The 49,426-nt window shown below is 33.8% G+C and carries 52 protein-coding genes, 2 tRNA genes and 1 pseudogene; 33 read left to right on the forward strand and 22 right to left on the reverse strand.

Going from position 1 to position 49,426, the window contains the following annotated elements:
* The 6 genes from LQU93_RS10125 to LQU93_RS07430 form a co-directional block, all read left to right on the forward strand.
* Nucleotides 1–125, forward strand: a 125-nt coding sequence (locus tag LQU93_RS10125; protein ID WP_418884079.1) for a winged helix-turn-helix domain-containing protein, incomplete at its 5' end; no start/stop codon positions are given.
* Nucleotides 122–901, forward strand: coding sequence for an AAC(3) family N-acetyltransferase (locus LQU93_RS07410; protein WP_229933252.1), 780 nt, complete (start codon nt 122–124; stop codon nt 899–901). The genes LQU93_RS10125 and LQU93_RS07410, both read left to right, overlap by 4 nt.
* Before the next feature lie 16 nt (nt 902–917).
* Nucleotides 918–1,964, forward strand: a complete 1,047-nt coding sequence (locus tag LQU93_RS07415) for a Rossmann-fold NAD(P)-binding domain-containing protein (RefSeq protein WP_229933253.1) — start codon at nt 918–920, stop codon at nt 1,962–1,964.
* Nucleotides 1,965–1,985: 21 nt separating this feature from the next.
* Nucleotides 1,986–2,219 (forward strand): acyl carrier protein, encoded by a 234-nt coding sequence (locus tag LQU93_RS07420; RefSeq protein ID WP_229933254.1) that lies wholly within the window; start codon nt 1,986–1,988, stop codon nt 2,217–2,219.
* Nucleotides 2,212–3,714, forward strand: a complete 1,503-nt coding sequence (locus tag LQU93_RS07425) for an AMP-binding protein (RefSeq protein ID WP_229933255.1) — start codon at nt 2,212–2,214, stop codon at nt 3,712–3,714. Before LQU93_RS07420 ends, LQU93_RS07425 begins: the two co-directional genes overlap by 8 nt.
* Nucleotides 3,711–4,886 (forward strand): diaminopimelate decarboxylase family protein, encoded by a 1,176-nt coding sequence (locus LQU93_RS07430; RefSeq protein ID WP_229933256.1) that lies wholly within the window; start codon nt 3,711–3,713, stop codon nt 4,884–4,886. Before LQU93_RS07425 ends, LQU93_RS07430 begins: the two co-directional genes overlap by 4 nt.
* A gap of 20 nt (nt 4,887–4,906) precedes the next feature.
* Here the strand turns inward: LQU93_RS07430 and LQU93_RS07435 are convergent.
* Nucleotides 4,907–4,991: transfer RNA gene (locus LQU93_RS07435), tRNA-Leu, on the reverse strand.
* Between the two features lie 55 nt (nt 4,992–5,046).
* Nucleotides 5,047–5,355, reverse strand: coding sequence for a F0F1 ATP synthase subunit C (locus tag LQU93_RS07440; protein ID WP_229933257.1), 309 nt, complete (start codon nt 5,353–5,355; stop codon nt 5,047–5,049).
* A gap of 248 nt (nt 5,356–5,603) precedes the next feature.
* Here LQU93_RS07440 and LQU93_RS07445 point away from each other — a divergent pair, with 248 nt between their 5' ends.
* The 7 genes from LQU93_RS07445 to pckA are packed head-to-tail and all read left to right on the forward strand — an operon-like array spanning nt 5,604 to nt 14,700.
* Nucleotides 5,604–6,938 (forward strand): sodium-dependent transporter, encoded by a 1,335-nt coding sequence (locus LQU93_RS07445; protein ID WP_229933258.1) that lies wholly within the window; start codon nt 5,604–5,606, stop codon nt 6,936–6,938.
* A gap of 4 nt (nt 6,939–6,942) precedes the next feature.
* On the forward strand, nt 6,943–8,307 hold the full coding sequence (locus tag LQU93_RS07450; protein WP_229933259.1) for a sodium-dependent transporter: 1,365 nt from the start codon (nt 6,943–6,945) through the stop codon (nt 8,305–8,307).
* Between the two features lie 9 nt (nt 8,308–8,316).
* A complete protein-coding gene (locus tag LQU93_RS07455) occupies nt 8,317–9,672 on the forward strand; it encodes a sodium-dependent transporter (RefSeq protein WP_229933260.1) in 1,356 nt (451 codons plus the stop codon).
* 53 nt (nt 9,673–9,725) lie between these two features.
* A complete protein-coding gene (locus LQU93_RS07460) occupies nt 9,726–9,971 on the forward strand; it encodes an OadG family protein (RefSeq protein WP_229933261.1) in 246 nt (81 codons plus the stop codon).
* Between the two features lie 12 nt (nt 9,972–9,983).
* A complete protein-coding gene (locus tag LQU93_RS07465) occupies nt 9,984–11,792 on the forward strand; it encodes a biotin/lipoyl-containing protein (protein ID WP_229933262.1) in 1,809 nt (602 codons plus the stop codon).
* A 44-nt stretch (nt 11,793–11,836) separates the two neighbouring features.
* A complete protein-coding gene (locus LQU93_RS07470; RefSeq protein WP_229933296.1) occupies nt 11,837–13,108 on the forward strand; it encodes a sodium ion-translocating decarboxylase subunit beta in 1,272 nt (423 codons plus the stop codon).
* 17 nt (nt 13,109–13,125) lie between these two features.
* Complete coding sequence (gene pckA / locus LQU93_RS07475) at nt 13,126–14,700, forward strand: phosphoenolpyruvate carboxykinase (ATP) (protein ID WP_229933297.1); 1,575 nt, start codon at nt 13,126–13,128, stop codon at nt 14,698–14,700.
* Between the two features lie 725 nt (nt 14,701–15,425).
* On the opposite strand, the gene LQU93_RS07480 is transcribed toward pckA, so the two are convergent.
* A complete protein-coding gene (locus LQU93_RS07480) occupies nt 15,426–16,217 on the reverse strand; it encodes a formate/nitrite transporter family protein (protein ID WP_229933263.1) in 792 nt (263 codons plus the stop codon).
* 135 nt (nt 16,218–16,352) lie between these two features.
* On the opposite strand from LQU93_RS07480, the gene LQU93_RS07485 reads away from it, so the two are divergent.
* Together LQU93_RS07485 and LQU93_RS07490 are read left to right on the forward strand one after the other, a co-directional pair.
* Nucleotides 16,353–16,574, forward strand: coding sequence for a hypothetical protein (locus LQU93_RS07485; RefSeq protein WP_229933264.1), 222 nt, complete (start codon nt 16,353–16,355; stop codon nt 16,572–16,574).
* Nucleotides 16,575–16,600: 26 nt separating this feature from the next.
* On the forward strand, nt 16,601–17,275 hold the full coding sequence (locus LQU93_RS07490; RefSeq protein WP_229933265.1) for an MqnA/MqnD/SBP family protein: 675 nt from the start codon (nt 16,601–16,603) through the stop codon (nt 17,273–17,275).
* Nucleotides 17,276–17,277: 2 nt separating this feature from the next.
* Here the strand turns inward: LQU93_RS07490 and LQU93_RS07495 are convergent.
* Nucleotides 17,278–17,375: transfer RNA gene (locus LQU93_RS07495), tRNA-Sec, on the reverse strand.
* Nucleotides 17,376–17,456: 81 nt separating this feature from the next.
* On the opposite strand from LQU93_RS07495, the gene LQU93_RS07500 reads away from it, so the two are divergent.
* Nucleotides 17,457–18,020 carry a BON domain-containing protein gene (locus tag LQU93_RS07500; RefSeq protein WP_418884080.1) on the forward strand — a complete coding sequence of 188 codons (564 nt, stop codon included), beginning with the start codon at nt 17,457–17,459 and terminating at the stop codon, nt 18,018–18,020.
* On the opposite strand, the gene LQU93_RS07505 is transcribed toward LQU93_RS07500, so the two are convergent.
* From LQU93_RS07505 to gatC, 11 genes are read right to left on the reverse strand one after another with little or no spacing between them, the layout of a single operon-like run.
* A complete protein-coding gene (locus tag LQU93_RS07505) occupies nt 18,017–18,586 on the reverse strand; it encodes a ComF family protein (RefSeq protein WP_229933266.1) in 570 nt (189 codons plus the stop codon). The genes LQU93_RS07500 and LQU93_RS07505 overlap by 4 nt on opposite strands.
* On the reverse strand, nt 18,586–19,287 hold the full coding sequence (locus LQU93_RS07510) for a hypothetical protein (protein ID WP_229933267.1): 702 nt from the start codon (nt 19,285–19,287) through the stop codon (nt 18,586–18,588). Before LQU93_RS07510 ends, LQU93_RS07505 begins: the two co-directional genes overlap by 1 nt.
* A gap of 44 nt (nt 19,288–19,331) precedes the next feature.
* Nucleotides 19,332–20,123, reverse strand: a complete 792-nt coding sequence (locus LQU93_RS07515) for a shikimate dehydrogenase (RefSeq protein WP_229933268.1) — start codon at nt 20,121–20,123, stop codon at nt 19,332–19,334.
* Entirely contained in the window at nt 20,124–20,948 is an 825-nt protein-coding gene (locus LQU93_RS07520; RefSeq protein ID WP_229933269.1) for an SPOR domain-containing protein, read from the reverse strand.
* Nucleotides 20,949–20,957: 9 nt separating this feature from the next.
* A complete protein-coding gene (locus tag LQU93_RS07525) occupies nt 20,958–21,500 on the reverse strand; it encodes a DUF1882 domain-containing protein (RefSeq protein ID WP_229933270.1) in 543 nt (180 codons plus the stop codon).
* Nucleotides 21,500–22,744 (reverse strand): serine hydroxymethyltransferase, encoded by a 1,245-nt coding sequence (locus LQU93_RS07530; protein WP_229933271.1) that lies wholly within the window; start codon nt 22,742–22,744, stop codon nt 21,500–21,502. The genes LQU93_RS07525 and LQU93_RS07530 overlap by 1 nt, the downstream gene beginning before the upstream one ends.
* A complete protein-coding gene (gene lysS / locus LQU93_RS07535; protein WP_229933299.1) occupies nt 22,741–24,252 on the reverse strand; it encodes a lysine--tRNA ligase in 1,512 nt (503 codons plus the stop codon). Before lysS ends, LQU93_RS07530 begins: the two co-directional genes overlap by 4 nt.
* 5 nt (nt 24,253–24,257) lie before the next feature.
* The gene (locus tag LQU93_RS07540) at nt 24,258–24,728 is read right to left on the reverse strand and encodes a Fur family transcriptional regulator (protein WP_229933300.1); all 471 of its coding nucleotides are present in this window, start codon (nt 24,726–24,728) and stop codon (nt 24,258–24,260) included.
* Complete coding sequence (locus tag LQU93_RS07545; RefSeq protein WP_229933272.1) at nt 24,718–25,440, reverse strand: CvpA family protein; 723 nt, start codon at nt 25,438–25,440, stop codon at nt 24,718–24,720. The genes LQU93_RS07540 and LQU93_RS07545 overlap by 11 nt, the downstream gene beginning before the upstream one ends.
* Nucleotides 25,437–26,528: a type IV pilus twitching motility protein PilT gene (locus tag LQU93_RS07550; RefSeq protein WP_229933273.1), complete on the reverse strand. Its 1,092-nt coding sequence runs from the start codon at nt 26,526–26,528 to the stop codon at nt 25,437–25,439. The genes LQU93_RS07545 and LQU93_RS07550 overlap by 4 nt, the downstream gene beginning before the upstream one ends.
* A 5-nt stretch (nt 26,529–26,533) precedes the next feature.
* Nucleotides 26,534–26,821 carry an Asp-tRNA(Asn)/Glu-tRNA(Gln) amidotransferase subunit GatC gene (gene gatC, locus LQU93_RS07555; RefSeq protein WP_229933274.1) on the reverse strand — a complete coding sequence of 96 codons (288 nt, stop codon included), beginning with the start codon at nt 26,819–26,821 and terminating at the stop codon, nt 26,534–26,536.
* A 122-nt stretch (nt 26,822–26,943) separates the two neighbouring features.
* On the opposite strand from gatC, the gene LQU93_RS07560 reads away from it, so the two are divergent.
* From LQU93_RS07560 to LQU93_RS07630, 15 genes are all read left to right on the forward strand, one after another.
* Nucleotides 26,944–27,507 carry a YfgM family protein gene (locus LQU93_RS07560; RefSeq protein WP_229933275.1) on the forward strand — a complete coding sequence of 188 codons (564 nt, stop codon included), beginning with the start codon at nt 26,944–26,946 and terminating at the stop codon, nt 27,505–27,507.
* Nucleotides 27,504–28,505, forward strand: a complete 1,002-nt coding sequence (locus LQU93_RS07565; RefSeq protein WP_229933276.1) for a PQQ-like beta-propeller repeat protein — start codon at nt 27,504–27,506, stop codon at nt 28,503–28,505. Before LQU93_RS07560 ends, LQU93_RS07565 begins: the two co-directional genes overlap by 4 nt.
* Nucleotides 28,505–28,837 (forward strand): hypothetical protein, encoded by a 333-nt coding sequence (locus tag LQU93_RS07570; protein ID WP_229933277.1) that lies wholly within the window; start codon nt 28,505–28,507, stop codon nt 28,835–28,837. The genes LQU93_RS07565 and LQU93_RS07570 overlap by 1 nt, the downstream gene beginning before the upstream one ends.
* A complete protein-coding gene (locus LQU93_RS07575) occupies nt 28,824–29,444 on the forward strand; it encodes a type III pantothenate kinase (protein ID WP_229933278.1) in 621 nt (206 codons plus the stop codon). The genes LQU93_RS07570 and LQU93_RS07575 overlap by 14 nt, the downstream gene beginning before the upstream one ends.
* Nucleotide 29,445: 1 nt before the next feature.
* Nucleotides 29,446–30,063, forward strand: a complete 618-nt coding sequence (gene hisG / locus LQU93_RS07580) for an ATP phosphoribosyltransferase (protein ID WP_229933279.1) — start codon at nt 29,446–29,448, stop codon at nt 30,061–30,063.
* An 84-nt stretch (nt 30,064–30,147) separates the two neighbouring features.
* Nucleotides 30,148–32,217, forward strand: coding sequence for an ATP-dependent helicase (locus LQU93_RS07585; RefSeq protein ID WP_229933280.1), 2,070 nt, complete (start codon nt 30,148–30,150; stop codon nt 32,215–32,217).
* Nucleotides 32,214–33,047 carry a tRNA pseudouridine(55) synthase TruB gene (gene truB, locus LQU93_RS07590; protein WP_229933281.1) on the forward strand — a complete coding sequence of 278 codons (834 nt, stop codon included), beginning with the start codon at nt 32,214–32,216 and terminating at the stop codon, nt 33,045–33,047. The genes LQU93_RS07585 and truB overlap by 4 nt, the downstream gene beginning before the upstream one ends.
* On the forward strand, nt 33,041–33,262 hold the full coding sequence (gene csrA, locus LQU93_RS07595; protein ID WP_229933282.1) for a carbon storage regulator CsrA: 222 nt from the start codon (nt 33,041–33,043) through the stop codon (nt 33,260–33,262). The genes truB and csrA overlap by 7 nt, the downstream gene beginning before the upstream one ends.
* A complete protein-coding gene (locus LQU93_RS07600; protein WP_229933283.1) occupies nt 33,259–34,002 on the forward strand; it encodes a 4-(cytidine 5'-diphospho)-2-C-methyl-D-erythritol kinase in 744 nt (247 codons plus the stop codon). The genes csrA and LQU93_RS07600 overlap by 4 nt, the downstream gene beginning before the upstream one ends.
* Nucleotides 33,999–34,463 (forward strand): SsrA-binding protein SmpB, encoded by a 465-nt coding sequence (gene smpB, locus LQU93_RS07605; RefSeq protein WP_229933284.1) that lies wholly within the window; start codon nt 33,999–34,001, stop codon nt 34,461–34,463. The genes LQU93_RS07600 and smpB overlap by 4 nt, the downstream gene beginning before the upstream one ends.
* Before the next feature lie 9 nt (nt 34,464–34,472).
* Entirely contained in the window at nt 34,473–35,090 is a 618-nt protein-coding gene (locus LQU93_RS07610; protein WP_229933285.1) for a thioredoxin domain-containing protein, read from the forward strand.
* A gap of 58 nt (nt 35,091–35,148) precedes the next feature.
* Nucleotides 35,149–35,583 carry a flagellar basal body rod protein FlgB gene (gene flgB, locus LQU93_RS07615; protein WP_229933286.1) on the forward strand — a complete coding sequence of 145 codons (435 nt, stop codon included), beginning with the start codon at nt 35,149–35,151 and terminating at the stop codon, nt 35,581–35,583.
* 6 nt (nt 35,584–35,589) lie between these two features.
* Nucleotides 35,590–36,093, forward strand: coding sequence for a flagellar basal body rod protein FlgC (flgC, locus tag LQU93_RS07620; protein WP_229933301.1), 504 nt, complete (start codon nt 35,590–35,592; stop codon nt 36,091–36,093).
* The gene (fliE, locus tag LQU93_RS07625; RefSeq protein WP_229933287.1) at nt 36,090–36,383 is read left to right on the forward strand and encodes a flagellar hook-basal body complex protein FliE; all 294 of its coding nucleotides are present in this window, start codon (nt 36,090–36,092) and stop codon (nt 36,381–36,383) included. Before flgC ends, fliE begins: the two co-directional genes overlap by 4 nt.
* Nucleotides 36,384–36,386: 3 nt before the next feature.
* Nucleotides 36,387–38,141 (forward strand): peptidoglycan D,D-transpeptidase FtsI family protein, encoded by a 1,755-nt coding sequence (locus LQU93_RS07630; protein WP_229933288.1) that lies wholly within the window; start codon nt 36,387–36,389, stop codon nt 38,139–38,141.
* A 55-nt stretch (nt 38,142–38,196) separates the two neighbouring features.
* Here the strand turns inward: LQU93_RS07630 and LQU93_RS10130 are convergent.
* The 7 genes and pseudogenes from LQU93_RS10130 to gap all read right to left on the reverse strand — a co-directional run.
* A pseudogene (locus LQU93_RS10130) lies at nt 38,197–38,432 on the reverse strand (hypothetical protein); the annotation flags it as partial.
* 211 nt (nt 38,433–38,643) lie between these two features.
* Complete coding sequence (locus tag LQU93_RS07640; protein WP_229933289.1) at nt 38,644–40,665, reverse strand: rhodanese-like domain-containing protein; 2,022 nt, start codon at nt 40,663–40,665, stop codon at nt 38,644–38,646.
* 63 nt (nt 40,666–40,728) lie between these two features.
* Nucleotides 40,729–42,744 (reverse strand): cytochrome c3 family protein, encoded by a 2,016-nt coding sequence (locus LQU93_RS07645; RefSeq protein ID WP_418884078.1) that lies wholly within the window; start codon nt 42,742–42,744, stop codon nt 40,729–40,731.
* 1,120 nt (nt 42,745–43,864) lie between these two features.
* Nucleotides 43,865–44,686, reverse strand: a complete 822-nt coding sequence (gene fabI / locus LQU93_RS07650) for an enoyl-ACP reductase FabI (RefSeq protein ID WP_229933290.1) — start codon at nt 44,684–44,686, stop codon at nt 43,865–43,867.
* A 413-nt stretch (nt 44,687–45,099) separates the two neighbouring features.
* The gene (locus tag LQU93_RS07655) at nt 45,100–45,783 is read right to left on the reverse strand and encodes a triose-phosphate isomerase (protein WP_229933291.1); all 684 of its coding nucleotides are present in this window, start codon (nt 45,781–45,783) and stop codon (nt 45,100–45,102) included.
* On the reverse strand, nt 45,780–46,988 hold the full coding sequence (locus LQU93_RS07660) for a phosphoglycerate kinase (RefSeq protein WP_229933292.1): 1,209 nt from the start codon (nt 46,986–46,988) through the stop codon (nt 45,780–45,782). The genes LQU93_RS07655 and LQU93_RS07660 overlap by 4 nt, the downstream gene beginning before the upstream one ends.
* Before the next feature lies 1 nt (nt 46,989).
* Nucleotides 46,990–47,991: a type I glyceraldehyde-3-phosphate dehydrogenase gene (gap, locus tag LQU93_RS07665; RefSeq protein WP_229933293.1), complete on the reverse strand. Its 1,002-nt coding sequence runs from the start codon at nt 47,989–47,991 to the stop codon at nt 46,990–46,992.
* A gap of 75 nt (nt 47,992–48,066) precedes the next feature.
* Between gap and nadD the strand changes: the two genes are divergently transcribed.
* Together nadD and rsfS are read left to right on the forward strand one after the other, a co-directional pair.
* Nucleotides 48,067–48,606, forward strand: coding sequence for a nicotinate (nicotinamide) nucleotide adenylyltransferase (nadD, locus tag LQU93_RS07670; RefSeq protein WP_229933294.1), 540 nt, complete (start codon nt 48,067–48,069; stop codon nt 48,604–48,606).
* Nucleotides 48,603–48,929, forward strand: coding sequence for a ribosome silencing factor (rsfS, locus tag LQU93_RS07675; protein WP_229933295.1), 327 nt, complete (start codon nt 48,603–48,605; stop codon nt 48,927–48,929). The genes nadD and rsfS overlap by 4 nt, the downstream gene beginning before the upstream one ends.
* Nucleotides 48,930–49,426: the final 497 nt, after the last annotated feature.

The raw sequence follows: 49,426 nt of genomic DNA on the forward strand, positions 1-49,426 counted from the left end.
TAGCCCTATGTGATGGCAAACGAGACTGTATAGATATCGCCAATAGACTTAATATAAAAGCATATGAGCTTGAAAATGTAGTGCAAAAACTTTTAGAAAATGGGTTAATAAAGGAGGTAAAGTGATTGATATATTTGAATATAACGGCATAAAATTTAACAACAAAGAATTAAAAGATGTAATTTTAGAATGTGGAATATCTTCAGCAGATATGGTGTGCGTTCATAGCGATTTTACAAAATTTGGCAAAATCCTACAAAGCAAAGATATTTTTTTACAAGCTATACAAGATACATTGTTAAGTATTATTAAGCAAGATGGCACATTAATTATACCGACATTTACATATAGTTTTTGCAACTCAGAAATATATAATAAAAAAATCTCAACATGCAAAGTTGGAGCATTGGGGGAATACTTTAGATTTAAAAAAGGTGTTTATCGCACAAACGATCCGATATTTTCTCATGCTATTTTTGGGCGCAAAATAGATGAGTTTAAGCATGATTTTACACAATGCTTTGGCAAAAATTCTGCTTTTGATGTGATGTATAAAAACAATGCAAAGATAGTCTTGCTTGGCTGTGGCAAAAAAGCATTTAGCTATGCGATGTTTATTGAGCAAGCACACTGCGTATCATATAGATATCTTAAGAAATTTAGTGGAGTCATGATTGATGAGATGGGAATTTCAAGCAAAAAAGACATTTGGTATTTTGTCAGAAATTTAGACATCAATCCAATACCAGACACCACAAAAAGAATGAATGTATTAATGCAAAGCGGTGCAGCAAAAAAAGTAAAATTTGCAGGTAGTGACATTTATATCATAGACGCAAAAGCAGCATATGAAACAATTGGTGAAAAATTAAAAAAAGATGATAGATATTTTTTAAAATAAATTTAAAGGCAAAATAATGCGTATAAGATACATATCACAAGAAATTCAATCTAGACTTTTAAACATAGACGATAGCATAAAAACTATGCAAGATATGTTTGAGTGCATTAAAGATGATAAATATACAATGTCGGGTAAAAATAAAAACTCACATGGTTGCAGACTGCATATGCCAAATAGTAGTCTTTTTATAGCCATGCCTGGCTATCTTGGTGGATGTTATAACGTGTCAGGAATTAAATGGCATGGACCAAACATAAAAGGCTCAGGCTTTGCAGAAACTACATATATGCTTATGCTAAATGATATTGCCACAGGCTATCCGCTATGCATAATGAGCGCAAATTTACTAACCACCTATAGAACAGCAGCAACATCAATTTACGCAATGCAGTTGCTTAAAAAGCAAGAATTTTTAAACGTAGCTATTATAGGTCCTGGTAAAATTAACTCTTTATTTTTAGAAGGAATTTTGCGTAGTAACAAAGAAGTAAAAACAATCAAAGTAAAAGGCAATACTCAAAAAGGTGTTAAAAATTTCATAGATTATTTTGCTAAAAAACATGATGTTAAAATTTATGAAACAAAATCGCTTGAAGAGTGTGTAAAAGAGTGTGATTTGATCAGTATAAATACAGGATTTGAATATGAAAGTGTGGCAGACATGCCAATACTTAGATCGAAATGGATAAAACAAAATGCAATCATAAACGCTCCTTCGTTTTTTAGAATGTCAGATAAATTTTTAATCAATGATGCCATAAAAGTCGCAGATAATTTTAAAATGTATCAAAGTTACATAGATGAACTTGGATATCCAGCCTATAAAAGTCTATCGATTTTAGGAAATCAATATGCTGACTTAGTTCACAATAATAAAATAAACGAATACGAGATAGTCAGTATAAGCGATATACTAAAAAATCAAAAAAGGGAAATTTTAGATAAAAACGGCATTGTGTTGTTTGCATCCGGCGGAATGATAACGCAAGATATAGCACTTGCATATGATATATTTACAAAAGCCAAGAAGCAAAATTTAAGCACCATAATAGAGTTTTAAATTAAATTTGAAAGGATAAAAATGAAAAAATTAATCAAAGCATTGAGAGAGGTTAGAGATGATGTGGATTACGAAAACTGCCAAACACTTATAGATGATGGTTTGTTTGATTCATTTCATATTATGCAAAGCATTATGCAAATAGAAGATAGCTTTGATATTATCATATCTCCAGAAAATATCACGCATGAAAATTTCAACTCGGCACAAAATATGATGAAAATGATAAAAAGGCTACAACAAAAAAATGAATAATGTCATCTTTTATTTAGAAAAAACAGCTAATAAATTTGCATCAAACACAGCATTTATAGATGAATATGGCTGTATAAATTTTAAAGATTTATTAAGTAATGCCAAAAAAATAGCAAGCCATCTTATCAAAAACAAAGTCAAGCCAAACACGCCAATTGCCTTTTATGTACCAAAATCTATAAATGCCCTGTGTGCTATGTTTGGTGTAGCATATGCTAGATGTGCTTATGCATTTTTAGATGTCAATGATCCAAGTCAGAGACTCCACAAAAAACTTGAAATTTTAAAAGCCAATGTCATATTGACCGACGAACAAAACTATCAAAACGCAAAGCAAAATATTAAAAATAAAAAGATAATCTTAATAGAAAATATGTTAAAGACTGATATTGACGAGATACTAATCGCAAAAACAAAAGCAGAATTTTTAAGCACGGACTTGCTTTATATAAATTTCACAAGTGGCAGCACAGGCTCACCAAAGGCAATTGCAATATCACACGCAAACATCATAGAATTTATACCAGAATTTATTAAGATTTTTGACATCAATAAAAAAAGCATCATCGCCAACCAAGCTCCATTTGACTTTGACGTAAGTGCAAAAGATATATATAGTGCAGTATTTGCAGCAGCCAAAGTGATAATAGTGCCAAGAAGCTATTTTTCAATGCCTACAAAACTTATTGATCTTTTAATATATCATGAAGTAAATACTATAATATGGGCAGTTAGTGCAGTTTGTCTACTCTCACAAATGAGAGGGTTTAGCTACAAAGTGCCAACAAAAATAAAAAAGGTCTTATTTAGTGGCGAGATAATGCCTATAAAACACCTTAAAATTTGGCAAGAATTTTTGCCAAACGCACTTTATGCAAATCTTTACGGACCAACAGAAATAACATGCAACTGCACATATCACATAATCACACAAAAATACAGCGATTATATTCCAATAGGCAAAGCATTTGCCAATAAAAAAGTATTTTTACTAGACAAACAAAATAAATTAATAAATAAAGTCGGCATAGAAGGCGAAATTTGCGTAGGCGGTTCTTGTGTAGCTCAAGGCTATTATAATGACTTTGAAAAAAGCAGTGAAGTTTTTGTACAAAACCCACTAAATAGCACACATTTTGAACGCATCTATAAGACTGGCGATCTTGCTAAATATAACGAAAATTTTGAACTAGTATATGTGTGTAGAAAAGATTTTCAAATAAAACACATGGGTCACAGAATAGAGCTAAGCGAGATAGAAAAAAGCGTGCAAGATATTAACGGCGTAGATAGGGTTTGCGTAATATATAACAAAAATCAAATTATGCTATTTTACACAGGGACTTTAGAAAAAAACAGACTAACAAAAAAGATGAAAGAAATTTTACCAAATTATATGTTGGCATCAAAAATTATACAACTTGAGATAATGCCACTTAATAAAAATGCAAAAATAGATCGAGAAAAACTACTAAATATGGAGATAATTTCATGAATAATCTAAAACAAATAGCCCTAAAATACAAAACCCCTTCTTATGTATTTGACATAAAAAGTCTCTCTGATAGGATAAGCAATATAAAAGAGATATTTAAAGACATAAGGCTTTGCTATGCCATCAAAGCAAATCCATTTTTAACCAAATATATCGCAAATCAAGTAGATAAATTAGAAGTTTGCTCACCAGGTGAGCTTAAAATTTGTATATCACAAGAGATTGAAGCGTCCAAGATATTATATTCAGGTGTTGTTAAAGAAACTGATGATATTGCTGAAGCTATAAAATATGGAGTAACGACACTGACGGCTGAGTCCAAAAATCAATTAAAACTTATAAATAATACCGCAAAAGATCTAAACAAAACAATTTTTATTATGCTTAGAATCAATACCCAAAGTCAATTTGGCATGTCACAAGATGAGATGATAGACATACTTAATCATAAAGATAGTTACAAAAATGTAACAATTGTAGGTTTGCACTATTTTATAGGAACTCAACGCAAAAAACAAAATCAACAAGAAGACGACATCAAAAATATCGAAAAAATTTTAAAAAAGATAAAACAAGAATGCAACTTTGATTTTACCGAACTCGAATATGGACCTGGACTTGCAATGCCAATTTTTATAGATGATGACTTTTGCGATACGCTTTTGCCAGCAAAAAAACTAAAAGAGTGCATAGATAAAAGCAAATTAAAAATAAAAATTACTATTGAGCTTGGCAGATTTTTGGTGCAAGAGTGCGGACAATATTTAACGCAAGTAAATGAGATAAAATCCGTAGGCGATGTAAATTACTGTTTTATAGATGGTGGTATAAATCACGTTAATTATATAGGTAGTGCAATGGGCATGAAAACACCTGTGATAGAACACGTAAAATGCACCAATAGCACCACCCCCCCCCCCCGCATAACAAAAAATAAACAATACTGCATATGCGGAAGTCTTTGCACAACCAATGATATCTTAGCAAGAAGAATAAATTTAGAAGATGTTAGTATAGGCGATATTTTGATCTTTAAGAATATTGGTGCCTATTCTGTTACGGAAGGAATTTATATGTTTTTAAGTAGAACAATGCCACAAATTTTGATAAAAAATAATGAAAAAATCACAATAGCTAGAAATTTTACAGAGACTTTTAATTTAAACTGCTAATTTATTTAAAAATTTTAAAATGGTGCGATCAGCGAGACTCGAACTCGCACACCTACTGGCACTACCCCCTCAAGATAGCGTGTCTACCAATTCCACCATGATCGCATATTACCTTTAAGATTAAATGAAAAACAAGCCTCGCTTTTGTGCGAGGCGTTTATTATAGCATTGGGTTTGCGTAAAGAACAATAAGTGTTATAACAAGTGCGTAAATAACTTGTGCTTCAACCATCGCAAGTGCGATAAACATTGTAGTCATTAGTTTGCTACCTACGCCTGGGTTTCTAGCTGTACCACTAATAGTAGCTGCTGCTGTGTTACCCATACCGATAGCACCACCAAGTGCTGCCAAACCTAAACCTACGCCAGCTGCTATAACAGAAGCTGCCTTTATGATTGATATGCCATCGCCGTCAGCCGCAAAAGCGAACGCAGATAGTCCAAGTAGTAAGAAAACGATTTTTTTCATCGTTGCTCCTTAATAAAATTTCAACACATATTTCGGCTCTGTCCCCTACTAAATGCATTGCTAAGTGCTAATATTACATAAATAAAGCTAAAATTTTATTTAAATTTTGTTTTATAATTTTAGCTTTTTATAAGTGTTTCAAAATTTCACAAACTTTTTTTAAAATTTTAAATTTACTTATTGTTTATGTGTAATAAAAGTTTAGTTATGATATCCTTTGCCAATTATTAGTTTTTTTAAGGTTTTAAGTGAATAATAAATTTTCTAAAATCGGATTCATTCTAGCAATGGCTGGTTCGGCTGTCGGACTTGGCAACGCATGGAAATTTCCAACCATGGTTGGAAATAACGGTGGTTCAGCATTTATAGTGCTTTATTTACTGCTTACATTTGGTATAGCATTTGTTGCGTTTTTAGCAGAACTTAGCATAGGGCGACTGGGTGGAACAGACCCTGTGCATAGTTTTGAAAAACTCGCACCAAAAAATAAAAACAGATGGAGTTTAGCTGGATTTTTTATGATCGGTGCCATTTTGATAGCATCATTTTACATGCTAGTAATTGGTTGGATTTTAAAATATGTATTTTTAAGTTTTTCGTCACTACCAAACACAACAGAAGAGGCTGGTGCTATGTTTGGTTCGTTAATTTCAAACGAATTTTTTAACTCTTTTTTATGCTTTACATCTGTTTTTTGTATGGTATTTTTTGTGGTATCAAAAGGGATTAAGAGCGGCATAGAAAGGCTAAATGTATGGATGATGCCATCACTTTTTATTTTACTCATCGTAATGTTAGCTTATTCTGTTTCTTACACGGATGGTTTTATTCAAGCGGCGAAATTTCTATTTATACCAGATCTTTGTAAAATCACTCCAGATGTTGTACTTAGCGCATTAGGCTTGGCGTTTTTCTCGCTTTCAATGGGCGTTTGCGTTATACCAACTTATGCAGCAAGTCTAAGCGATGGAACAAATCTTGTTAAATCAACACTCTCTATTATATTTATAAACATATTAGTTGGCATTATGATGGGTCTTGTTGTATTTACATTCGTCTTTGCATATGGTGCAGATACGACGCAAGCTGGTCCAGGGCTTATTTTCGTCTCGCTTGCGACACTTTTTGCAAAAATGGGCTTTGTCGGCAATGTCTTGGCTGTAGCATTTTTCATATCGCTTTTGTTTGCAGGTGTAACTTCAGCAGTTTCTATGATAGAACCATTTACGTTTTATCTAATAAATAAATTTAAAATTTCTCGCAAGTTAGCTTTAACTTATATAGGTGTATTTGTATATATACTTGGAATATTATGTATAGTTTCATTTTACGAGCCAACTTCATTTACGATTTTAAATAAAAGTTTTTTTGATATTTTGGATTATTTTACATCAAACATCTTAATGCCAATAGGAGCAATTGTATTTAGCTATTTTGTTGGTTTTATTCTTAAAAAAGAGAGTTTATATATACTTTTTGGAAATTTTATGAATAAACTTATATTTGAGTGCTGGTATTTTTCGCTTCGCTACATTGTTCCAATCGCTATTTTAGCCATAGCACTTTATCAGATACTAAAGTAAAAACATGAATGATAAATTTAGCAAAATTGGCTTTATACTCTCTATCGTTGGTGCCGCAGTTGGACTTGGTAATGCATGGAAATTTCCCTACATGACAGGTAGCAATGGTGGATCAGCATTTGTCCTTGTATATCTATTTTTTACTCTTATAGTTGGGCTTAGTATATTTTTTGCAGAGATGGCAATGGGTAAAATTTCTCGCTCAGATACAGTTAATGCATTTAAATCACTCGCTTTAAAACACTCAAAACTCTGGTCTTTTGCTGGAATTTTCATGATAACTGGCATACTTGTAGCATCTTTTTATACACTAATTATTGGCTGGGTCATGAGATATGCAATTAGCTCATTTAACACACTCCCTAACGATATGAGTGCTTCTGGGGCATTATTTGAAACATTTGTAACACAAAATATATTTGAACAAATACTATATTTTTCTTTAGCATTTTTTGCATATTTTTTTGTTTTAACAAAAGGCGTAAAAGCAGGCATTGAACGTATAAATTTATGGCTTATACCAATTTTATTTGTTCTTTTGATGCTAATGCTTGGCTTTTCGTTTGGCATGGATGGGTTTTCAAAAGCAACAGAATTTCTTCTAGTGCCTGATTTTTCAAAACTAAATAAAACAAGTATCTTTATGGCACTAGGACTTGCTTTTTTTACAATGTGTGTTGGCATAGGTTGTATTCTTAGCTACTCTGTAAATCTTGATGATAAAACAAATCTTTTTACTTCTTCGCTTTATGTTGTGATTTTAAATGTCTTAATTAGTATCATTATAGGACTTATTGTCTTTACATTTGTTTTTGAGTTTGATTACGATGTAATGAGTGGTCCAGGACTTGTTTTTGTCGCACTTCCAACACTCTTTGCTAAAATTGGAGCATTTGGCAATATATTAAGTTTTACATTTTTTATAGCACTTGTTTTTGCCGGACTTACATCAGCGATATCCATGGTAGAACCATGCATATTATATCTGCATAAAAATTTTAATCTAAGTCGTGTTAAGGCTATATTTATAGTTGGTAGCGTTGTTTATACTCTTGGTATCATGTGTGCCTTATCTGGCATAAATGATACTAAACATACACTGGAATTTTTTGGAAAAGACTTTTTTTCAATTCTTGATCTACTTGCTTCAAATATCTTGCTTCCACTTGGTGGCATAGCATTTTGTATATTTGTTGGATTTTATATGGAAAAAAATAGATTAAAAGAGTTATTTTTACCACATATGGGGCAAATTATATTTAATGCATGGTATTTTTTGTTACGTTTTGTAGCACCTATTTGTGTTATGTGTGTGTTTTTAAACGAGTTTGATTTGATTGAAATTTTAATTAGTAAAATAGGATTTTAAGGGGAAAATATGGCAAAAGAACATTTTAGTAAGATAGGCTATGTCCTTGCGGTGGCAGGATCTGCTGTAGGACTTGGAGCTATTTGGAAATTTCCATATGTCGTAGGACAAAATGGTGGCTCAGCATTTGTGCTTTTATACATCTTAATATGTGCAATAGTCGCGATACCAGTATTTCTAGCTGAACTTAGTATAGGTAAATTAAGCGAAAGCGATACAGTAAATGCATTTAAAAAACTTACTACCAAAAACAAAACACTATGGGGCTATGTAGGTGGAGCCACAATGCTAACAGCAGCGATGATAGCTAGTTATTATCTTGTAATAGTTGGTTGGGTTTTTAAATATTTAAGCATATCATTATCATCTTTACCAACAGCTCTGCCAAGCGACATGAATACATCAAAGACTTTGTTTATGGAATTTCTAACCAAAGACTGGCTTGGTCAGCTGATATTTTTTGCGATTGCCTTTGCCTCATGTATTATTATTTTATCACGTGGAGTAAAAAGCGGCATTGAAAAAATCAGCGTATGGATGATGCCAGCTCTATTTTTAATGCTAATATTTATGTTGCTTTATTCATTTTCTATGAGCGGATTTATAAAAGCGGCTGAATTTTTATTGGTTCCTGATTTTTCAAAAATTGGACTTGATTCGTTATTTTCAGCGATAGGCTTAGCATTTTTTACTATGTCTCTTGGTATGGCTGTTATCATCACATACTCAGCATCACTTGCAGATGGAACCAATCTATTTAAATCAACCATTAGTGTCGTAGCGATTAATATTGCAGTTGCCATAATTGCTGGACTTGTAATATTTACTTTTATATTTGAGTTTAATGCTGAACCATCTCAAGGAGTTGGACTTGTGTTTATGTCCCTACCAACGCTCTTTGCAAACCTTGGTATTGTTGGAAACATACTATCGGTTATGTTTTTTTCAGCACTTATCTTTGCTGCTATTACATCAGCAATATCAATCATAGAGCCATTTGTGTTTTTCTTAATACGAGAATTTCACATGAGTCGCACAAAATCGCTTGTAGCAGTTGGAAGTGGTATTTTTATTCTTGGTGTGCTTTGTATATTTGCAAATATAGAAGGAATAGGCGAGAAATATATGCTATTTGGCAAGGATTTTTTTACACTTCTTGATTTTACAGCAGAGAAAATTTTACTTCCACTTGGTGGTATAGGCGGAGCATTATTTGCTGGTTATGTTATTAAAAAAGAGGCGATTTATACACTATTTAGACCATATATGACCGATTGGATGATAGGAGTTTGGTATTTCTTAGTTAGATACATATCTCCATTATTTGTTCTTGCAATAATGATATATATGTTATTTTTCTCATAAATAACATATAAGAAAAGTAATTGTAAAATACAATTAAAAGAGAGGCTTGTAGGGTGGATTTAGTTAGTGAAGGTTTAAGTTTTACGTTACTTGGCATGAGTTGTGTGTTTTTATTCTTGACGCTGATGGTTTTTGTGTTAAAAATTCAAGGCATAATTCTTGAAAAATTTAGCAATGCTGGTATTAATTTAAGTGAAGATTTACCATGCACAAATCAAATCTGTCAAAGCACAAATGATACTGAGCTACTAGCTGCCATAAGTGTGGCTATAATTAGATATAAAAAAAGTAAAATCTAAAAAGGTGCAAAAATGGCTAAGAAATTTATTGATGTAATGGACACCACGTTTAGAGATGGTTTTCAATCCGTTTATGGTGCTAGAGTGCTTATGAATGACTTTTTGCCAGCAGTAAGTGCAGCAAAAGAGGCAGGTATTACACACTTTGAGTTTGGTGGTGGTGCTAGATTTCAAAGCTTGTATTTTTATTTAAATGAAGATGCATTTGATATGATGGATAAATTTAGACAAGTAGCTGGAGCAGATGCAAATCTACAGACTTTGGCTCGTGGCGTAAATACAGTAACGCTTGATACTGGAAGTCGCGAAATTATTGATTTGCATGCTAAATTGTTTAAAAAACACGGCACAACTACTATTAGAAATTTTGACGCATTAAACGATGTTGAAAATTTAAAATACTCAGGCGAAAGAATAGCTCATTATGGACTAAAGCACGAAATAGTAGTCACAATGATGGATTTGCCACCAGGATGTAGCGGTGCTCACGATGTTGATTTTTACGAAAAACGACTTCGTGAAATTTTAGATGCAGGCATACCATATCATAGTATATGTTTCAAAGATGCAAGCGGCACGTCAAATCCACAAAAAGTATATGAAACCATAAAAATGGCAAGAAAACTCTTACCACAAAATACCCATCTTAGACTTCATACTCACGAAACAGCTGGTGTTAGTGTAGCGTGTTATTTGGCTGCACTTGAGGCTGGTGCGGATGGTATTGATTTAGCCGCGGCACCAGTTAGTGGTGGCACATCTCAACCAGATATCTTAACAATGCTTCATGCACTAAAAGGCAAAGATTACGATTTAGGGCTTGATACAGAGAAAATTTTAAAATATGAAAGCGTTTTACAAGATTGCCTAAGTGAATATTTTATGCCACCAGAGGCAACGCAAGTTAGCCCACTTATACCATTTTCGCCTATGCCAGGTGGTGCATTAACGGCAAATACTCAAATGATGAGAGACAATAATTGCTTAGAGAAATTTCCAGAAGTCATAAAAGCGATGCGTGAAGTTGTCGAGCTTGGCGGATACGGCACATCAGTGACGCCTGTTAGTCAATTTTACTTCCAACAAGCATTTAATAATGTAATGTTTGGTAAATTTAAAAAGATTGCCGATGGATATGGCAAAATGGTTCTTGGCTATTTTGGAAAAACTCCAGTTAAACCAGATCCACAGATAGTAAAACTAGCAAGCGAGCAGCTTGGACTAGAGCCAACTACTAAAAACGCTATTGATATAGCCGATGCTGATGAAACAAAATCATTAGCTTACGTTCGTAAAATTTTAGAAAAAGAAAACATACCAGTAAGCGATGAAAATCTATTTATTGTAGCAGCCTGTAAAGAAAAAGGCATAGCGTTTTTAAAAGGCGAAGCAAAAGTCAGCGTAAGAAAAGGTGTGCAAAACTCACCAAAAGACGAACCAAAAAATCCAAGCAATATCGGCAAATATAGCGTTGTAGTAAATGGCAACCGCTACAATGTCGAGGTTAGCGAAGGTTTTAGTCAAGATATACAGATAAAAACAATCTCACCAGTTTCAAATCAAACAAATAATACTACTACAATCACGCAAAATATACCAGACGATGGATTGGGCGAAGCTATTGTAGCAAATTTACCAGGAAGCGTATTTAAAATTTTAGTAAAAACTGGCGATGCAGTAAAAGAGGGGCAAATAGTCTTTATTCTAGAAGCCATGAAGATGGAGATAGAAGTCACCGCACCAAAAGACGGCATTATACGATCTATAGAGGTTACACAGGGTCAAAACGTAGCCAATGCACAAATATTAGCCAGGATGTAATTTTGATGTTTCGTGGCTTTGTATTTAAAATTTTATTGATAATCATGCTTGGAGTTACAGTAAATGCCACTTCAAGCACTTCAAGTAACAACACAAGTGTCGAATATAAAGAAAAATCAATGTCGGAGCTGTTTAGTAGTTTTTACAGCTCTACAGGCATATACGCCTTGTTAAACCCTGATGAAAATTTAAAGGACGAAAAAGGGGTAAAAATTTCAAACTTCAACCAATCTTTTGGTAGAATTATTATGTTTTTTGTATGCTTTTTACTCTTATATTTAGCCGTAGTTAAGGGCTTTGAACCGCTTTTGCTTATACCAATTGGCTTTGGTGGAATTTTAGCCAACATTCCTATAGCCATGATAGCTGGAGCGGATGGATTTTTAGGCATTATTTATAGTTTTGGTATCGAAACGGGACTTTTTCCGCTTATTATATTTATGGGTGTTGGTGCGATGACAGACTTTGGTCCGCTTTTGGCAAATCCAAAAACAGCACTTTTAGGAGGAGCTGCACAATTTGGCATATTTGCCACTCTTGTTGGAGCTTTAGCACTTTCACAATACACATCACTTTTTAGCTTTTCGCTATCAGATGCAGCAGCGATTGGAATAATAGGCGGAGCAGATGGTCCGACAGCCATCTTTTTAGCATCTCGCTTAGCACCAGATTTATTAGGTGCCATTGCTGTTGCTGCATATAGTTATATGGCTCTTGTTCCTATTATACAGCCACCTATCATGAGAGCTTTAACAACACAGGCTGAGCGAAAAATCAAAATGACACAGCTAAGAGAGGTAAGCAAAAGAGAAAAAATCATCTTTCCTATAACTCTTTTAATGCTTTGTGTGTTAATACTTCCAGACGCTACGCCACTCATAGGGGCGTTATGCTTTGGAAATTTGGTGCGAGAAAGTGGAGTAGTTCAAAGATTAAACGACACTCTACAAAATGCACTTATAAATATAGTAACGATATTTTTAGGACTTGCAGTCGGTTCAAAACTAGCAGCTGAAAAATTTCTAGTACCAAACACGCTTGGTATTATAGTGCTTGGGCTTGTGGCGTTTTCTATCGGCACAGCAAGTGGTATAATAATGGCAAAGATAATGAATAAATTTAGCAAAACAAAACTCAATCCGCTAATAGGTGCAGCCGGTGTAAGTGCTGTGCCAATGGCGGCACGTGTAGCAAACAAAGAGGGCATGAAAGAAGACAAAACAAATATTCTTTTAATGCATGCAATGGGTCCAAACGTAGCTGGTGTCGTAGGCTCAGCAGTTGCGGCTGGTGTATTATTATCTATATTTAAATAAAAAGGAAATAAAAAATGATAAATGGTTTAGACAAGCTAGGCCTAAAAGAGATTAAAAATGTTTATCACAATCTTAGTTATGATGAACTTTTTAAACACGAGGTTTCTCAAAACGAGGGCAAAATTTCAAGCAATGGCACTTTTATAGTAGATACTGGAGTTTTTACTGGTCGTAGTCAAAAGGATAAATACTTTGTCAAACAAGACGAAAGTCAAAAATATATAGCGTGGGGCAAGGTAAATCAACCAATAACAACCGAGTTATTTGACAAGCTTTTAACAAAGGCAAAAGCTCAACTTAGTGGCAAAAACATCTACGTTCAAGATGCGTATTGTGGAGCTAGTGCTAAGAGCAAAAAATCAGTTAGATTTGTCACAGAAGTAGCATGGCAAGCACATTTTGTTAAAAATATGTTTATACGCCCAACCAAAGAAGAGCTTAAAGACTTTAGACCTGATTTTGTAGTATATAATGCTTGCAAATGCGTAAATGAAAATTTCAAAGATGATGGCTTAAACTCAGATGTATTTGTAGTGTTTAATATCGAGCAAAATGTTGCTGTAATCGGCGGTACTTGGTATGGTGGCGAAATGAAAAAGGGTATTTTTTCTATGATGAATTATTGGTTGCCACTTGAAGGAAAACTAAGTATGCACTGCTCAGCAAATGTTGGTAAAGACGGCGATACTGCACTATTTTTCGGTTTATCTGGCACTGGAAAAACAACGCTATCAACAGATGCTACAAGAGCGTTAATAGGCGATGACGAGCATGGTTGGGATGACGATGGAGTATTTAATTTTGAAGGTGGTTGTTACGCAAAGACTATAAATTTAGATCCAAACTCAGAGCCTGAAATTTATGCCGCCATAAAACGCAATGCACTTTTAGAAAATGTTGTCGCCGACGAAAATGGTGTTGTTGATTATTCAGATGGCTCTAAGACAGAAAATACGCGTGTTAGCTATCCGATAGAGCATATCGCAAACCATAAACCAAGCCTAAGTGCAGGACACCCTAAAAATATTATATTTTTAAGTGCCGATGCATTTGGAGTGCTTCCGCCTGTATCAAAGCTAACAAAAGAACAAGCAATGTATTATTTTCTAAGTGGCTACACAGCAAAAGTTGCTGGAACAGAAAGAGGTATCACGGAACCACAAGCGACATTTAGTGCGTGTTTTGGCGAACCTTTTATGCCACTACATCCAACAGTTTATGCAAAATTGCTTGGTGAAAAGATTGATAAGCACAACGTAAATGTCTATCTTGTAAATACCGGCTGGAGCGGCGGAAGCTATGGTGTGGGCAAAAGAATGAGCATTAAAGCAACTCGTGCGTGTATAAATGCAATACTTGATTCAAGTATAACAAAGTGCGAGTTTGAAAATTTTGAGAAATTTAACCTAGCAATACCAAAAGAGCTAGATGGTGTTGAAACAAAACTACTAAATCCTATAAACACATGGGAAAATAAGGACGAGTACATTGCTACTCGTGATAAATTAGTATCAATGTTTGAAGCAAATTTTAAACGCTATGAGGATGTTAAAGAGGGCGTTGAGTTTGCAAAAGCTGGTCCAAAATTATAAATTTTAAGGGATTTTTCCCTTAAAATTTAGCATTTATCATAAATTTAAACTCAACAAAACATCCTTATCAACGTAGTAGCGTTAAAAAATATTTAAACAAGGCACAATGTGCGTATGATTTATTAATTTTTACAAAATAACTCAAGGCAAATTTCTTAATAGCTTGTCATTTTAACTTAAGTGGCTTTTTAGCTTTATTGCTTTGCAATACTCATTACTAATTTAATAAATTTATACCTTGCTTCGTTCGTAGCTTTTAAAAATACTTTGCAAAAAATTCGGTAACTACTATCATTCCTTTGGTTTAATGGGAATTTAAAAACATAGACTATGCAAAATACTTCGCTTGGCTTTGGTCGCTACCGTCGCCCCCTCCCCTTTTTTTTGGGCTTGAGAAGTTTTATACAAACATCGGCTATGCCGAGTGCTTCGCTTGTTTTCTCAAAGAGAGTGCTAAAGCACAAGAAAGAAACATCACTTCGTGAGCGCTTCGCTTGTTTTGACATTGATTTATTTATAAATTTTCATAAAACAACAACTATAGTTTAATAAATTTAGCATTTTTTTAAAGCCATAAATAAAGTAAAAATTAACAAGCAGCAAGACAGGAATTAGGCAAAATCGGACCTAATTTTATTGTGAGTAGTTTTGTCACTACAAACAGCAAATTTACATATATTGTAAAAATTACCCTAGTATCTAAATTTCACCAACAGCAAAAACAACTATTTGGTTTTATGTGAATAATAGCCAACCATAGCAATAAAACAAAATCCTCCAACAACATTACCAAGAGTAACTGGAAGCAAATTTTTAACCAAAAAACCAACCAAATTTAAGCTATCATTTTGTATTGCAAGATATGATTTTGCCAAAAGTGCCTCTGTAATAATAAACATATTTGCCACACAGTGCTCCATGCCACATGCGACAAATGCAGCCACCATCCATAAAATACTAAAAAATTTTCCAGCCGTATCACTAGCACCATATGCCGACCACACCGCCATGCACACAAATATATTGCAAAATATTCCACGCAAAAATAGTGGCAAAAACTCAGTTGTAGTTTTATCTATACCAAGTGATACAAATTTATAAAGCAAATATGAATCAAATTTCATGGGAAGTTGTGAGTAAAAATAAATATAAGCAATCAAAATACTGCCGACAAAATTTCCAATCCAAACAACCACCCAATACCAAAGCCCCCTACTCCAACTCACTCGTTTATCACAGCTACTAACGCCCGACAAAACAGCTCCAGTAAACAAATGCCCACCAAAAAATACAGTCATCATTAAACCACAACTAAATGCAAGTCCGCCCATAAAATTGCTAAGTCCAATTGCTAAATTTTCACCAACACCAATTATTGAATGAGCCCAAAAAATATCACCCATCGCTATCGCACCTCCAGCCATAATAGAGAGCATAACAATGCTTGTAAATGGCATAAAAATGCGTTTTTGCATAGATACTGAAACATCATTAATTATATCTGCTGGTGATTTCATTTGCTTTCCTTTAAATTTTTGTTAATTTTTACAAAATTTTAACCATAAAGTCAAGCTAAAAAATGCTATAATATACATATTTAAGAATTAGCTAAGGTGCGTTAAAACGCTAAAATTTAATCCAAAGGAGAAACAATGCAAGAAGATATCAAAAAAGTACTTGAAATATACGGCAAATACAACAAATCACGCCAACGTGACGCTCTTTATGAGGCATTAAATAAAGTGTTTGGAATAGATTTAGCCATACTTGATTATGCTGATAAATCAAGCGATCAAGCTCGTATAGCATTAAGCGATGAAAAAGAGGTGGCATACGTTGTAAATGCCGTAGCTAAAAAACTACAAGAAAAATAAAATTTGGGCGAAAGCCCTCTTCAATCATGAAATTTGGCAAAATTGACTATTTAAATCTTTTACCATTTCACGTATTTTTAAAGCGTTCAAGTTTAAAAAGCTACACAAAAAAATCGATCGAACACAAAAAAGATGTCCCAGCAAAACTAAACAAAGCACTTAAAAAAAATCAAATCGATGCAGCCGTAATATCTAGCATAGAAAGCAGATATAAAAAATATAAAATTTTAAACATGGGCATAGTTGCCAAGCGTGACGTTAAAAGCGTGTTGGTTAGAAAAAATAGCAAAAACAAAAAAGATCCAGCTAGTGCTAGCTCAAATATGCTTGCTAAAATTTTAAACATTGATGGTGAAGTAATAATAGGCGACAGAGCTTTGAAGGCATATTTAACTGATGGAGATGAGTGTTTTTATGATTTGGCAAACATTTGGTATAAAAAGACGGGTTTGCCTTTTGTTTTTGGTAGATTAACTTGTGCAAAATATACGAGTTTTTATAAATCGCTTGCTAAAAATTTTACCAAAAGACCAGTTAAAATTCCACAATATATATTAGAGCAATACTCACAAACAAGAAAAATTGAAAAAGAAAAAATAATATGGTATTTAAAATACATAAGCTATAAAATTGAAACAAAAGAGCAAAAATCATATAGGCTATTTTTACGCAAAGCAAGGGAATTAGGATTTAAGGCATAAGGTGGCGAGAGAGTGAGAGAATCGAACTCCCCACAAAACGGTCAACCGCTCCGTCATCGGATTTGAAGTCCGCGAGTGTCACCAGATCACTTTACTCTCCGCATAGAGCTTGGATTATAGCATTTTTATTTTCTATTTAGCTTAAAATAATAAAATATTTTAAATTTTAAGGTGGTGTGATATAGTTAGAGCTTTAATCTTTGTTTTACTTTTTGCAGGTTGTGCATCTCGCCTTACTCCTATTACAGCACCACTAAACGTATATGATGCCTACTCAATAACACGCGATGAACGCGGAATATACTCCATAACCAAAGATAAAATAATCCAATCTAAAATCCAATCTAAAATTTTATTTAACAAAGAGTTAAGCTGGGTAGATTTAGAAGTAGAGGTATTTTATGGTGATGTATATTTAATAGGCTTAATTAAATCAGATGAGCTAAAAGATATTTTGATTAATTTAGCAAAGCAGACAAGCGGTGTAAAAAACGTGTACACTTACCTTAAAACCAAGCAAGACAGATATGAGTGTAGCAGTTTTAATATTTTGGCAAATTTAAAGCAAAATTTATTTAGCGACAGCATAATAAAAGGCACAAATGTCAGAGTAAGCGTGGTTGGATGTGATGTGGTTTTTAGTGGTGTAATAAGCAAAATCGAACAAGAAAAACACGCCATTTGGTATGCTAAACACATCGATGGAGTGCAAGAAGTTTATTCGTTTTTAAAGATACTTAATTAATGCATCGCATCAGCCAAAACTATAGCACAAACAACGGGTATTTTATTTTTCTCGCATATTTGCTTGGCTTGCAATAGTGTGCTGCCAGTTGTGACAATATCATCTATTAAAATAACTGGTTTGTTTATATTTTTTAAAAGTTTAAAATTCCTTGGATTTTTTTGGCGAAATTTTAAATCTTTTCCACTATATTTCACATCATTACTAGCGTGTAATGCGTGATATAATACGGAAATTTTATCTGATTTACATGCTTTAGCTAATATTGCCGTATGAGAATATCCATTTTCGTTTTTGTCATCTATTGGCAAAGCATATACGTCAGTTTGCAACTCTAAATTACGAGCAATTTTAGAAAAACTAAGTCTAGCTAAAGCCCTAAAAATAGCACTTCCATAAAGCGAATGTTTAGAATAGATTAATTCTTTAATCTCAGAATAATTATAAAAATGATAAACGTTAAAATTTTTAAATTTTCTGACTCCAGGGGTCGGCTCAGATAGTATCTTTTTGCACACTTTACAAAATACAAAAAGACTAAAAGAGCCACATTTAAAACATCGCATTAAAAACTAGCAATGACTTGGGCGACTTTATTTGCTGCTTGTTTGGCTAAAAGAGCTACAAAAAAATCAAAATCTTTTGCCTGAGTCGCCCTTAGCTCACGCACTTGTTGTTTGGTTGAAATTTCAAGCTCACGTTTAAAATTTATATTTGATATACGAAGCCCACCATACATTCTACCATTTAAAATTCTATCCCCATAAACATAATCTGCAACAAAAGAATTAATATCAAAATCAAGCTTATATGTATATGGTGAAGTCTGCGTATCAACCACCAAAATACCACGTGATTTCAGTTCATCTTGCAAAAACATAACAAACAATGCCTCTATGCTAGGACGAGTATCATAAAGCCATTTCTTGCCATATTTGCTGGTATAACTTATACCTTTCGCATCTTTACGTCTATCTACAACACGGTGGATATATACTTTTTTTAATCCAATATCTGTATCGATTAAATTTTTAGATAAGCAGCATTTTAACGCAACATCTCCAGTATAATATCTTCCGTTTATAAAAACTTCTTTGCCAAAAAATCTACTACAATCGCTACAATCAACCTTTGTTTTAAGAACCTGCGTGTATAAAACTCTATCTTGCGAAGTCGCGTTATAGCCACTCTCATATGAGTATTGTCTGCCGACACAGCCACTAAGTAAAAATATCAAAATTAATCCAAAAATATAACAATATCTCATATCTACTCCAAAAAATAAATTCGCCAATATTTAGTAAATTTCATTTATAACAATCTTAATGCCTTTTGCATAGCTTTTTGTATCTCATATTCGTCCAAATCATTATCAAAAAATAGATTAAATGCCAATACTGCCTGATGTAGCAACATATCAAGTCCATCTTTGCAAACTAAATTATTTTGTATAGCAAGATGCAAAAATGGTGTAGTTTTGCCGTAAATTACATCAAATGCATACCTTGAAGAGCTGATAATTGGTGTTAAAATTTCAATGGGTGCCGGAAGAAGATCGTCTCTTAAACTAGCTGATGTGGTATTTATGACCAAATCATAATTTTTAGGCAAAAAATCATTCCATGTGTAACACTCATAAGCTTGTTTAAAACCCTCTAGTCTATCTAAAGAACGATTTAAAATTTCAACATCAATAAAATTTTGCTTTAAAATATATGCTATTGCTTTTGCCGTCCCACCAGCTCCAATCACCAAGGCTGATTTAATTTCGCTAAAATCGCTAATGGATTTTAAAAATCCAAGTCCGTCGGTATTGTAAGCATAAATTTTATTATTTTTAAAAACAAGAGTATTTGCAGAGCCTATATTTTTTGCCATACTTGACGCTTCATCGCATAGTGCTAATGCAAACTCCTTGTGCGGAATTGTCACATTAGCACCACTTAGACCTAATGAAATAAAAGCATTAATAATCTCTGATGATTTTTTTAAATGATAACGTGTATATACTGCATCCAGTCCTAATTCAAAAATAGCCATATTATGCAATATAGGCGATATAGAATGCGATACTGGATCGCCTATAACTGCGAAATACTTCATTTATTTAACCCTATAAACAAACGCATCACTTCTAATCTCTTTTCTTATATTTAATAACTCACTTTGCAGTTTTGAATTATCAAATGGACCGATAAGAATTTTATATGTATTTCCCACTTTTAGTGTCTTGTAAGTATAACCCTTTGAAAGAATTTTCTTAAGTTCAGTAGAGTTTGGGTCAAGTTTTGAAGTAGATGAAACTTGAACATAAGTTCCTGGCGTAGCATTTGTGCCAGACTGTGTAGCCACGGCTGGTTTTGTCTCGGTTTTGTTTTGTGTTGATTTTGTGTCTGGTTTTTGTGCTTGTGTAGTCTGTATTTGCTTTGGTGCTTCAGATTTTGGGGCCACTTGCTGTTTTATTTCAGATTTTTTCACCTCTTGCTCTTTGGATGCTTGAGCTATATTTTCTTGCTGCACAGTTTGTTTTTCGACAACAATCGGTTTTGTCTCCTCTTTTGCATCAGGCTTTGGTGTTTCTTTATTTTTTAGCTTTTTTACCATCTCTTCAAAATCATCTTGAGCTTTTTCTTCAGGTATTATTGGAACTTGTTCAAAAAGCTGATCGCTTTGTCTTTTTTCATCTTTTACTATTGGTGCAATACTATTTTGATCGCTTGTTTCTGGTATAGGTGGCAAAATAAGCCTAGAATCAATATCATTATTGGCAACATTATCATCTGTATTTAGTATCTTCATTGCCGCTATTACAACCAAGAATAATATGCTAAAAGCAGCAATTGTCACCAAAAGCTTCTTTATTTTAGCACTCTTAATATCGTCTTCTTTGTCTAAAAGTATATCTTTAAGTTCGTTTTGTGTTTGCATTTTTTACCCTTACATATGTTTTGACCAACTAGCTCCACGCTCTTTCTTATACAGTCTATAAGGCAGTGCCAAAATATTAAATTCTTTTGGCATTTCCAAAGTCGGAAACATTCTCCACTCTCTTGCCATTTTTTGAGATAACTTCATACTCAGCATATTTGCTAATTGATATGCTTCATGTAGCGTTGTATGCCCCTTATGAACGTATAAATGCAAATGACCTGGTGTTTTGCTCTCATAGGCCGTAAAATTTATAAAGCCTTCTTCACGAAGCAAAAGTTGAGCCCTATGCCAAAATCGTTCAGGAGTTCTGCCATTATAATCAAAGACAATATTTTCAACTTTATCAAAGGCATTAATCAAAGAGTGGGCAGCTATTATTTTCCCTTCTTCGTGTGCATTTATAACTTTATAATTTAACATTTCATTGACTTTTTCAAATTTGTCAAAAAATGTCTTACCTTTATATTCTATTTTATTTACGATTGTATCACGCTTGATATAGTAGTGACTCGTTATCATTTTTATAAGTGCTGTATCTATACTTTGCATTAAAACATCGCCTTATCATATATTATAAATTTATGTGCCAACTCTTTTAATTCGGCCTTTACTTTTTGTTGGACGCTTTGATTATTAATGTCATCAAGTACGTCAGCTATACGGTTTGCAATCAGCTCAAACTCACTCTCTTTCATGCCTCGTGCAGTTAAGGCTGGACTGCCTATACGAATACCGCTTGTTATAAATGGACTTCTAATTTCACCAGGAACTGTGTTTTTATTAACAGTTATTCCAGCATTTCCTAATGCAATATCAGCATCTTTGCCACTAAATTCCTTGTTTAAAAAACTAACTAACACAAGATGATTATCGGTGCCACCACTTACTAAATCATATCCGCGTCTTACTAATGTTTCGCCTAAAATTTTAGCATTTGCTTTGACTTGCTTGGCGTAAATTTTCCATTCATCGCTTAAATTATGTTTAAAACCAACTGCTTTACCAGCAATAACATGCACCAAAGGACCGCCTTGAATGCCCGGGAAAATTGATGAGTTTATCCTTTTGGCATAATCTTCATTGTTAGTCATTATGATGCCACCACGAGGACCGCGAAGAGTTTTGTGAGTAGTTGAGCTTACAACATCACAATAAGGAAATGGATTATTATGCTCACCAGCAACAACAAGTCCAGCTATATGAGCAATATCAGCAAACAAAATTGCACCTACCTCGTCTGCTATTTCACGAAATTTCTTAAAATCTATCTCTCTTGTGTAAGCACTTGCTCCACAAACTATCATTTTTGGCTTTACGATCTTGGCAATATCTAAAATTCTCTCATAATTCATTCTGCCATCTAGTTCAACGCCATAAAAAAAGCTTTCATAAATTTTACCAGAACTGCTCACTTTGGCACCGTGAGTTAAGTGGCCACCATGACTTAAATCCATGCCTAAAATTTTATCACCAGGATTAAGCAACGCACCATACACACCCTGATTTGCCTGAGAGCCAGAATTTGGCTGGACATTTGCATACTCACATCCAAATAACGCCCTACACCTATCAATAGCAATTTGTTCAATTCCATCTACATATTCACAACCACCATAGTAGCGTTTTAACGGATAGCCTTCGGCGTATTTATTGGTTAAAATCGAGCCCATGACCTCCATAACTTCTGGATAGGTAAAATTCTCACTTGCAATCATTTCTAAATGATCGCACTGTCTTTTTAATTCAAGCTGCGTTAAGTCAAAAATCTCTTTGTCATAATTTTCTAGGCTCATTTGCTCTCCTTTGTTTCAGTTTTAAGCGGTCTCATTGCAGGGAAAAGCACAACGTCGCGAATGGACTTTTTGTTTGTTAAAAGCATAACCAAGCGATCAATGCCTATGCCTTCGCCAGCAGTTGGAGGCATAGCATAACCAAGTGCTCTTACATAATCTTCATCCATCTCATGTGCCTCATCATCGCCACCTTTTTCTTTGCCTTTCATCTGTTCGACAAAGCGATTATATTGATCTACTGGGTCATTTAACTCATTAAAACCATTCGCTATTTCACGCCCAGCTATAAACAACTCAAATCTCTCAGCAATTTCAGGATTTTTATCGCTTCTGCGAGAAAGAGGGCTTATAGAGATAGGAAAATCAATAATATATGTCGGATTTATTAATTTGTCTTCCACGTAGTTATCAAACAACTCCGCTTGAAGGTGTCCTAGATCTAAATTTTCATTTGCTTCGTAATTATCAGATCTTAATTTTTCTAAAATTTTATCTTTATCGCTTATGATTTCTGGATCTAATCCACCTATTTCAATCAATGCTTTTTTATATGAAATTCTAGCAAATGGCTTAGAAAAATCTATCATCGTGCCGTCAAATTCAACAATTTGCTCCATACCAAGCCTATCTATAATAGTTCTAAGCAAATCTTCAGTAACACCCATAAGATCATGATATGTATGATACGCCCAGTAAAACTCAATGCTGGTAAATTCTGGATTATGAGTTAAATCCATTCCTTCATTACGAAAATTTCTATTCATCTCATAAACAGCCTCAAACCCACCAACTATCAAGCGTTTTAAATATAGCTCTGGTGCAATACGCATATATCTATTTACGCCAAGAGCATTATGATATGTCACAAATGGACGAGCATTTGCACCACCAGCAATAGGATGCATCATTGGAGTTTCAACCTCTAAAAAGCCCTTTTCTTCAAAAAATCTTCTTATCGTGCTTACTATAATTGAACGTTTTTTAAAATCATTTCTAACTTCTGGATTCATTATCATGTCTAAATATCTTTGGCGATATCTTATCTCAATATCAACTAGTCCATGATATTTCTCAGGCAAAGATGAGATAGATTTTGATGCTAAAGTTAGTTCGCTTACATGCATAGAAAACTCACCCGTTCTTGTTACAAAAGCATAACCACGAACAAATACTATATCGCCTACTTCTACGCTCTTTTTTACAACTGCAAACCATTCAGGATTTAGTGTTTTGTTGCTAAAATATATCTGTAAATTTCCGCTCTCATCTTCAATATTTGCAAACACAGCCTTACCAGCATCACGCATTAACTTTATGCGCCCAGCTAGACTTACTAACTGACTTGGTTCAGCTCTTTGCTCGTCCAAATCTTTAATATGGCTAAATTTTAACTTAAATTTAGTTATATCCATATCTCGTCTTAAAAAATGTGGATATGGGTTTATTCCATTTTGTCTTAATTCATTGGCAGTTTGAAGCCTTTGAATCTCAAGCTTATTCTCAAAAATCACTACTATTTACCTTTTATATTATTTTTAGCACAGTTTTCACATACTCCATATAGTTGCATCATATGTCCAGTAAGTTTAAACCCATGCTCTTTTGCTATTGCAATCTGTCTTTTTTCTATGGTTTGATCCTCAAACTCAACAATCAAACCGCACTTTCTACATATCATATGATCGTGATGTGGTTTTGTAGCAAGCTCAAATTTCTTACCCTGAGAACCAAAACTAATGGAAGTTACCATATCAGATTCTTCTAATAAATTTAATGTTCTATATACAGTTGCTATACCAACATTTAACTCAGGATACTCCTCTTTGATAAATAAATATAATTTTTCAGGAGTAAAATGCTCATCATAATTGTAAAGCGTTTTTATCAAGACTTCACGTTGTTTTGTATATTTTAATCCATTATCACGAAGTATGCGTTTAAATTTTTCAAGTATAGCATCATACTCTAAATTTTCAATTACCATCATTTTCTCCTTGTGTTTTATTATCATCAATTATTTTTATACCATCTGTTACAAATTTTTCAAATTCGTCTTGTATTTTTTCGGTCATATTGTTGTCTATTGTTATTTGTATTTTTTTACTCTCATCATCTGCTTGAATTATCGTGTGCATACTTACATCATTGTTTTGTGGATTTTGTTGTAGCATATTATTTTGTTGGTTTGCCACGCTATTTTTTATAGCATTAACATCTATATTTGCCAACCATTTTCCAGCGTCAAGCAGTATCGGATACACCTTGCTATCTTTAAAGTATGGTGAAATTTTACTATCAAGATTTGTTGTTGAAGCAAATGCCAAAACCGCTGCCAAAACCAAGAAAATTTTGCCACTTCCAGCTATAAATCCACCTATTTTATCCAAAAATCCCAATCCGCTTACTCCTACAAGCTTAGCCAAGAATTTTCCAATCAACAAGCAAACTAGCCAAAAAATTAACCATGTTGAAACAAATGCTATAAAATCAAGCAATGCAACATTTTCAAGTCTATAAACATTATCTTGTATAAAACTAGCAGCGACATCTTTAAATCTACTAGCAATAATTAAGCCACCAACAAGCCCAATAAGACCAAATACCTCTTTAATTAATCCATTTAAAGCACCTTTGATACCCAAAATTAGTACCACCCCTACGATGATTATATCAAACCACTGCATTGTCTGCATCATACACTCACTCCTATTATATTAGTTAATTCCTGGATATTTGTTGAATATCTCATTGCATTTTCTTTTGTTATTATACCACTTTTAAAGGCCTTTGCTAATGCTTGATTTTGCGTTTGCATGCCAGTATTTGCTTGATTAAGTTGCATTTGCGAATAAATTTGATGGACTTTATTCTCTCTTATTAAGTTAGATATAGCAGGAGTATTAACAAATATCTCATGCATGGCAACTCTACCACCTCCAACTTTTGGGACTAAATTTTGTGATATTATCGCACAAAGCGATACACTAAGCATATTTCTTACTTGAATTTGCTCACTTCCATCAAAACTATCTATAATTCTATTTATAGTCTGAATCGCCGAGTTTGTGTGTAGGGTAGCAAAAACCAAATGTCCAGTCTCGGCCGCTGTAATTGCTGTAGCAACAGTCTCCTTGTCTCTTAATTCGCCTACAAGTATTATGTCTGGATCTTGCCTTAGTGCGTATTTTAAGGCATTTGCATATGATAAAGTATCTGCACCAATGTTTCTATATGAAAACAAAGCTTTTTTATTTTCATGAATAAACTCAACTGGGTCTTCTATCGTTATTATATGCTTTCTCTCATTTTGATTTATTTCGTTTAGCATTGCTGCTAAAGTTGTTGATTTACCGCTACCAGTTGGTCCAGTTACAAGAATCAATCCCTTTTCATGTTTAATCAAATCCTTAAGAACACTCGGAGCCCTTATCTCATCTAGTGTGGGAATTTTGATAGGAACGATACGAAATGAAGCAGCCAATTTACCATTTGAAGTATAATAGTAATTTCCCCTAAATCTTCCAATATTTGGAAGTTCAACGGCAAAATCAAGCTCTTTTTTGCTTTCAAGCTCGTGTTTTTGAGCATCAGTTATAAGCGCATAACACAAATGCTGTATATCACTACCACTTGATTTTCCTAACTCAAGCGATCTTAACACCCCATCTATACGTATTTGTGGTTCAGAATTTACAACCAAATGCAAATCACTGGCCTTATTATGAACAACGGTTTTTAATAGCGAGTGTATATCGGTGTTTAATTGATTTGCTAAGTTAGGCATTTATATTACTCTATTATTTTTGGCACCACGAAAAAATTTCCTTCTCTTAAAGGAGCGTATTTTAGTGTATCATCTATCACGCTTGATGAGCTAATCACATCTTCACGCAATAAAGTCGCACCATTTGTCATATTTACCATAGCCTTATCATTGTCTAAATTAAGCTCATTTAATATATCTACAAATGAAACTATTTCACTTAGTTGTTTTTTTATTTCTTCGCGTTTATCATCGCCAATTTGTAGCGATGAAAGCTTTTCTAGTTTGGTTAAAAGTTTATCATCTATCTGCACAAATTTCACCTTAAAATTTAAATTTGTAACGCATTATAACACAATTAATCTTTAATTTTGTGATGTTTTAAATTTATTTATGATACAATTGGCGTCTAAATTTTAATTTTAAAGGAAAAATTTTGGCTATAAAAGACGATATAAAAAGCATTAAAGATGAACTAAATGCACAAGAGCAATTTTTAGAAAATATAATTAAAGGTGAAAGATTTTTTAAAAAAAATAAAAAACTAATCATCACATTTTTTACTTTAATTATTGTAGGTTTAATTGGATATTTTGCAAATAATTTAATTCAAACCGATAAAATAAACAAAGCAAATGAAGCATATTCTAAATTAATTTTAGATCCAAACAACAAAGAAGCTTTAAATACACTAAAACAAAAAGCACCATCGCTTTATGCCATTTATAAATATAAAATCTCTAGTGACAACAACGACACAGAGGCAATTAAATCGCTTATAGATGAGCCAATTGATTCAATTTTGAAAGAATTTTTTAAATTATCATTAAATGAAAAATCTGAATTAGGCGATGATTACAATACGCTTATTAATGGTTATAATTTACTATTACAAGACAAAATAAACGAAGCAAATGTTGAATTTTCTAAAATTCCAGCCAATTCTGCACTTCAAAGCATAGTTAAGAATTTACAACACTACCAAGGATATAAAAAATGAGAAAATTTACACTTTTATTTGTGCTATTTTTAGTATTAATCCTAAGCGGATGCGGAACAAAAAGGCAGTATTTTAAGCCTGAAAGCACAACAGCAAAAGCAAAGCTAACACATAATTTGCCATCAAAAATATCATACGCTACTTCAAATGGAGCAACACTAAAAAATGGCAATATAATCACAAAAAATGGGCTAAATTCTCAAATAAAACTAAAAGACGGTTTTGTGTTTTTAGGTGAGTATGATGGCAATATAATATCAGCAAATACAAATGGCGAACTAAACATAAGCGACAGCAATGGCGACACTATTTTTAACAAAAGCTTTTCATCGGCCATAGTTTCAGCATCTTTAGAAAATAACTTAATAGCAGCCGTTAGTGCTTCAAACAATATATATTTGCTAGACCTACATAACGCACAGACACTAATGCAGTATAAATCAAGCGAAATTTATGCAATTGACTCACGAGTTGCAGCACCAATTTTTTTAAGCACAATTATATTGTATCCAAGTCTAGATGGCAGAGTATATGTGACACAAAAAAATGGACAAATTTTAAGAGATATAGTAATCAGCTCTGAAAGTTTTTTTAACAATGTTATATTTTTAGATGTAGTTGATGAGCATTTAATAGCAGCAACTGCTAAGAAAATTATCGTCGTAAGCCCACAAAAAACTAGTCAATACTCAGCCGAAATTAAAAATATAGTAAGAGACAATCACAATATATATATATTAAAAAAAGATGGCTTAGTAACAAAAACAAATCTAGACTTAGAAGAGTTAGCGAGTGCCTATTTTAAATTTGCGATATTCTCTGACGCTCTAATTTACAATAACAAACTAAACATTATTGAAAAAACAGGATATTTAATAAAAACAGATCTAAATTTAAATTCACACGAAATAATTGAATTAAGTAGTGAGATACAAGATAAAAGCTTTATATCAAAAGATAGTTTTTATTATGATGATGAATTTATGAAGTTTGATTAATGGATGCTAAGACGTTAAAAATTTTTGAATCTAATAAAATACTTTTAAAAAATCTTAAAACGCTTGAAATTGCTGAGTTTAGCAAGTCTCGCGTTTTAAGTGGTTATTTTGGTATAGATTTAAAAGGTTTTTATAATATAATTTTTATAAGAGATGCAAAATCTAGATTTTTACTCAAAGATGCAATTAGCCTAAATGAGTTATGCAAAAAATATGAAGAAAAATTTAATACCAACATCAAAAAACGAATGTTTTTTTACAACTCACAAATATGCCTAAAAGCCATCAATGAACTAAAAAACACTAGCTGGAAATGTCATGATTTTATGTGACATAGGAAACACAAACGCCACATTTTGCAATGATGGCGTAATATCCAAAATGAAGCTAGATGAGTTTAAAGAATATAAAACAAACGATAAAATTTACTATATTTGTGTAAATGATGAGACAAAAAATAGACTAAAAGATAGTAAAAATTTCATCGATCTTGAGCCATATTTTGAGCTAGACACTATTTATCAAGGACTTGGAGTGGATAGGATAGCCGTTTGCCATAGTATCAAAGATGGTGTAATTGTCGATGCTGGTAGTGCAATCACAGTCGATGTGATGATGAATAACAAACATCTTGGCGGATACATATTGCCTGGGATCTTTCACATGCTAAAAGCATATGAAAATATCTCACCACGCCTAAAATTACCAATCAACTCACAAATAGCACTAGATGCGCTACCTCAACGCACTACTGATGCAGTTAGTTATGGCATCGTTAAGCCAATTGTGACGCTCATAAGCGATATAGCACGTGATAAAAATGTCTATTTTACAGGTGGCGATGGTCAATTTTTATCAAAATTTTTTAAAAATGCCATATATGATAAAAATTTAGTCTTTCGGTCAATGCAAAACCTAATAAAGCAAAAAAGGATATAAATTGATAAAAATAGCTCTACCAAAAGGCAGGATAGCTGACGAAACGCTTGAAATTTTTAGAAAAATTTTCGCACTAGATTTTCAATTTGAAGACAGAAAACTAATCCTTGACGAAGGAAATTTTCAGTTTTTAATGGTTCGAAACCAAGACATACCAACCTACGTCACAGAAGGAGCTGCTGATATTGGTATAGTTGGCTTAGACGTGTTAGAAGAGCATAAGGTCGATGTTGTAAGGTTGCTTGATATGCGTATAGGACAATGCAAAGTATGCGTTGGCATAAGAGAACAAGATGTTCTTGACTACACTCGTCCAGAGCTAAAAATAGCTACCAAAATGCCAAATATTGCAAGAAACTACTTCTCACAAAAGGCCATCGCATTAAAAATTATAAAGCTATACGGCTCGATAGAACTCGCACCACTTGTAGGGCTAGCAGACGCCATAGTAGATGTAGTAGAAACTGGCACAACTATGAAGCAAAATGGCTTAAAAGTAGCCGAAACAATCATGCAAAGCTCGGCATATTTAATCGCAAACAAAAATAGCTTTATCACAAAAAAAGCTGAAATTTTAAGCCTATATCACAAGATAAAAACTCAAATCAATCAAAAATAGGTAAATTTTGCCTATTTTTGCTCGTAATTAGCTTTTTAAGATTTTTTAGATAAAATCAAGAGAAATTCATATCAAAGTTACAAAATGGATAAATTTATAAATGACTTAAACCAGACACAACAACAAGCCGCAACACACATAGATGGACCTATGCTTATACTTGCGGGTGCAGGTAGTGGCAAAACAAAAACTATAACCACGCGGCTAGCTTATCTAATAGGTGAAGTAGGCATTGATCCAGCAAACACCCTAACTCTTACTTTCACAAATAAAGCAGCAAATGAGATGCGAACTCGTGCTATAAAACTACTAAATAATGTAGGAAATTTTACACCCCTACTTTGCACATTTCATAAATTTGGTTTGCTTTTTTTAAAATTTTACATAGATAAACTTGGACGAAAAAATAACTTTATCATAATAGATACAGATGATAAAAAACGCATATTAAAAAGCTTTGAAAGTCCGATACCAACATCAACTTTATCAAATGAGATATCAAACTATAAAAATTCTCTTTTAAGCGTAGATGATGCGATTAAACTAGCCAGTTTAGAAACTGGCGAAAAAGGCAAAGATGGATTTTATCAAAAAGTCGCACAAGTGTATAAAAAATACGAAGAATACTTACTAAGCAATAATTTAGTTGATTTTGACGATTTGCTTGTTTTAACATATAAAATTTTAAATACCAATCACGATTTAGCACAAGAAATTTCCAACCGCTATAAATATATCATGGTTGATGAGTATCAAGACACAAACGATCTTCAATATAAACTCTTAAAAAAGCTTTGCACTACACATGAAAATATCTGTGTAGTCGGCGATGATGATCAAAGCATATATGGTTGGCGTGGTGCAAAGATAGAAAATATTTTAAATTTCAAAGATGAGTTTAAAAACACAAAAATCGTCCGTCTAGAGCATAATTATCGCTCAACAACGCCGATCTTAAAAGCAGCAAACGAGCTAATTGATCACAACAAAGGTCGCCTTGGTAAAAATTTAATTAGCACAAAAGGCGACGGAAGCGAAATACAAGTATATGAAAGCATCGATGAAAGCACAGAATCGGCAAAAATAGCAAAAGCGATAAAAAAACTACTAGCAAGTGGCGTTAAAGCACCAGAAATTGCGATTCTTTACCGCATAAATGCACTTTCACGCTCTTTAGAAGAAGGCTTAAACAAAGAAGCGATTTCATATAAAATGGTCGGTGGTGTTAAATTTTACGAACGAGCCGAGATTAAAGATATCATAAGCTATTTAAGACTTGTAACAAATCAAAATGATGATTTTTCGGTGCGTAGAGTTATAAATCGCCCAAAAAGAGGACTTGGCAAAGTAAGTCTAGAAAAGCTCGAAAAAATAGCATTTGATGCTAAAATTTCACTATTTGAAGCCATGCAAAACATTGATGAAAACGACGAGGCATTTAGTAAAAAAATAAAAACTTCATTAAACGATTTTGCTAATGGGTTAAAAGAGTTAAGCGAGTTAGAAAATTTATACGAGCTAATTGATAAATTAGAAAGCATTTTTGCTATAAGAAAATATTACGAGAGTTTGCCTGATGGCTCTGATAGAGCTGCAAATATCGATGAATTTTACGCTTTATTAAAAGACAATATTAAACAAAATCCAAGCTTTGAACTTGAAGAATTTTTAAATGAGCTTACTTTAACAAGCGAGGCTGATGGCATAAGTGATGAGATGATTAGCATCATGAGCGTGCATGCAAGCAAAGGACTTGAGTTTGAGCATCTATTTGTTATAGGACTTGAAGAGGGGTTTTTCCCACTTATTGGCGATGGTAGCGATATAGAAGAGGAGCGGCGTTTAGCATATGTTGCAATTACCAGAGCCAAAAAATCTTTGGTTTTAAGCCACGCTATGTCGCGTTTTTACAAAGGACAGCGAACAAAATTAAACAAAAGCAGATTTTTAAGCGAAGCTGGATTAGTGCAAGGCTCACTCGTGATAGAACAATCAAATGAGTTTAAAAAAGGCGATTTGGTTAAGCATAAAATTTTTGGCATAGGAAGAGTTACAGCCGTAAGCAAAGTCAAAAAAGAGTTTAAATTAAGTATAAATTTTGGCGGAAACACAAAAGAGATAATGTCAAGCTTCGTTACTAAGGCGGTTGGATGAGCGAAGTTAAAAATGCGATTTTTGTTGCAAATAAACCAGCAAGAATTAGCTCAAACCACTTTTTAAGCCGTATAAAACGCAAATATAAAGTAAAAAAAGCTGGCTTTTCAGGCACACTTGATCCATTTGCAAGTGGTTGCTTAATCGTAGCTCTTGGTAACTACACAAGGCTATTTAACTACATTGACAAAGGCAAAAAAACATATATCGCAACTATGTGGCTAGGTGTAAAAAGTCAAAGCATGGACAATCAAAATATAAGCGAAATTACGACAGTTAAGCCATTTGTTTTAAGTAGTATCGAGATAGCAAGAAGTTTTTTGCTAGGCGATATAGAGTATGTGCCGCCAAAATATAGTGCAAAGCACGTAAATGGCGAACGTGCATACGATCTAGCAAGACGTGGAGTTGAGTTTGAGCTAAAAGCGACCAAAATGCACGTATATGAGTCACAGATACTATCATATTGTCATCCCTTTTTAACATTTAGCGTAACCTTAAGCGAAGGCGGATATGTGCGTTCATATGCTAATTTGTTAGCGAAAAAATTAGGCGTAAATGCGACACTATCTGCACTTCACAGAGTTAGTGAAGGTGAGTTTAGATATGATAATGAGCGTTTTTTAGACCCAATTGAAGTTTTAAATTTGCCATTAAATGAGTATAGTGGTGAAATTTCAAACATTCTAGATGGCAAAAACATCGAAATTTCACAGCTAAAATTTAAACAAAATGGCAAGTATTTACTAAAATATGATAAATTTTTTAGTATTATTCTAGTCCAAAATAATGAAGTTAAATATTGTTTAAACAAGGTAGAAATATGTTAATATTATCAAGAAAAGAAAACGAAGAAATTTTACTAGGCAATGATATTAAAATCGTAGTTGTAGGCATCAACAAAGGCGTTGTAAAACTAGGAATTGAAGCACCAAAAAATATGATGATTTTACGAAGCGAACTAGCAAACGTTATAAAAGATGCCAATAAAGAAGCAACAAAACTATCAGCTGATGTAAGCGAATTATCTAAAAAATTAAAATGAAAAGTTACGCTAAAATTAATATATATCTAAAAATAACTGGCACTAGAGGCGATTATCATGAGCTTTCATCGCGATTTGTTAAATTTTATCCGCTTTATGACGAGTTAGAATTTGAGCCAAGCCAAAATTTTGAAATCAAATCAAACATAAACATACAGGGCAATATTATACTAAAGGCATTAGATATCCTAAAGCAATCTGGATACAAAAACGAACTGGATGAGTATTTTAAATCGCACAAAATAATCTTAACAAAACGCATACCAATGGGGGCTGGTCTAGGAGGCGGTAGCTCAAATGCCGCTACTTTTTTACGCCTTGCAAATGAGAAGTTAAATCTAAAAATTAACACTCATGATTTGGCTAAAATAGGAGCTAAAATAGGCTCTGATGTTAGTTTTTTCGTGTATGATTATAATAGTGCTGATGTCAGTGGAGTCGGTGAAATAGTAAATGAATTTGATGATAATGTGCCACAATTACAAATTTTCACACCTGAAATTTTTTGCGATACGCCAAGCGTTTATAAGCAATTTAGATCGAATTTTATGCACAAAATAGACGTAAATTTAGCTAAAAAATTAAGCAAAATGAAAAGTGATGAAATTTTAGCCACATTTAACCAAGACACACTAAACGATCTATATGCACCTTGCATTAGTTTATATCCTAAAATTTCAGAGTATAAAGATATGTTTTTAAGCGGAAGTGGCTCAACGCTATTTAAGGTAAAAAAATGAAAGAGATAGCTAAAAATAAAAAAGCTTTGCATGAATATAGCATAATAGAAACTTACGAAGCAGGCATTGTGCTAAAAGGAAGCGAAACAAAAGCCCTAAGAATGGGACGTGCAAACTTAAAAGATAGCTTTGTGCGTATAATACGTGGCGAGATATTTTTACTAAACGCACACATTGCTCACCTTGCCACCACACACTCGCACTACCGCCCTGACGAAAGGGGAGCTAGGAAACTTCTAATGCATCGCAAACAAATTGACAAGCTTTTTGGCTCAGTTACTCGCGATGGCTACACTTTAATTGCTTTAACGATATACTTAAACGATAAAAATTTATTTAAAGTGCGTGTTGCACTAGCAAAGGGTAAAAATTTACATGACAAACGCGAAACTTTAAAGAAAAAACAAGCTGATTTAGAAGCCAAATCAGCTATGAAAAATTTTAATAAATTTCAACAATAAGGATAAAGAGTGAAAAAAATTTTGGCATTTTTAATATCTTTTATGTTCTTGCTAACAGGATGCAACCAAGAAGAAAGCTCAGACACTCTAGCAAGAATTAAAAATTTTAAAGAATTTAACGATGGTGAAGAGATAGTTTTAAAAGGCGTGATGAAAAATAAATTAACACTAGTGCGTAAAAATGGTGGCTTTGTCGTAAAAGGACAAGAAGACAAGTATCTGATGCTAGATATTTTTGGCACATTTTGCCCTCCATGCCAAAAAGAAGCGCCTGAGATTATGCAGTATCAAATAGACAATAAAGATAAATTTAACATCATAGGCTTAACGCATTTTGAAAACGTAACAGATGAATATGTTGTAAGTGATTTTGTTAAAAAATACAATGCTTATTATTTCATAACAAACGATATTAAGCTTAACGATAGACTAGCAGAGCAGATAGTGCGTGATATAGGCTATACAAGCGAGATAGCACTACCATTTAAGGTGCTTTTAAAAGATGGATATTATCAAATATTAACAGATAATAATACTGGAAAATTTGGCGTAAAATACTATATAGGCGGTATCAAAATGGATAGATTTAAAAAAGATGTTGAAAGAATAGAGCAAATAGGCAAATAATGGAACGAAATTTGCTTGTATAGTCTAAGTCTAGTTAAGTAATAAGGAGAATTTGGTAATGTTTGTTTTAGAAATCTCAAAATCAGCACCACTTTTATCAAAAGCTATGAGTGCTAGAGGGTTAAGACAAAAGATGATTGCAAGCAACCTTGCCAATATTGATACTCCATTTTATAAAGCTAGAGATATAAATTTTGAGAGTGAATTAAGGGCAAAAAAAGCTGAAATTTACAATAAATCAAAAAACAAAGAACTAAAACTAGCAAAAACAGACAAAGCACACTTTGAAGCGGTTAAATTTCCTAAAACTGGAGTTTATAATATATTTTTGCGTGATGGACACACAGCTAGAAATGACGCAAATACTGTTGATTTAGATGTAGAAACAAGCGAATTAAGCAAAAATCAAACAATGATGAGTGCCGTAACAAACGCATACAAAAGAAACTCATCAATTTTTAAAAGCGTGATTGAATCAAGCAACAAGCTATAAAGGTAAATAATGTATTTAAATGACTTTGATATAAGCGGATACGGACTATCAGCACAGCGTTTTAGAATGAACATAATAAGCTCAAATATAGCAAATGCTCACACTACGCGCACTGCAGAAGGCGGGCCATATCGTCGTCAAGATGTGATTTTTAAAGCCATTGATTTTAATAAAGTTTTTAACCAAACTCTAGCAGAAAAAAACGAGCTTCATAAATATCAAAATCCAATCGATGATCCAGCTGCTCCAGAACACGCTTTTCCACCGGTAATGAGCGTAGTGGTAGATAAAATAGTTCGCGATGATAAAGATTTTATACTAAAATATGATCCATCACATCCAGATGCTAACGCTGATGGATACGTAGCATATCCAAATATAAACCCAGTAATTGAAATGAGTAACTTAATAGAAGCAACAAGAGCATATCAGGCAAATGTTGCAGCCTTTCAAAGCACAAAAACAATCGCACAAAGTGCAATAGATCTAATATCAGGAACACAATCATGATAAACGATATCGCTAAAATTGACGGAATTTCAAGCACTCAAAGCAAGAAAACAGTAGCTACTGATAAAAGCTTTGACTTTGCAAGTGTTTTAAATAACTCATTAAAAGAGTTAAATGAAGTCCAAGAAACAGCAGACAAAACAATAGCGGATTTAGCTACTGGAGAGGTAAAAGATTTACATCAAGCAGCAATCGCAATAGGCAAAGCAGAAAACAGCATGAAATTAATGCTAGAAATTCGCAATAAAGCACTTAGTGCATACAAAGAAATTTCACGCACACAAATATAATATATGCTCTCACGTAAAACAAGAACAACAATACTATTTTTACTAATTATAGTCATGTTTTTGTTGTTTTTATTTACGATGTTTTATAGAGCAAGTATTGAAAGAAGACTACCAAGCTTACAAACTAGCGAATCAAACACAGCTCTTCGTGGATCAATTATCACAAAAGATGGCTTTAGCGTAGCCATAAGTCAAAAACTATACACTGCAAAACTAGACGTAAGAAGCATAGATCCAAACAAAAAAGATATGTTTATAAAACTATATGCTCTATATAGTGGCGAAAGCGAAAAGGATATAAAAAACGCAATCAATAAAACAAGAAGCACATTAGTTTTCTCTGATAAAATAGATGCCAAAACAGCCATGCATCTACGAGAACTAGCTAAAAAATTATACCGACAAAAGGTATTTGTTCCAATAGGAAACTCAACATTTACTCAAGGATTGAGTATATTTGAAACTCCACAAAGTCGCAAAAACAGAACCTATATGAGCAAAAATAGCCTAACTCCAGTGCTTGGCTATATAAGCCAAAAAGATGAAAAAAGCATGGGAGCAAAGGGACTTGAGCGTTATTATGATGAGTATCTAGCTCCTATACAAGACGCTAAATTAGTAGGGCCAAGAGATGTTGGAAGCAACATGATTTTTACAAGTGAATCAAATCTGGCAAATCGTCTAGATGGCTACAATTTAAACATATCTATAAATTTAAAATTTCAAACAATGCTTGAAAAAATTGTCGATGAAGCACGTGTGTTTGTCGATGCAACAGAAATAATAGCAGCCGTAATGGACAGTAAAACTGGAGAAATTTTAGCTATGGCTAGTAGTTCTAGATATGATCCAAGCTTAATAAAACAAAAAGACATAAAATCACTAAATTCATCAGCAACTGAGTATTCATACGAAATAGGCTCGGTATTTAAGCCTTTTATATTTTCAATACTACTAAGCCACAATAAAGTAAATCCGCTAGAATTAATAAACACATATAACGGCAAATATCAGCTTGGTAAGCGTATAATACGCGATACACACCCAGCACCATATCTAAGTGCAGAAGACATAATCGCTGAGAGTTCAAACATCGGCATGATCGAACTAGCAAAACGTCTAAGTGGCACACAAATATACGACGGACTTATAAATTTTGGCTTTACTCAAAAAACAGGCATAGATATGCCATACGAACAAATAGGTGCCATACCTAACGCAAATAGACTAGACTCACAAACATATAAAGCAACGGTTAGCTATGGATACGGAGTAAGTGCGACCTTTATACAATTAATGAAGGCATACAATGTATTTAATAATAAAGGAATTGCTGTAACTCCGCATTTTGGCATTTCGCTAGAGCAAAATGCAAAGCGATACTTAGTGCCACTAGAACAGCCAAAACAAATAATAACACAAGATGTAGCAAAGCGAATGAAGCGGACATTAATCAAAGTTGTAGAAAAAGGCACTGGCAAAAAGGCACTAACGCCAGGACTAGAAGTTGGCGGAAAAACAGGCACAGCACACATAGCAAAAAAGGGTATATATAGCAATTTATATAACGGCTCATTTTTTGGTTTTGCAAATGACCATAACGGCAATACCTATACAATCGGCGTTTTAGCAAGAGAGCCAAAACGCAAATATTATCACTATGGAGCCCAATCAGCTCTTCCTGTTTTTAAAAGCACAGTTGATTTATTAGTAAATGAGGGCTATCTAATACCAGCTCTAACGCCGGAGCAAAAATAGTTTTTGGATTAATTTAACCACACATTATTTTGCAAAATTACTATTTAAATTTGGCTCAAGATAAGCTAAGCGGATTTTCTTATCAATTTTAAGAAAACTTGATAGAGATTTTCCTTGTTATTAAATCTAAATTTGCACTCTTTTAAATGTAAAAGAAATTTCTCTATTTTATGCTTTTACTTTACTTAATCTATGCTTACAACCCCCTTCTGTTTGCAGCTACAAACGCAGTGAAGTGAAAAAGTATAATACTATTGATGTGATTTTGCCATTAGCAAATTCATTTTTTGCAATACTTCACTTTACAATATGCAAAAGTTTAATAATCTAGTAAGTCTTTTTAAATTTATTAAATAATTTCATATATTCACCACTAAAATTAGAAATACTAAACAATATGTAATTATTTTTATAAACAATATAGCTTTTAAAATTTGAATTTTATTTAAAATGAGTTACAAAATAAACAAAATTTAACCCCCGCTATATGCGGGGGCATCCACTAAAATACACTTACAACGTAAGCATAAATCATTAAGAATAAGAATACCAAACCAGTAACAAGCATAGCAAAACCAGCAAATTTTGCTAATGGCTTATACCATTTATACTCTTCGTTTGTATAATATAGCTTTTTAAGCTCACCATTTTTACTTAAGCGTTCATACCATTTTGCTCTTTCTTGTTTAATCTCTTCTTCACTTAACGTTCCACTAAAGATAACCATATCCATTGGGAAGCGGTCAGCTCTAAAGTGAGTATTAAAGAAGTGGATAGCAAAGATAAATCCAGTCGCAAGTAGCGCTTCATCAGAATGCACTAATGTTGCTAAATTTATCATCCAGCCTGGCATAAATCCTGAGAAGAATACAGGAAACCATAACACAAGCCCACTAAATCCTATGATAAACATACCCCAAAATACTGCTAGATAATCAAATTTCTCCCAATAAGTCCATCTATCAAACTGAGGTCTTTCACCCTTGCCTAAAAACCACATAAAGTGTGCTTTCATGTCGGCAAAATCTTGGCATCTTGGCATTAATGAATCAGCGTCAAACAAGCGAGAGAAAAATCCGCTTCCTTTCTTAGCTTGAACCAAGATAATCTCAGCAATATGAGATAAAAATACCGCAAACATAATAACAGCACAAACATGGTGTATGAACGTCGCCATCTCCATGCCACCCATTAGCTCAATCATAGATTTAGCCCATGGCGCTGTGTAAAATTTCTGTGGCAATCCAGAAAACGCAAGTCCTAAGAAACTAGCAGCCATAAAGAAGTGCTGAATCATATGAAACTTACTAAATCGCTTAAGTGTCATTTTATCATTATGTGCTTTTTCTTTTGCCGCTTTCCATGCCATAGGATGCTCTAATCTAGCACGAATTAATCTAACAGACCACAGCAATGTATGCAAACCAAAGAAGCCAAATACCGCTATAACAAGACCTGTCATAAACACATATGCACCATGTAGTAGCGGAAATTTCTCGCTATCGGTGTGATCAGCATGTGCTATAAATCCTGTAAAGTTCATGTTTGAGCCTGGGTGACACTCGCCGCATGTTTGCGTTCTGTTATTCACGTGTATCATAGATTTTTCATCATCCATGCCTAGCACATTATGAGCACCGTGACAATCAAAGCACGCAGCCACTCTCACAGCATCGCCCGGAGCATTTAGCAACAACGCCTTACCATGAAATGTCTCATGATATAAGCTCTGCTCTTTTTCGTGACATACGCCACAATTATCCTGACTTATTTGCTTTAGCTCTCTAAGCACTTTGCCGTCTTTATCAGCCACATGCACACCGTGACAATCAGTACAATTTGGTAGTTTTCTATCGGCTTTTAGATCCTGAGTTACAAACGGACTATGAACACTCTTTTCAAAATGCTCTTTTTCGGTATTATGGCAACTTTTACAATTGTCATTTACAAACTCTTTATCTCTAAAAAGCTCCTCTTTTTCAGCTTTTGACGCATATACTACCTTTGGTGAGCTGTGACAATCACGACAACTTGGTAAATTTGCAAACATCAAATGCTCATGTATTCCGTCATAAAAGCTGTGTATTTCCTTTTCAGGAAGTTTTTCATTTTTAAAAAATATACTGCTCGTCTTGCGACCACTTATTGCCCATGCATCAATGCCTTCTATCATATAGTATAGATTTGTGTAGCCTTCTGCTATTAAAATTTTAGCTATTTGGTTTGGCTCACGTGATGATGAGTTTTGTCCATATAGCACAATTTTTACATTTTTGTCATCTGGCATGTGACTTAAGACGTTACTTATATTTACATTTATTGCCTTAGCAACGTGCCTTTGTTTATAAACACTATCTTCATTTGTGTCTAAAAACAAAGCATTTGCTTCCTTGCTTATACTTTCAGCCTCACTTAGGCTTATCGGTTTTACACCCTCTAAGCCTAGATTGACATCCATAGGTGCGGAGGCAAACGTACTAATCACAAAGGCAGTAATGATGACTAAAATTTTGCTAAATCTCATAGCCTTGTCTCCTTATTTTACCTATTTTTTAAGGGGGATTAGCCCCCCTATTTTGTGATTAGCCTATTTACTTTTGCCAGTTGCTATATCTTTTGCATGCTCTGCATAGACTTTTGCTTCATCAATTAATTTTTGAGCATATTTTGGTCCATGAACGCCCCATGAGCCATCTTTTCTAAGTCTATCTAAGATATCTTGAGCTTGTTTTGCATAGCTTAAAGCACGTGACTTTTGCTCAGTTGATAGTTTTTTATTCTCAACCATAGCTTTATCTACATCTTTTAGCTTGTCTTCAACAAACGCAAAGCCATCTTTAACTGGTTTTTGCCATTGCATTACAGCATCATATATAGTTGCTTGATCCTTATAGTGTAGCTCTTTTGGTAGAGTTGATTGAATCACACTATGGCATCCACTAGCACCTGGTTTTACTAAGTTTGGATCTTCAAATGCAGTTCTGCCGCAGCTCCACATTAAATCCACAAAGTATCTGCCATCTTCTCTATCAAATCTCCATCCCTTAACACTAGAGCTTCTCTCTTTGCCTGCAGGTGGATTTACTGATTTTCTATCTTTATCGACCAAAATTTTCCAAATATGAGACGCCCTAACGTTATCAAATCCAGCTTTATCAGGATCTTGAATAGCTGCAAAATTCTCACAACTCATCATATTTGGCATATGACAACCTGTACAATTATCCTTAGCGTGAGGTCCGCCAAATTTAAACATATCAGTTTGCTCTTTATGACAATCTTGGCATGTTTGTTTTATACCAGTTAAAGTATAGTGATCTTTCCAATCATTTGCTGTAACTTCATGCGGATCGTGGCAAGTATTGCATCTTAAGCCTTTATCATAGTGAAGTGAGTTATATAGCTGTGAGCCCTCAGTTCCGCAAGATGGACAAGCTGATTTGAAGTATGAGTTAAATGGCTTTCTTGGATTGATTTTGCTATCATCTTCATGATACTGAAATCTTTGATGGCATCTTTCGCAGTTTGAAGCCATACCAGCACCTCTAGCACCATATAAGTGAGCACCAGCACCATGACACTCTTCACAAGATATACCCATAGCAATAGTATGTTTTCTAAGCTCTTTTGTGTTACCTAAGGCTTTTAAGTATTCTTCTTTTGAATTAAAATCAAACTTAAAACTATGGCAAACTTCACAATATGCACTAGCTGGTTGGAAGCGGAATTTTTTCTGATATGTGGCACCGTATGAGTTCATACCCCACATATGTGAGCCTGATCCACCAAAACCAGCCATATCGGTTGGGAAGTTTGGAGATAGTTCGGCTTGGATTTTCTTAGCCACTTCTGGAGTTAAGAATTTTGTCCAGTTTACAGAAAACTGGTTGCCACCAGCTACAATTTTAGAATTTGGATCATCAAGTGTGCCATCTATAACGTGATATGTTCCACGAACTAGCCACTTATCCAAAAATCCATATTTTGTCCTAGGAGTTCCTATGATAGCAAATGTATCATCAGGTCTAATACCAGTAGTTAAGATAGGCGTATCGGTGCCATACATGCCTTGTTTTGGATCGCCATTTACCTCATCTAAATCCTCAGGGAAACGAATGGTTTTAGCATGTCTTGAACGCTCCCACTGTGCATATTGTGCTGGGTGACACTCTGCACATTTAGATGTTCCTACAAATTTATTTGGAAAATCCAAAAATGACTCCATTGCCAAACGATAAGTCACAGCAGTAGGTCGTCCAACTTTTTCTGCATATTTCTTACCTCCACCAAAATCAACAAATTCCTCTTGTCTATCTGAAAGCGAATACTCACCTACAAGCCTACCCTCTTTTTCAAATTTAAAAATTGGGTGATTTTCAAATAGATAATCCCAATAAAACTTATCGCCTTTTACACTATCAAGTAGCGTTCTAGGCTTATATCCATCATTTTGAAAAGTCTTTGTTACATCTGTTTTTGCATTTTTTGTTTTCATTATCTCTTGATCGGTTGGCGGATTGTCAGCTGATACTCCACAAACCGCTGCCATAGACAAAAAAGCTGCGATACAGGTGCTAGATAAAACTTTAAGTCCCTTTTTCATCTTTTGCTCCTTAATTTAAAACTAAATTTAGGCTTTCGCCACCGCTATACCCCAAAACAACAACCATTAAGCACTATTACTGTGTTACTTAAGGCTTAAGGCTGCTAACAACAAATCCAACCCCCTCCTTATTTAACTAATATTTAAACATAGTTTATTTATTTTTCTTAAATTTTTACTTAATAAGATTATTTAAGTCTTATTTAATATTATGATATTTTATTTCATTATGCTAAAATTTAATATTATTAATATAACTTTTTAATAAAATTTTAAAATATAAAACGTATTTTAAATATATTTTATTAAAATTTTATCGAATATAAATTAAGTGTAAATTTTCAAAAAATTAATAAATTCAAAACTGCTGAGTAAATTAGTAACATAAAATACTAATTTTTACATTATTTTTACGTAAATTATTTACTTATTTAAAATTTTAACTCTAGTTATCTCAAAGATAAAAAATCAAACTTTAAAAACTACTTATGTCTATATTTTTATGAAAAATTAAGGAAAATTTGGGGCTGTTTTCTACTTCGCTAACGCTCGTAGCTTTCCAAGAACTACTTCGCTAATAAACCAATATGTATTTAAGAAATTTAAACTCCAAATACTGCATATTAAACAGTATTTTAAAAATCTAGTTTTTTATAAATTTTATTGCAATGAGGCTGGTTTAAAATTTATATAATTTTTTTAAAAACAACAAAATCACGATTGCAAGTAATAATAAAGCATTTCTTGTAGCGACCAAAATAAAATTTGTTTTTAAATCTAAATTTGACAATAAAAAATATAAAAGTTATTTCAAACTCAAAAAAGACTGAGTTTCATAATTTAAGCCACGCCTGTATTTGTAACAATAAAGCCAGACTTATAAATTGCAACCTTCTTTTTATTATCTAACTTCGGTCCTAATAAAAATCATACTAATTGTTATAATATTTTAAAAATAGAGTAATCAAACTAAAAGCATCAAACATGACGTTGATTTGATTTTTACATCACAGTATTTATGGCAAATTTTATAAACAACAAAGATCTACTTTAGATTAATTTAAGACAAATTTGTATCAATCTTTCAAAGCAAATAGGTGCCAAAAGACACCTAAATTTACTATTTATCTAAGTCTATAGCTAAGATAGTTTCACCATTTTCATTGGTTGTGATGTCTGCCATGCCCATTATGTTGTATCCACAATCAACATAATGCACCTCTCCAGTCACGCCACTAGCCAAATCACTAAGTAGATACATTGCAGATTTGCCGACATCTTCGGTGCTGACATTGCGTTTAAGTGGAGCATTTACCTCGTTGTATTTTAACATCATTCTAAAATCGCCTATACCAGAGGCGGCTAAGGTCTTAATCGGACCAGCAGAGATCGCATTTACACGTATGTTTTTAGCGCCTAAATCATGTGCAAGATAGCGAACAGAGCTTTCAAGGGCTGCTTTTGCTACACCCATTACATTATAATGCGGGATAAATTTTGGTCCGCCAAGATAGCTTAGCGTCAATACTGAGCCACCCTCTTTAAGCACTGGTAAAACTGCACGAGTAAGCGAAAGTAGTGAATACACACTAGTTCCCATGGCTACATCAAACGCCTCTTTGCTTGTGTTTATAAACTCGCCCTCAAGTGCCTCTTTTGGTGCATAAGCAACGGCATGAACGATAAAATCTATCTCGCCAAAATCAGCTCTTAGCTTATCGGCTATGCTGTTTAGATGCTCATCGTTATTCACATCAAGTTCATAGACAAATTTAGAGCCAAACTCCTGTGCTATGGGTTCAACTCGCTTTTTTAGTGCATCATTTAGATATGTAAAAGCCATCGTTGCACCTTGTGCGTGGCAAGCTTCGGCGATGCCATAAGCGATAGATTTAGAATTTGCAACGCCTACGATTAGACCTTTTTTACCATTCATTAACATATTTTCTCCTTTAAGCTCATTTATTTAAACCATCATGTCCTAATCAACAAAACTTTTTTTAAGATGTTTTGCAAATATAAGCCACCTAAGCCATCACATATTACAAAACCAATCTCTTATAATACCAAAATGCTTTTTAGTTCTTATAACGCACCATTTTATTTTCATACTAAAAGGCAACATATCATTTGCGTCCCAGTAATCATTAAACAAGCATCAAAGTCATTGGCATAAGAGTGATACAGACTGGATTTTCCCACTCTTATCTTTTGTATAATAAATTTAACAATCCTATGCTCTATTAAATAACCAAATCACTTTTTTTGCACTCATTATCGTCGTTATACTTACAAAGATACTAAAATATTTCGCATAACAATCACAAAAACTATTAAATTTGCCCTATTTTATCCCTAAAATCTTGCATTTTCTATCAAATTTAAGAAATTTTCAGCGTCCAAACTAGCACCACCGACAAGCACACCACCACACTCTTTTATGTTTGCTATCTCTGCTATATTTTTATCATTTACACTACCGCCGTAAAGTAGCGGTGCGTGAGTTAGTGTGCGGATAAAATCAAGCACTTGCGATATATCATCCACACTCGCACTCTTTCCAGTGCCTATCGCCCAAATCGGCTCATAAGCAATGGCTAAATTTTGATAATTTAAGTCAATTAAGCTAAGCTGATTTCTTAAAAAATCTTTTGTTTTGCCGTCTTGATATGTGGCTAAATTTTCACCTATACAATAGGTTATATTCCAGCCATTTTTTACAGCAAAGTCAAATTTTAAACGCAAAAGCTCATCGCTTTCATTTAAAATTTCTCGCCTTTCAGAATGTCCGATAAGCACATGCTTTATGCCAAACTCATCTAAATGCATCTTGCCTATCTCGCCCGTAAATGCACCATTTTCGCACGGATAGAAATTTTGTCCGCCGATTGAAAACTTAAACTCATTATCCAAAAACGCACTTGCTGGGACAAACACGCAAACATCGCTATTTGCATCAATTTTATCATTTAATATTTTGGCATATTTGGCAAAACTAGCTCTTGTGTGGTTGCATTTTAAGTTTGCATAAAATTTCATAGCCACTCATCCTTTTTTCTAAGCGGTTTTACACCAGGCAACTCCTTGCCTTCAATTAGCTCCAAACTTGCTCCGCCTCCAGTTGAGATAAATGTCATCTCATCAGCATCTCCAAAACGTGCTACTACATCTGCCGTATCACCACCACCAACAACAGTTGTAGCATGTGTTTCAGCGATAGAGTGGCTCATTTTCATGCTGCCTTTGCTAAATTTATCCATCTCAAAAACGCCCATAGGTCCGTTCCACCAAATCGTCTGAGCATCGATTATCGCTTCTTGAAAAAGTCTAATAGAAGCTGGACCTATATCAAGCCCCATCCAACCAGATGGAATCTCTTGCGAAGTAACAAATTTAACTGCACTATCTGGCGAAAAGCTCTGAGCCGCCACAACATCAACCGGTAAGTAAATTTTCACTCCTAGTTCTTTGCCACGTTTTAGTATATTAAGTGCTTCAGGGATAAGCTCTTCTTCAACAATTGAATTGCCGATATTTTCACCCAATGCCTTTAAAAATGTAAAAGCCATGCCGCCGCCAATTATTAGCTTATCTACTCGCGGGAGCAAATTTGTAAGTGCTTGAAGTTTGCCACTAACCTTGCTTCCACCAACAACAGCTACAAACGGACGCGTTGGCTTTTTGATGAGTTTTTCAGCAAAGTCTATCTCTTTTTGTAGTAAAAATCCAGCCGCCCTTTGCTCTTCGCTAAAAAATTTAGTAATCGCTTCAACCGAGCTATGTGCCCTGTGACACACGCCAAATGCGTCATTTATATATACATCAGCATACGATGCAAATTCTTTAGCAAGTGCTTCATCGTTTTTAGTTTCGCCCTTTTCAAAGCGTAAATTTTCAAGCATTAAAATTTCGCCTTTTTTTAATTTAGCAACCTTGTCTTTAGCGTCTGCACCTATGACGTCATTTGCCATTATGACATCTAGTCCAAGTGCAAAGCCTAGACGTTTTGCCACTGGCTTTAGCGAATATTTTTCTTCAAAACCATTTTTTGGTCGCCCAAAATGCGAAGCTACGACAATACTACAACCTTGATCTAAGCAATATTTAATAGTAGGAAGTGCTGAACGTATGCGACGATCGTCAGTAATATTGCCAAATTCGTCCATTGGCACATTAAAATCACACCTTAAAAAAACTTTTTTGTTTGTAATATCTATATCTTTTATAGAGATTATATCTTGCATTTTAACCCTTTTTTGCTACCAAAACGCCCATATCAACAAGACGTGCTGAGTAGCCCCATTCGTTATCATACCATGCCAAAACTTTTACCATGTCATCGCATATTACCTGTGTTGTATCAGGTACAAACACAGCAGATGCGGCATTTGTGCAAAAATCGCTTGAAACAAGCTGCTCGTTATCAATAATGATTAAATCTTTAAATTCACCCAAACTTGCATATACAAAAGCCTTGTTTATATCATCTTTGCTTACACTCTTTTTAAGCACCGCAGTCAAATCAACTAGCGATACATTTGGCACCGGCACACGCATACTTTGTCCGTGTATGCGACCATTTAGATGTGGCATAACCTTACCTATTGCCTTAGCCGCCCCTGTTGTAGTAGGTATGATATTTTCAGCCGCTGCCCTACTTCTGCGAAAATCCTTAGCCTTGACATCTAATATACTTTGCCCATTTGTATAAGCATGGATTGTAGTCATTAGTGCTTTATCGATACCAAAAGCATTATCTAAAACCTTTACAACTGGAGCTAGACAGTTTGTGGTGCAACTTGCATTTGAGATTATTGCTTCGCCTTTGTATTCGTGTGAATTTACACCAATAACATAAGTTGGACTATCATCTTTGGCTGGAGCCGACATAACGACTTTTTTAACGCCATTTTTTAACAAACCAGCACACTTTTCTTGTGTTAAATTTGCACCAGTGCATTCTAGCACGACCTCAGCACCATATGCACCAAAATCAAGCTCATTTACATCACGTGTGCTAAAAACTCTTATTTTTTTGCCATCTACACTAATGTAATCATCATCTATAACAGCCACATCGTGTTTAAATTCACCATGAACACTGTCAAATTTTAATAAATATCTTGTCATTTCACGCTTGGCTGTATCGTTTATGGCTACTAATTCTACGTCATCACGCTCAAAAATAATGCGTGCAGCACATCTGCCGATACGCCCAAATCCGTTAATTGCTACTTTAATAGGCATTTCATCTCCTTTTGATATAATACGGCTAATTTTACACAAATATAAGTTAAACAAAGATATAAAAAGGTAAATATTTTGAAATTAGCACTATTTGGCGGTAGCTTTGATCCGCCACATCTAGGGCATGATAGTATAGTAAAACTTGCACTAAAATCACTTGATATAAATAAATTAATTATTATGCCAACCTTTATAAGTCCGTTTAAGAGTAGTTTTTCAGCATCTCCAGAGCTTAGACTAAAATGGATAAGAAAGATTTGGAGTAATTTAGATGGTGTTGAAATTTCAGACTATGAGATATCTCAAGAAAGACCAGTTCCTACTATAGAAACTGTAAAATATCTCATAAATAAGCACAAACCAGAAATTTTTTATCTAATTATCGGAGCAGATCATGCCGCTACCTTGCATAAATGGCATGGATATGATGAGCTAAAAAATTTAGTAAATTTTATAATAGCAACTAGAGATGATTTTATAGTGCCAAGCGACACTCAGATATTTGATATGCACATTGATATCAGCTCATCACGCATACGAAATGGCAACGGACTTGATAAGCTTGATTGCAAAATAAAAGATGAAGTATTAAAATTTTATAAAGGACAAAAATGAAACAAAGAATACAAAAAATCGTTGAAATTTTAGACGAGAAAAAAGCCGAAGAGATACAAGCTATAGACATGAGCGAACAAGACTATATCGCTAAATACGTCGTTTTAGCCACATCTTTGCATGGGCGTCACGCGATGGCTTTAACAGATGAGCTAAAGGAGCAACTAAAACCACTTGGCGAAAATTTTTTAGGCGTTGAGGCTAGCGACGATTGGGTTGTAATAGACCTTGGCGATATACTTATACACATACTAAGTGCTGAGCATCGTGCAAAATACAACATAGAAGAGTTACTAAGCAAACTAAAAACAAAACAGGAGTAGTAAAGCTTTTGCATCGTATTATTGCTAATTTAACGCTTAAATTTGGCATTGCTAAGCTTAGGCGTTAATCATTTATACTAGATAATAACTATCTTGTCTTTGACTTATTTCAAAACTATTCAAGCTAAATAGGTGCTTTTTATTGCAGTGTGTTGATAATAATTTTTGTGAAAATTTGCTATCAAACAACATACTATCTTGATTACTACTAAGGTTTGCTTTTGTTATCCATACGGCTTAAAGCATGACAAAAATAAAAAGCAAATTCTATCATTGCTAACTTTTTAATGAGAATTAAAATGCTGAATTTGCCACAGATAACTACAAAAGAAGAAGAGGAAAATTTTTTAAAAACGGTGGCAACAAATGTGAAAAATATCAAGCAACAAAGGGTATAAGTCATCTAGAAACTGCACTTAGTATCGCTCAGTCATCAAATGGATTTTATGCAAATATGGAAAATTTTACCGACAACAAACGCTTTAATCTATTGCATC

It is taken from the genome of Campylobacter majalis, assembly GCF_905120465.1.
In the GTDB taxonomy this organism is placed as follows: domain Bacteria; phylum Campylobacterota; class Campylobacteria; order Campylobacterales; family Campylobacteraceae; genus Campylobacter_A; species Campylobacter_A majalis.

Bases quoted from the DNA above. Each gene is read 5' to 3' on its own strand.
- LQU93_RS07415 (WP_229933253.1), top strand. From the start codon at position 918: ATGCGTATAAGATACATATCACAAGAAATTCAATCTAGACTTTTAAAC.
- LQU93_RS07420 (WP_229933254.1), top strand. From the start codon at position 1,986: ATGAAAAAATTAATCAAAGCATTGAGAGAGGTTAGAGATGATGTGGAT.
- LQU93_RS07425 (WP_229933255.1), top strand. From the start codon at position 2,212: ATGAATAATGTCATCTTTTATTTAGAAAAAACAGCTAATAAATTTGCA.
- LQU93_RS07430 (WP_229933256.1), top strand. From the start codon at position 3,711: ATGAATAATCTAAAACAAATAGCCCTAAAATACAAAACCCCTTCTTAT.
- LQU93_RS07440 (WP_229933257.1), bottom strand. From the start codon at position 5,355: ATGAAAAAAATCGTTTTCTTACTACTTGGACTATCTGCGTTCGCTTTT.
- LQU93_RS07450 (WP_229933259.1), top strand. From the start codon at position 6,943: ATGAATGATAAATTTAGCAAAATTGGCTTTATACTCTCTATCGTTGGT.
- LQU93_RS07455 (WP_229933260.1), top strand. From the start codon at position 8,317: ATGGCAAAAGAACATTTTAGTAAGATAGGCTATGTCCTTGCGGTGGCA.
- LQU93_RS07465 (WP_229933262.1), top strand. From the start codon at position 9,984: ATGGCTAAGAAATTTATTGATGTAATGGACACCACGTTTAGAGATGGT.
- LQU93_RS07470 (WP_229933296.1), top strand. From the start codon at position 11,837: ATGCTTGGAGTTACAGTAAATGCCACTTCAAGCACTTCAAGTAACAAC.
- LQU93_RS07480 (WP_229933263.1), bottom strand. From the start codon at position 16,217: ATGAAATCACCAGCAGATATAATTAATGATGTTTCAGTATCTATGCAA.
- LQU93_RS07485 (WP_229933264.1), top strand. From the start codon at position 16,353: ATGCAAGAAGATATCAAAAAAGTACTTGAAATATACGGCAAATACAAC.
- LQU93_RS07490 (WP_229933265.1), top strand. From the start codon at position 16,601: ATGAAATTTGGCAAAATTGACTATTTAAATCTTTTACCATTTCACGTA.
- LQU93_RS07505 (WP_229933266.1), bottom strand. From the start codon at position 18,586: ATGCGATGTTTTAAATGTGGCTCTTTTAGTCTTTTTGTATTTTGTAAA.
- LQU93_RS07510 (WP_229933267.1), bottom strand. From the start codon at position 19,287: ATGAGATATTGTTATATTTTTGGATTAATTTTGATATTTTTACTTAGT.
- LQU93_RS07515 (WP_229933268.1), bottom strand. From the start codon at position 20,123: ATGAAGTATTTCGCAGTTATAGGCGATCCAGTATCGCATTCTATATCG.
- LQU93_RS07520 (WP_229933269.1), bottom strand. From the start codon at position 20,948: ATGCAAACACAAAACGAACTTAAAGATATACTTTTAGACAAAGAAGAC.
- LQU93_RS07525 (WP_229933270.1), bottom strand. From the start codon at position 21,500: ATGCAAAGTATAGATACAGCACTTATAAAAATGATAACGAGTCACTAC.
- LQU93_RS07530 (WP_229933271.1), bottom strand. From the start codon at position 22,744: ATGAGCCTAGAAAATTATGACAAAGAGATTTTTGACTTAACGCAGCTT.
- LQU93_RS07540 (WP_229933300.1), bottom strand. From the start codon at position 24,728: ATGGTAATTGAAAATTTAGAGTATGATGCTATACTTGAAAAATTTAAA.
- LQU93_RS07545 (WP_229933272.1), bottom strand. From the start codon at position 25,440: ATGATGCAGACAATGCAGTGGTTTGATATAATCATCGTAGGGGTGGTA.
- LQU93_RS07550 (WP_229933273.1), bottom strand. From the start codon at position 26,528: ATGCCTAACTTAGCAAATCAATTAAACACCGATATACACTCGCTATTA.
- LQU93_RS07565 (WP_229933276.1), top strand. From the start codon at position 27,504: ATGAGAAAATTTACACTTTTATTTGTGCTATTTTTAGTATTAATCCTA.
- LQU93_RS07570 (WP_229933277.1), top strand. From the start codon at position 28,505: ATGGATGCTAAGACGTTAAAAATTTTTGAATCTAATAAAATACTTTTA.
- LQU93_RS07575 (WP_229933278.1), top strand. From the start codon at position 28,824: ATGATTTTATGTGACATAGGAAACACAAACGCCACATTTTGCAATGAT.
- LQU93_RS07585 (WP_229933280.1), top strand. From the start codon at position 30,148: ATGGATAAATTTATAAATGACTTAAACCAGACACAACAACAAGCCGCA.
- truB (WP_229933281.1), top strand. From the start codon at position 32,214: ATGAGCGAAGTTAAAAATGCGATTTTTGTTGCAAATAAACCAGCAAGA.
- csrA (WP_229933282.1), top strand. From the start codon at position 33,041: ATGTTAATATTATCAAGAAAAGAAAACGAAGAAATTTTACTAGGCAAT.
- LQU93_RS07600 (WP_229933283.1), top strand. From the start codon at position 33,259: ATGAAAAGTTACGCTAAAATTAATATATATCTAAAAATAACTGGCACT.
- smpB (WP_229933284.1), top strand. From the start codon at position 33,999: ATGAAAGAGATAGCTAAAAATAAAAAAGCTTTGCATGAATATAGCATA.
- flgB (WP_229933286.1), top strand. From the start codon at position 35,149: ATGTTTGTTTTAGAAATCTCAAAATCAGCACCACTTTTATCAAAAGCT.
- fliE (WP_229933287.1), top strand. From the start codon at position 36,090: ATGATAAACGATATCGCTAAAATTGACGGAATTTCAAGCACTCAAAGC.
- LQU93_RS07630 (WP_229933288.1), top strand. From the start codon at position 36,387: ATGCTCTCACGTAAAACAAGAACAACAATACTATTTTTACTAATTATA.
- LQU93_RS07640 (WP_229933289.1), bottom strand. From the start codon at position 40,665: ATGAGATTTAGCAAAATTTTAGTCATCATTACTGCCTTTGTGATTAGT.
- LQU93_RS07645 (WP_418884078.1), bottom strand. From the start codon at position 42,744: ATGAAAAAGGGACTTAAAGTTTTATCTAGCACCTGTATCGCAGCTTTT.
- fabI (WP_229933290.1), bottom strand. From the start codon at position 44,686: ATGTTAATGAATGGTAAAAAAGGTCTAATCGTAGGCGTTGCAAATTCT.
- LQU93_RS07655 (WP_229933291.1), bottom strand. From the start codon at position 45,783: ATGAAATTTTATGCAAACTTAAAATGCAACCACACAAGAGCTAGTTTT.
- LQU93_RS07660 (WP_229933292.1), bottom strand. From the start codon at position 46,988: ATGCAAGATATAATCTCTATAAAAGATATAGATATTACAAACAAAAAA.
- gap (WP_229933293.1), bottom strand. From the start codon at position 47,991: ATGCCTATTAAAGTAGCAATTAACGGATTTGGGCGTATCGGCAGATGT.
- rsfS (WP_229933295.1), top strand. From the start codon at position 48,603: ATGAAACAAAGAATACAAAAAATCGTTGAAATTTTAGACGAGAAAAAA.